Annotated in this window: 56 protein-coding genes (2 of these 56 only partly in view); 32 read left to right on the forward strand and 24 right to left on the reverse strand. The window is 59.6% G+C overall.

Features of this window, described 5'->3' with window-relative positions:
* A protein-coding gene (locus LC094_RS09095; protein ID WP_226552041.1) for a hypothetical protein crosses the window boundary here: on the reverse strand, positions 1–929 show its 5' portion. It extends 622 nt beyond the left edge of the window; only the first 929 of its 1,551 coding nucleotides appear in the window; it begins with the start codon at positions 927–929; the stop codon falls past the left edge of the window.
* 116 nt (positions 930–1,045) lie between these two features.
* Between LC094_RS09095 and LC094_RS09100 the strand changes: the two genes are divergently transcribed.
* From LC094_RS09100 to LC094_RS09110, 3 genes are read left to right on the forward strand one after another with little or no spacing between them, the layout of a single operon-like run.
* Positions 1,046–1,801 (forward strand): SDR family oxidoreductase, encoded by a 756-nt coding sequence (locus LC094_RS09100; protein ID WP_226552042.1) that lies wholly within the window; start codon positions 1,046–1,048, stop codon positions 1,799–1,801.
* Entirely contained in the window at positions 1,798–2,412 is a 615-nt protein-coding gene (locus LC094_RS09105; RefSeq protein WP_226552044.1) for an enoyl-CoA hydratase/isomerase family protein, read from the forward strand. The genes LC094_RS09100 and LC094_RS09105 overlap by 4 nt, the downstream gene beginning before the upstream one ends.
* Positions 2,409–3,587 (forward strand): TIGR03862 family flavoprotein, encoded by a 1,179-nt coding sequence (locus tag LC094_RS09110; protein ID WP_226552046.1) that lies wholly within the window; start codon positions 2,409–2,411, stop codon positions 3,585–3,587. The genes LC094_RS09105 and LC094_RS09110 overlap by 4 nt, the downstream gene beginning before the upstream one ends.
* Here LC094_RS09110 and LC094_RS09115 read toward each other — a convergent pair.
* The 6 genes from LC094_RS09115 to LC094_RS09140 all read right to left on the reverse strand — a co-directional run bounded on the left by LC094_RS09115 (position 3,571) and on the right by LC094_RS09140 (position 10,820).
* On the reverse strand, positions 3,571–4,569 hold the full coding sequence (locus LC094_RS09115) for an LLM class flavin-dependent oxidoreductase (RefSeq protein ID WP_226552048.1): 999 nt from the start codon (positions 4,567–4,569) through the stop codon (positions 3,571–3,573). The genes LC094_RS09110 and LC094_RS09115 overlap by 17 nt on opposite strands.
* A gap of 60 nt (positions 4,570–4,629) precedes the next feature.
* A complete protein-coding gene (gene holA, locus LC094_RS09120) occupies positions 4,630–5,655 on the reverse strand; it encodes a DNA polymerase III subunit delta (protein WP_226552050.1) in 1,026 nt (341 codons plus the stop codon).
* Positions 5,652–6,149 carry an LPS assembly lipoprotein LptE gene (gene lptE, locus LC094_RS09125; protein WP_226552052.1) on the reverse strand — a complete coding sequence of 166 codons (498 nt, stop codon included), beginning with the start codon at positions 6,147–6,149 and terminating at the stop codon, positions 5,652–5,654. The genes holA and lptE overlap by 4 nt, the downstream gene beginning before the upstream one ends.
* Positions 6,136–8,700 carry a leucine--tRNA ligase gene (gene leuS, locus LC094_RS09130; RefSeq protein ID WP_226552053.1) on the reverse strand — a complete coding sequence of 855 codons (2,565 nt, stop codon included), beginning with the start codon at positions 8,698–8,700 and terminating at the stop codon, positions 6,136–6,138. Before leuS ends, lptE begins: the two co-directional genes overlap by 14 nt.
* Positions 8,701–8,798: 98 nt before the next feature.
* Entirely contained in the window at positions 8,799–9,362 is a 564-nt protein-coding gene (locus LC094_RS09135) for a DUF3576 domain-containing protein (RefSeq protein ID WP_226552055.1), read from the reverse strand.
* A gap of 147 nt (positions 9,363–9,509) precedes the next feature.
* Positions 9,510–10,820: a porin gene (locus LC094_RS09140; RefSeq protein WP_226552057.1), complete on the reverse strand. Its 1,311-nt coding sequence runs from the start codon at positions 10,818–10,820 to the stop codon at positions 9,510–9,512.
* A gap of 184 nt (positions 10,821–11,004) precedes the next feature.
* Between LC094_RS09140 and LC094_RS09145 the strand changes: the two genes are divergently transcribed.
* The 3 genes from LC094_RS09145 (at position 11,005) to LC094_RS09155 (ending at position 14,310) form a co-directional block, all read left to right on the forward strand.
* The gene (locus LC094_RS09145; RefSeq protein ID WP_226552066.1) at positions 11,005–11,658 is read left to right on the forward strand and encodes a YggS family pyridoxal phosphate-dependent enzyme; all 654 of its coding nucleotides are present in this window, start codon (positions 11,005–11,007) and stop codon (positions 11,656–11,658) included.
* A 130-nt stretch (positions 11,659–11,788) separates the two neighbouring features.
* Entirely contained in the window at positions 11,789–12,532 is a 744-nt protein-coding gene (locus LC094_RS09150; RefSeq protein WP_226552068.1) for an OB-fold-containig protein, read from the forward strand.
* Between the two features lie 41 nt (positions 12,533–12,573).
* Complete coding sequence (locus LC094_RS09155) at positions 12,574–14,310, forward strand: flotillin family protein (protein ID WP_226552070.1); 1,737 nt, start codon at positions 12,574–12,576, stop codon at positions 14,308–14,310.
* 88 nt (positions 14,311–14,398) lie between these two features.
* On the opposite strand, the gene LC094_RS09160 is transcribed toward LC094_RS09155, so the two are convergent.
* Positions 14,399–14,902: a L,D-transpeptidase family protein gene (locus LC094_RS09160; protein ID WP_226552076.1), complete on the reverse strand. Its 504-nt coding sequence runs from the start codon at positions 14,900–14,902 to the stop codon at positions 14,399–14,401.
* Complete coding sequence (gene ribA, locus LC094_RS09165) at positions 14,899–15,987, reverse strand: GTP cyclohydrolase II (RefSeq protein WP_226552078.1); 1,089 nt, start codon at positions 15,985–15,987, stop codon at positions 14,899–14,901. The genes LC094_RS09160 and ribA overlap by 4 nt, the downstream gene beginning before the upstream one ends.
* 168 nt (positions 15,988–16,155) lie before the next feature.
* On the opposite strand from ribA, the gene LC094_RS09170 reads away from it, so the two are divergent.
* The 5 genes from LC094_RS09170 (at position 16,156) to LC094_RS09190 (ending at position 19,746) form a co-directional block, all read left to right on the forward strand.
* Entirely contained in the window at positions 16,156–16,842 is a 687-nt protein-coding gene (locus LC094_RS09170; RefSeq protein WP_219783216.1) for a response regulator transcription factor, read from the forward strand.
* A 266-nt stretch (positions 16,843–17,108) separates the two neighbouring features.
* Positions 17,109–17,897, forward strand: a complete 789-nt coding sequence (locus LC094_RS09175) for an exodeoxyribonuclease III (RefSeq protein ID WP_226552079.1) — start codon at positions 17,109–17,111, stop codon at positions 17,895–17,897.
* Positions 17,898–17,966: 69 nt separating this feature from the next.
* The gene (locus LC094_RS09180; RefSeq protein WP_226552081.1) at positions 17,967–18,869 is read left to right on the forward strand and encodes a thioredoxin family protein; all 903 of its coding nucleotides are present in this window, start codon (positions 17,967–17,969) and stop codon (positions 18,867–18,869) included.
* Between the two features lie 26 nt (positions 18,870–18,895).
* Positions 18,896–19,543 carry an LON peptidase substrate-binding domain-containing protein gene (locus tag LC094_RS09185; protein ID WP_226552083.1) on the forward strand — a complete coding sequence of 216 codons (648 nt, stop codon included), beginning with the start codon at positions 18,896–18,898 and terminating at the stop codon, positions 19,541–19,543.
* Positions 19,543–19,746: a Trm112 family protein gene (locus LC094_RS09190; RefSeq protein WP_226552089.1), complete on the forward strand. Its 204-nt coding sequence runs from the start codon at positions 19,543–19,545 to the stop codon at positions 19,744–19,746. Before LC094_RS09185 ends, LC094_RS09190 begins: the two co-directional genes overlap by 1 nt.
* A gap of 65 nt (positions 19,747–19,811) precedes the next feature.
* Here the strand turns inward: LC094_RS09190 and LC094_RS09195 are convergent, their stop codons facing one another.
* Positions 19,812–21,047, reverse strand: coding sequence for an FAD-dependent monooxygenase (locus LC094_RS09195; RefSeq protein WP_226552091.1), 1,236 nt, complete (start codon positions 21,045–21,047; stop codon positions 19,812–19,814).
* Between the two features lie 94 nt (positions 21,048–21,141).
* Between LC094_RS09195 and LC094_RS09200 the strand changes: the two genes are divergently transcribed.
* The 4 genes from LC094_RS09200 (at position 21,142) to LC094_RS09215 (ending at position 27,536) form a co-directional block, all read left to right on the forward strand.
* Positions 21,142–22,470 (forward strand): amidase, encoded by a 1,329-nt coding sequence (locus tag LC094_RS09200; RefSeq protein ID WP_226552093.1) that lies wholly within the window; start codon positions 21,142–21,144, stop codon positions 22,468–22,470.
* A 129-nt stretch (positions 22,471–22,599) separates the two neighbouring features.
* Positions 22,600–23,781 (forward strand): aminotransferase class I/II-fold pyridoxal phosphate-dependent enzyme, encoded by a 1,182-nt coding sequence (locus LC094_RS09205; protein WP_226552095.1) that lies wholly within the window; start codon positions 22,600–22,602, stop codon positions 23,779–23,781.
* A 14-nt stretch (positions 23,782–23,795) separates the two neighbouring features.
* A complete protein-coding gene (locus tag LC094_RS09210; protein ID WP_226552097.1) occupies positions 23,796–26,828 on the forward strand; it encodes a DNA translocase FtsK in 3,033 nt (1,010 codons plus the stop codon).
* Between the two features lie 93 nt (positions 26,829–26,921).
* Complete coding sequence (locus tag LC094_RS09215; RefSeq protein WP_226552099.1) at positions 26,922–27,536, forward strand: LolA family protein; 615 nt, start codon at positions 26,922–26,924, stop codon at positions 27,534–27,536.
* 8 nt (positions 27,537–27,544) lie between these two features.
* Here LC094_RS09215 and LC094_RS09220 read toward each other — a convergent pair whose 3' ends face one another.
* A complete protein-coding gene (locus tag LC094_RS09220) occupies positions 27,545–28,126 on the reverse strand; it encodes a transglycosylase SLT domain-containing protein (protein WP_226552101.1) in 582 nt (193 codons plus the stop codon).
* A gap of 84 nt (positions 28,127–28,210) precedes the next feature.
* On the reverse strand, positions 28,211–29,092 hold the full coding sequence (locus LC094_RS09225; protein ID WP_226552103.1) for an AEC family transporter: 882 nt from the start codon (positions 29,090–29,092) through the stop codon (positions 28,211–28,213).
* Between the two features lie 85 nt (positions 29,093–29,177).
* Between LC094_RS09225 and hspQ the strand changes: the two genes are divergently transcribed.
* Positions 29,178–29,504, forward strand: a complete 327-nt coding sequence (gene hspQ, locus LC094_RS09230; RefSeq protein WP_226552105.1) for a heat shock protein HspQ — start codon at positions 29,178–29,180, stop codon at positions 29,502–29,504.
* Between the two features lie 92 nt (positions 29,505–29,596).
* Here hspQ and LC094_RS09235 read toward each other — a convergent pair whose 3' ends face one another.
* On the reverse strand, positions 29,597–30,019 hold the full coding sequence (locus LC094_RS09235; RefSeq protein WP_226552107.1) for an ATP-binding protein: 423 nt from the start codon (positions 30,017–30,019) through the stop codon (positions 29,597–29,599).
* Between the two features lie 58 nt (positions 30,020–30,077).
* Positions 30,078–30,422 carry an STAS domain-containing protein gene (locus LC094_RS09240; RefSeq protein WP_167601331.1) on the reverse strand — a complete coding sequence of 115 codons (345 nt, stop codon included), beginning with the start codon at positions 30,420–30,422 and terminating at the stop codon, positions 30,078–30,080.
* A 143-nt stretch (positions 30,423–30,565) separates the two neighbouring features.
* Here LC094_RS09240 and LC094_RS09245 point away from each other — a divergent pair, with 143 nt between their 5' ends.
* The 4 genes from LC094_RS09245 (at position 30,566) to LC094_RS09260 (ending at position 33,414) form a co-directional block, all read left to right on the forward strand.
* Positions 30,566–31,027: a GAF domain-containing protein gene (locus LC094_RS09245; RefSeq protein WP_264186416.1), complete on the forward strand. Its 462-nt coding sequence runs from the start codon at positions 30,566–30,568 to the stop codon at positions 31,025–31,027.
* Between the two features lie 12 nt (positions 31,028–31,039).
* Positions 31,040–31,687, forward strand: coding sequence for an RluA family pseudouridine synthase (locus tag LC094_RS09250; RefSeq protein ID WP_226552109.1), 648 nt, complete (start codon positions 31,040–31,042; stop codon positions 31,685–31,687).
* A gap of 103 nt (positions 31,688–31,790) precedes the next feature.
* Positions 31,791–32,438, forward strand: coding sequence for a peroxiredoxin (locus tag LC094_RS09255; RefSeq protein ID WP_226552110.1), 648 nt, complete (start codon positions 31,791–31,793; stop codon positions 32,436–32,438).
* Positions 32,439–32,520: 82 nt separating this feature from the next.
* Complete coding sequence (locus tag LC094_RS09260) at positions 32,521–33,414, forward strand: glycosyltransferase family 92 protein (protein ID WP_226552112.1); 894 nt, start codon at positions 32,521–32,523, stop codon at positions 33,412–33,414.
* Between the two features lie 9 nt (positions 33,415–33,423).
* Here the strand turns inward: LC094_RS09260 and LC094_RS09265 are convergent, their stop codons facing one another.
* From LC094_RS09265 to putP, 3 genes are all read right to left on the reverse strand, one after another.
* The gene (locus LC094_RS09265; RefSeq protein ID WP_226552114.1) at positions 33,424–34,341 is read right to left on the reverse strand and encodes a glycosyl transferase; all 918 of its coding nucleotides are present in this window, start codon (positions 34,339–34,341) and stop codon (positions 33,424–33,426) included.
* A gap of 251 nt (positions 34,342–34,592) precedes the next feature.
* Complete coding sequence (pnp, locus tag LC094_RS09270) at positions 34,593–36,725, reverse strand: polyribonucleotide nucleotidyltransferase (RefSeq protein ID WP_226552116.1); 2,133 nt, start codon at positions 36,723–36,725, stop codon at positions 34,593–34,595.
* Positions 36,726–36,965: 240 nt separating this feature from the next.
* On the reverse strand, positions 36,966–38,441 hold the full coding sequence (gene putP, locus LC094_RS09275; RefSeq protein WP_226552118.1) for a sodium/proline symporter PutP: 1,476 nt from the start codon (positions 38,439–38,441) through the stop codon (positions 36,966–36,968).
* Between the two features lie 276 nt (positions 38,442–38,717).
* Between putP and LC094_RS09280 the strand changes: the two genes are divergently transcribed.
* Positions 38,718–39,485, forward strand: coding sequence for an SGNH/GDSL hydrolase family protein (locus LC094_RS09280; RefSeq protein ID WP_226552120.1), 768 nt, complete (start codon positions 38,718–38,720; stop codon positions 39,483–39,485).
* On the opposite strand, the gene LC094_RS09285 is transcribed toward LC094_RS09280, so the two are convergent.
* Entirely contained in the window at positions 39,476–39,856 is a 381-nt protein-coding gene (locus LC094_RS09285; RefSeq protein WP_226552128.1) for a hypothetical protein, read from the reverse strand. The two genes, LC094_RS09280 and LC094_RS09285, sit on opposite strands and share 10 nt — an antisense overlap.
* A 204-nt stretch (positions 39,857–40,060) precedes the next feature.
* Between LC094_RS09285 and LC094_RS09290 the strand changes: the two genes are divergently transcribed.
* Positions 40,061–40,789 carry a Crp/Fnr family transcriptional regulator gene (locus LC094_RS09290; RefSeq protein WP_226552130.1) on the forward strand — a complete coding sequence of 243 codons (729 nt, stop codon included), beginning with the start codon at positions 40,061–40,063 and terminating at the stop codon, positions 40,787–40,789.
* Between the two features lie 103 nt (positions 40,790–40,892).
* Here LC094_RS09290 and rpsO read toward each other — a convergent pair whose 3' ends face one another.
* Both rpsO and LC094_RS09300 read right to left on the reverse strand, forming a co-directional pair.
* Entirely contained in the window at positions 40,893–41,162 is a 270-nt protein-coding gene (gene rpsO / locus LC094_RS09295; RefSeq protein WP_167601341.1) for a 30S ribosomal protein S15, read from the reverse strand.
* Between the two features lie 152 nt (positions 41,163–41,314).
* Entirely contained in the window at positions 41,315–41,611 is a 297-nt protein-coding gene (locus tag LC094_RS09300) for a DUF5665 domain-containing protein (protein ID WP_226552132.1), read from the reverse strand.
* Between the two features lie 172 nt (positions 41,612–41,783).
* On the opposite strand from LC094_RS09300, the gene LC094_RS09305 reads away from it, so the two are divergent.
* Positions 41,784–43,220 carry a calcium-binding protein gene (locus tag LC094_RS09305; protein WP_226552134.1) on the forward strand — a complete coding sequence of 479 codons (1,437 nt, stop codon included), beginning with the start codon at positions 41,784–41,786 and terminating at the stop codon, positions 43,218–43,220.
* A 15-nt stretch (positions 43,221–43,235) separates the two neighbouring features.
* Here LC094_RS09305 and LC094_RS09310 read toward each other — a convergent pair whose 3' ends face one another.
* From LC094_RS09310 to rbfA, 3 genes are read right to left on the reverse strand one after another with little or no spacing between them, the layout of a single operon-like run.
* On the reverse strand, positions 43,236–43,742 hold the full coding sequence (locus tag LC094_RS09310; protein ID WP_226552136.1) for a DUF1643 domain-containing protein: 507 nt from the start codon (positions 43,740–43,742) through the stop codon (positions 43,236–43,238).
* 39 nt (positions 43,743–43,781) lie between these two features.
* Positions 43,782–44,690 carry a tRNA pseudouridine(55) synthase TruB gene (gene truB, locus LC094_RS09315; protein WP_226552137.1) on the reverse strand — a complete coding sequence of 303 codons (909 nt, stop codon included), beginning with the start codon at positions 44,688–44,690 and terminating at the stop codon, positions 43,782–43,784.
* The gene (rbfA, locus tag LC094_RS09320) at positions 44,690–45,112 is read right to left on the reverse strand and encodes a 30S ribosome-binding factor RbfA (RefSeq protein ID WP_167601346.1); all 423 of its coding nucleotides are present in this window, start codon (positions 45,110–45,112) and stop codon (positions 44,690–44,692) included. The genes truB and rbfA overlap by 1 nt, the downstream gene beginning before the upstream one ends.
* A gap of 102 nt (positions 45,113–45,214) precedes the next feature.
* On the opposite strand from rbfA, the gene dapB reads away from it, so the two are divergent.
* Positions 45,215–46,024: a 4-hydroxy-tetrahydrodipicolinate reductase gene (gene dapB, locus LC094_RS09325; RefSeq protein WP_226552143.1), complete on the forward strand. Its 810-nt coding sequence runs from the start codon at positions 45,215–45,217 to the stop codon at positions 46,022–46,024.
* 57 nt (positions 46,025–46,081) lie between these two features.
* On the opposite strand, the gene LC094_RS09330 is transcribed toward dapB, so the two are convergent.
* Positions 46,082–46,279, reverse strand: coding sequence for a DUF1674 domain-containing protein (locus tag LC094_RS09330; RefSeq protein WP_226552146.1), 198 nt, complete (start codon positions 46,277–46,279; stop codon positions 46,082–46,084).
* A gap of 59 nt (positions 46,280–46,338) precedes the next feature.
* On the opposite strand from LC094_RS09330, the gene LC094_RS09335 reads away from it, so the two are divergent.
* From LC094_RS09335 to mutL, 8 genes are all read left to right on the forward strand, one after another.
* Positions 46,339–47,619: an RsmB/NOP family class I SAM-dependent RNA methyltransferase gene (locus tag LC094_RS09335; RefSeq protein WP_226552148.1), complete on the forward strand. Its 1,281-nt coding sequence runs from the start codon at positions 46,339–46,341 to the stop codon at positions 47,617–47,619.
* Positions 47,620–47,754: 135 nt separating this feature from the next.
* Positions 47,755–49,458, forward strand: a complete 1,704-nt coding sequence (locus LC094_RS09340; RefSeq protein ID WP_226552156.1) for a heparinase II/III family protein — start codon at positions 47,755–47,757, stop codon at positions 49,456–49,458.
* 24 nt (positions 49,459–49,482) lie between these two features.
* On the forward strand, positions 49,483–51,072 hold the full coding sequence (gene purH, locus LC094_RS09345) for a bifunctional phosphoribosylaminoimidazolecarboxamide formyltransferase/IMP cyclohydrolase (RefSeq protein WP_226552158.1): 1,590 nt from the start codon (positions 49,483–49,485) through the stop codon (positions 51,070–51,072).
* A 9-nt stretch (positions 51,073–51,081) separates the two neighbouring features.
* Entirely contained in the window at positions 51,082–51,555 is a 474-nt protein-coding gene (gene lspA / locus LC094_RS09350) for a signal peptidase II (protein ID WP_226552160.1), read from the forward strand.
* Between the two features lie 57 nt (positions 51,556–51,612).
* Positions 51,613–52,077: a DUF3035 domain-containing protein gene (locus LC094_RS09355; protein WP_226552162.1), complete on the forward strand. Its 465-nt coding sequence runs from the start codon at positions 51,613–51,615 to the stop codon at positions 52,075–52,077.
* 100 nt (positions 52,078–52,177) lie between these two features.
* Positions 52,178–53,521: a M16 family metallopeptidase gene (locus tag LC094_RS09360; RefSeq protein WP_226552164.1), complete on the forward strand. Its 1,344-nt coding sequence runs from the start codon at positions 52,178–52,180 to the stop codon at positions 53,519–53,521.
* Entirely contained in the window at positions 53,518–54,825 is a 1,308-nt protein-coding gene (locus tag LC094_RS09365; RefSeq protein ID WP_226552166.1) for a M16 family metallopeptidase, read from the forward strand. Before LC094_RS09360 ends, LC094_RS09365 begins: the two co-directional genes overlap by 4 nt.
* Positions 54,826–54,895: 70 nt before the next feature.
* On the forward strand, positions 54,896–55,988 hold the 5' portion of the coding sequence (gene mutL, locus LC094_RS09370) for a DNA mismatch repair endonuclease MutL (RefSeq protein WP_226552168.1). It continues 797 nt past the right edge of the window; the window shows 1,093 of its 1,890 coding nt (coding positions 1–1,093); its start codon is at positions 54,896–54,898; the stop codon falls past the right edge of the window.

Below are 55,988 nucleotides of genomic sequence, written 5' to 3' on the forward strand. Positions count from 1 at the left end.
GCGCCAGCGGCGATGACATTGAGATCCTCAACCGTGGCGTCATAGCCAATCGCGCCGTCTTGGAGCGTCATGTCCAGCGTCGAGCCGCCTGTTGCGGCGTCGATTTTCATTCCGCCACCCGGCGCGTCGCTCTCGATCACGATGGAAGAGGTGCTGCCCGCCATGGCCATGGTGATGTCCATTGCGCTCTCGCCGAAAATGCTCTGCATGAAATCGGCATGCTCACCTTCGGGCAGTGAGAAGGACCCCGTGATGGTCATGTCATTTGCGGCAAAGCCCATATCGACCTTATCGCCGGTCTCCGTGTCCATCGGGTCGAAATCATAGGTCAGCGCGCTTGCGGTGATGTCCATATCAGAGGTCAAACCGCCATCGCGTTGCGCCAGCGTGTAGGTGCCGCCGATGCCGATGATTTTTGCCGTCAGGCCCGGTTGAATCATCTGATCATCCATCAGAACCGGCTCGTTGGTCATTTCGATGGCGCTGTTTTCAAACGTGAACAACAGGTCCTCGGGAGATCCCGAAATGATGGACACACCGTCGATCTTCATGGTCGAGCGGGTTTCCATTGTGTCGTCGGTCATCGTGCCATCGAGATCGGGGCCCATTGGCGTGACCGAGATCGAGTTCAGAGGTTCAACAAACCACATGCCGACGGTGCCGCCACTTTGCTCTTGAAAGCGAATCTCCGGGGCCGTGGTGGTGGTGGTGACAGTGATCTCCCCCAAATCCATTTCGACACCATAGACCATGTTGCGCACGACCAATGTGTCGCCTTCGCGTGTCACCTCGGCGGTCGACTCCATACCCATTTGGGCCATTTGACCACGATAAGCCTCCCAGGCCTCCTCCGGCGTGATATCGGCAAGCGCCGGGGTGCCCATCAGGCAGACGGCGGTGAGCGCCGTGGTCGTAAACAGGGAACGCATGAAAATCTCCTTTAACATTCGCGCGTACAGTTTCGTGCTTTGCGCGGAGGGTCAAGACTGGAACCCCGGACTTGCAGACCTTATGGTCGCGGGAGAATTATGAGAGAGGCCACACTATGTCAGACGTCACTGGAAAAACCGTTGTCATCACCGGGGCGAGCCGTGGCATCGGCGAGGCTGCGGCCCGTCTTTTTGCCGCATCCGGCGCGAAGGTCGCGCTTTTGGCGCGCAGTGAGGAAGCCATCACCAAGATCGCTGAGGAGATCGGTGCGCACGCCTTGGCCGTCCCCTGCGATATCTCAAGCTATACGGCGATTGATGCCGCGATGAGTGCGGTTGAAAACCAACTTGGCCCCATCGACATCCTGATCAACAACGCCGGTGTGATCGATCCGATTGGCGATCTCAAAACCTGTGATCCTGAGGCTTGGGGTCGTCTGATCGACATCAACGTCAAAGGCGTCTTCTACGCCATGCGACGTGTTGTGCCGGAGATGGTGGCCCGTGGTTCTGGCACGGTTTTGACCATTTCCTCGGGCGCCGCGCATAGTCCGGTCGAGGGCTGGAGCGCCTATTGCAGTTCCAAAGCCGGGGCCGCGATGTTGACCTCCATGCTCGATCTCGAAGAACGTGCCAATGGCATCCGCGCCATGGGTCTTTCACCGGGGACGGTTGCGACCCAAATGCAGCGTGACATCAAAGCCTCCGGCATCAATGCGGTGAGCCAGCTCGACTGGTCCGATCATATCCCGCCCGAATGGCCCGCGCGGGCTTTGCTCTGGATGTGTGGCGCCGAGGCGGACGTGCATTTGGGCGAAGAACTGTCCCTGCGGGACGAAGGTCTGCGTCGCACAATCGGGGTGATCGCATGATCGAACTGGCGCGGGACGGCGATCTTTGGAATGTGACCCTAAACCGGCCCGAGAAGGCCAATTCCCTTACCTCCGAGATGCTGTCGCGGCTCATTGACATTGTGGATGAAGCGTCAGGGACTTCTAAGGTTTTCGTCCTGACAGGCGCGGGCAAGGTGTTCTCCGCAGGCGCCGATCTCGATGAAGCGCGCGCAGGCCTTGCAACCTCGCCTTTGTGGGAGGAGCTGTCGGGAAAGATCGCGGCTTTGCCCTGCCTGACCATTGCGGCGCTGAATGGTACTCTGGCGGGCGGTGCCTTTGGCATGGCTTTGGCTTGTGACATCCGCCTGTCCGATCCGTCTGCGAAATTCTTTTACCCGGTGATGAAATTGGGTTTTCTGCCGCAGCCCTCCGATCCGCTGCGACTTTCGACCCTAATCGGGCCTACGAGGGCTAAAATGATCCTTATGGCGGGACAGAAAATCACTGCTGACGAGGCACTGTCTTGGGGGCTGGTGGAGCGCTTGGTTCCTGCCGCGGATCAGAAAGAGGCTGTCGCAGAGCTGGCTCAGGCAGCACTTGAGGCCGTGCCCGCGCATATCGCCGGGATCAAGGCCCTGATCCAGTCGTGAGTGGGACTTCTCTTCAGGTTGATGTGCTGGTCGTGGGCGCTGGTCCCGCCGGTCTCATGGCGGCGGATGTGGTGTCCAAAGCGGGCCGCAGCGTTCTGATCGCCGAGGCCAAACCCTCGCCCGCGCGCAAATTCCTCATGGCCGGAAAATCGGGTCTAAACCTGACGAAGAACGAACCTTTGGATGCATTTTTACAGGCCTACGCACCGTTACATCTGACCCTCCACGCGGCCCTGAAGGACTTCGGCCCACAAGAGGCCATCGCTTGGGCGGAAGCCCTGGGGCAAGAGATGTTCACGGGTTCCACGGGCCGGGTGTTTCCCAGGGTGATGAAGGCGTCGCCTTTGCTCCGGGCATGGCTTGCGCGGCTGGAGGAACAAGGCTGTGACCTTCGTCGAAATTGGCGCATGGAGGCCCTCGGCGACACGGTGCGTTTTTCGACGCCAGAGGGGTCGCGCGAGGTTTCGGCCAAACGTGTGATCTTGGCACTCGGTGGGGCAAGTTGGGCCAGATTAGGGTCGAATGGCGCTTGGGTCGAGACCGTTTCGCCCTCTGTCGAGCTTGCTCCGTTTGCGCCGTCAAATGTCGGTCTTCTGGTCGACTGGAGCTCTCACATGACCCGCCATTTCGGGCATCCCGTCAAAGGCGTGACCCTGCGCGCCGGGGCGTATGAGAGCCGCGGCGAATTTGTCATCTCCGCGACCGGCCTTGAGGGCGGCGGGATTTATAGCGTCACGCGCGGGCTGCGGAAGGGCGCGCCTTTGATGCTCGATCTCTTGCCGGACTGGTCAGAAGACAGGCTCAAACAGACCCTAATCCAGCGGAAATCGAAGGAAACTCTGACGAAATTTCTCAAACGCGCTTTACGCCTCACGCCGGAGAAGGTGGCTCTGGTCATGGAGGTTGCAGGGCCGAAGCCCGATGATCTCCTCACCGCGCTCAAGGCTCTTGAAATCAAAGGTCTCAAATTTCGTCCGATGGATGAGGCAATTTCCACCGCAGGCGGTGTGACCTTCGAGAGCCTCACCGATCATCTGGAAGCCATCGCGAAACCCGGTCTGTTTTTTGCTGGTGAGATGCTTGATTGGGACGCGCCGACAGGCGGCTATTTGTTGACCGCCTGTCTCGCCACCGGACGTCTGGCCGGGCTTGGCGCGCTCAGATCTCTTTCATAACCTCTGCGGCGATCTCGAAAGAGCGCAGCCGTTTTTGATGATCGTGGATATTCGCCGCAAAGATGATTTCGTCCGGCTGATAGCGGTCGATCAGGGCCGTGATCTTGTCCTTTACCATCGGTTTCGTCCCGGTTGCTGAGACCGCGAAAATCGCGTCGAGCGAGGGGATGAACTGACGCGGCACGACCGTGGAAATATCCTCGACAGGATAGGGCAATTTGCCGGGGCGCCCCATGCGCAAATTGGCGAAAGTCTGCATCATAGACGAGCGCAGATAGACGGCTTCTTCGGCGCTTTCGGCGGCAAAGACATTGGTGGCGAGCATGAAATAGGGCTTGTCGAGATAGTCAGAAGGTTGGAACAGATCGCGGTAAATCTTCACCGCCTGATCCAGCGCGGCAGGTGCGAAATGCGAGGCGAAGGCATAGGGCAGGCCCAATATGGCCGCCAGTTCCGCGCCATAGGTCGAAGAGCCGAGCATCCACACAGGCACATGGGTGCCCGTGCCGGGAAAGGCGCGCACGGCGGCATCCTCAGGCATGTCACCGAGATAGGCCATGACCTCCTGCACATCCTGCGGGAAGGTTTCGCCATTGGCGTGGCCCGGCGTCAGATTGCGCCTGAGCGCCCGCGCCGTCGGCATATCCGTCCCCGGCGCACGACCAAGGCCAAGATCGATACGGTCGCCATAGAGTTCACGCAGGGTGCCGAACGCCTCCGCCACCTGCAAAGGGGCGTGGTTCGGCAACATAATCCCGCCTGCGCCGATGCGGATCGTCGAGGTATGCGCCCCGATATGTCCGATCACCACGGCGGTCGCGGCGGAGGCAATCCCCGGCATGTTGTGATGTTCGGCCAGCCAGAACCGATTGTAGCCCCAGCCCTCGGCATGCTGGGCCAGATCGACGGAGTTCTTTAGCGCGTCAGCGGTGGAGGTGCCTTCGGGCACGGGAGAGAGATCGAGAAGGGAATAGGGGGTCATGTGCGGCTCCTTTCCCCTAAATCTGGGGCGTTTCGGAGCGCGAACAATAGTGTTTTCCGCTCAGCGGCGTTGCGCGAGCATGGCAAGCCGGATGAGCGCGCGTTCCATGACGGCCATGGTCGGCGCCTTGGACGAGGAGCGCAGCGTCAGATCGGTGTCGGTCAGGATGGAAAGCGCGGTTTCCAGTTTGTACATGCCCCAGCCGGAGGCCTGTTTCGTCATCCGGTCCCGGCGCGGGCCAAAGATCGGCGGACGCGCGGCGGCAATGCCTGCGCCCGCGCCATTCGGATGCGAGGCGGCGGCGTGCAGGCTTCGGAAATGCCGCATGGCAAAGATCGAGAGCGCGACCGGATCGCTGCCTTGGCCCGCGAGTTTGATCATCAGGGGGCCAAGTTCATTGGCGCGCCCTTCGGCCACGGCGTTCAAGACATCGTCCACCTCGGCTTCCGTGGTGGCGGGGGCGCAATTTTGCACGTCTTCGCTGGAGACGGGCGTGGTGTCGCCCAGTTTGTAGAGCGCGAGCTTTTCGAGCGTCTGGCGGAAATCGCCGGGATCAATGGTGCGGGCCAGCGCCTCGATGTCGGTCATGGCGTCGCGGGAAATATCGGTGATGCCCGCTTTCGACAAAGTGGCCTCGATCTCCGCGCGCGACGGCGGATCGGCGTAGATGGCGATGGCGTAGGCGCTCGGGTGACCTTCGAACAGCTTGCGCAGTTTCGAGGTGGCTTTGAGCTGACCGGCGGTGACGACGATCTGCGCATCTCCGTCACGCCAGTCGAACAGCGCATCCTTGGCGAGATCGGCGATCTGGTCGGTGGCGTCCTCGACAAAGGCAACGCGGGGCCCTGGGAAAAAGCCTTGGGATTTCAGCGCGTCCATCAGGAGCGTTTTGTCCTTGCGCAGCTCGGCCCCCGACATGCGGGTGAGGCGCATTTCCTCTTCGCCTTCTTTGCCGATCAGGCCCTCGATCACCTCTTGGCGGCGCAGCGCGATGCGCATGGCATCGGGACCATAGAGCAGCACGCCCGCCTTCCCGGGGTCGGGCTTGGCGAAGTAAGAGATCGCATCCCGTGCGGAAAGCTTCATGCCGGCAGCTCGGCAGGGAGATCAACGGTGGTGATGATCTGGCTCACCATCTGGTCGGCGAGAATGACCATCAGGCGGTCGTAGGCATCGCGCGAGGCAGTGAGCGTGTCGACCGACGAGCCTGTGGCAGAATAGGCGGTAAAGCTCGAGGCCTTGCGTTTCGCCAACAGACGCCCGGTCGTGATGTCGGTGAGGGTGTATTCAACCTCACCCGCCACATGATAGCGCAGGATTTCCTGATCGCGGGTGATGCCGATCTGATTGCGACTGGTCGTAATCCTATAGGCGAGGCGATAGAGCGGCGTTTGGGTCGGGCCGAATTGATCGGTGAGCCGATTGACCAGAGTGTAGCTCTCGCGATCATCGGGCGCGAGGATATCGACCTTGCCGCGCAGGGCGCCGCCACTGCTTCCCGGCCCGTAAGCAGGCGTGAACCCGCAGCCAGCGAGGGCTGCGAGCGAGATTAGGAGAGTTCTGCGATCAAACGACGACATTGACGATGCGGCCCGGGACAACGATGAGTTTCTTCGGCGACCCGCCATCGAGCGCCTTTTTCACAGCATCGTTTTCCAGCACCAGCTTTTCAACCTCTTCCTTCGGCATATCCTTGGGAACAGAGATTTCGTCGCGGCGTTTGCCGTTGATCTGGATCGGAAGCGTCACCGTGTCCTCGACCAGCATCGCCTCATCGGGCGTGGGCCAGGCGGCTTTTGCGATGAGGCCTTCACCGCCCAGCATGGACCACATATCTTCCGCGAGGTGCGGGGTCATGGGGGACATCAGCTGCGCCAGCGTTTTGAGGGCAAAGCGTTTCGCCTCGCGCCCCGCTTTGGATTTCGCGATGGTGTTGGTGAAGCCGTAGAGCTTCGCAATCGAGGCGTTGAAGCCAAAGCTCTCGATGCCTTGGGTCACTTCGAACATCGCCTTATGCGCGGCGCGCATCAGCTCGTCATCACCTTGGCCCTGCTCCGGCGTGGCGTCGAGGTCCGCGGCCAGACGCCAGACACGACCGAGGTGTTTGTGCGAGGCTTCGGCGCCCGAGGCGGTCCATTCCACGTCACGTTCCGGCGGAGAGTCAGACAGCACGAACCAACGCGCAGTATCGGCGCCGAATTGTTTGATGATCTCGACGGGGTCCACCACGTTGTTTTTGGACTTGGACATCTTGGCGGAGGGCACGATTTCGACCTCGGTGCCATCTTTCAGGAAACCCTTGCCGTCGCGCAGCTCGACCTCTTCCGGGTAGTGATACTTCGGACGACCGTCCGCACCCACGGTTTTGTAGATCGCGTGCGTCACCATGCCCTGCGTGAACAGCGCATCGAACGGTTCGCGCGCGCTGTCTGGCAGGTGGCCGGTCTCGTTCATCGCACGGGCGAAGAAGCGGGAATAGAGAAGGTGCAGAATCGCATGTTCGATGCCGCCGATATATTGATCGACGTTCATCCAATACTCGGCGTCTTCCTTGACGGTCGGCGTCGTGGCATGGGGCGCGGTGAAGCGCGCGTAGTACCAAGAGCTGTCGACAAACGTGTCCATCGTGTCGGTCTCGCGCAGGGCCGCGCCGCCGCAGTTCGGACAGGTCGTGTTGCGCCAGGACGGGTGACGGTCGAGCGGGTTGCCGGGGATGGAGAAATCAATCGCTTTGCCGTCTTCATCAAAGGGCAGCTCGATCGGCAGGTTCTCTTTCTTTTCCGGCACCACGCCGCAAGCCTCGCAATGCACGACCGGGATCGGACAGCCCCAATAGCGCTGACGGGACAGCCCCCAATCGCGCAGGCGGAATTTGGTCACGCCATGGCCGACACCGTTCGCTTCGCAGAAATCGACGGCACTGTTGACGCCGTCGTCGCCGGTCTGAACCTCTTCGCCCGCGAAACCACGGATGTATTTCACGGTTTCGGATTTCGTCGGAACAAAGGCTTCGGCTTCGTTCAACTCACCCTCAACCGGTGCAAAGACATAGTTGATCGGAAGGCCATATTTCGTCGCAAAATCATAGTCGCGCTGGTCATGCGCCGGGCAGCCGAAAATCGCGCCGGTGCCGTAATCCATCAGGATGAAGTTGGCGATATAGACCGGCAGTTCCCACGCGGTGTCGAAGGGATGGCGCACGGTCAGGCCGGTGTTGAGGCCCAGTTTTTCGGCCTTCTCGATGGCTTCCTCTGTGGTCCCGCCTTTGCGGCACTCCTCACAGAAGGCGGCAATCTCCGGGTTCTCGGCGGCCAGTTCTTTGGCCAGCGGGTGATCTGCGGAGATGCCCACGAAAGACGCGCCCATCAGAGTGTCGGGACGCGTGGTGTAGACTTCGATCCGGTCGTGATGCGCGGGCGCATCCACAATAGAAAACGCAAACTGAAGACCGCGCGACTTGCCGATCCAGTTTTTCTGCATCGTTTTGACCTTGTCCGGCCAATTGTCGAGGTGGTCGATGGCCTCCAACAGGTCTTCGGAATAGTCGGAGATCTTAAAGAACCATTGCGTGAGTTCCTTGCGCTCCACCGGAGCACCCGAGCGCCAGCCGCAGCCGTCGATCACCTGTTCGTTGGCCAGAACCGTCATATCGACCGGGTCCCAGTTCACGGTCGCGTTCTTGCGATAGACCAGACCCTTTTCCAGCATATCGAGGAACATCGCCTGTTGCTGGCCGTAATACTCGGTGTCGCAGGTCGCGAACATGCGGGTCCAGTCAATCGAAAGCCCCAGCGGCTTCATCTGATCGACCATCGTGTCGATGTTGTTGTAGGTCCAGGTCTTCGGATGCCCGCCAGAGGCCATCGCGGCGTTCTCCGCCGGCATGCCAAAGGCGTCAAAACCCATCGGGTGCAACACGTTGAACCCGGTCGAGGATTTGTAGCGCGCCACCACGTCACCCATGGTGTAGTTGCGCACGTGACCGATGTGGATGCGGCCCGACGGATAGGGGAACATCTCAAGCACGTAGTACTTCGGCTTGCTCTCGTCGCGCTTGGCGAGGAATACATCCGCCTCATTCCAGGCAGACTGCCATTTCGGTTCGATCTCGCTGGGCGCGTAGCGGCTCATGTTCACATCCTCAATCTCAGACAAACGCCGGGCAGATAGGCCCGGCGTGGTCATAAATCCTTGGCTCTCCGGGGTCCAGAGGCCTTGTGTTGCTCGCCTCAGTTTCCTGAACGAAGCTGGCGGGCGCGGGTCAGAATGGCGTCTTCCACGGCCTGAACCGTCGCTTGGCTCACCGCACCGCCACGGGTGTAGAGCGAGACGTTCAGCGTGCGCGCATCCAACGCCGGATCGGTCACGTTGATCACCGCGCGATAGGCGTTGCCGCCGCCCGGCGGGGTGCCGTAGCCGGTGATGATCACGCCGGTGAAGGGATCGGCCTCTTGCACGGGCAGGAAGGACAACACGTCAAGTGCTGCGTTCCAGATGTATTTGTTGACTTGCACAGAGTCGGAGACAGAACCGCGACCGCCACCAAAGATGGTCCGGCGTTTCGGCTGTTCGATCACGATGGTTTCGCCGTTGGGAATCTCCACCACTTGCCCGGTGGACCGTGTGTCCACTGTTGTGGTGCCTTCGGTCGTGACAACGGTCTCTTTCTTGCCGCCAGAGAAGGGCAGGGAGCCCATGCTGTCACCAAGAGAACCGACACTGTCAAACGCGCCACAGCCCGCAAGCGAAAGGGTCGCGATCAGGGCGGTGGTCAGAAAGGATGGGCGAAACATCTACGGCTCCCTTACAAGATATCGCGGCAACCGTATCGTTCAGGCGTGAAAGGGACAAGGCCCGAAAACGCCTAAGACAAAGAGACAAGGCAAAAGGAAAGGGCCGCTCCGAAGAGCGGCCCTCAAGAATTTCAATTCCGTCAGGAATTAGAATTCGAAGGACAGAGCCAGCGTCGCGCCGGAGTTCAGCTCGTAGCCGCCGATGCCGGTGTCGATGTCGTCGGTGGATTCGGCTGCATCGGAGTTCGCATCAGCGTAGGATGCGAGGAAGGATGCGCCGCCGCCGAGGTCGTATTCAGCAACGATGTAGGAAGCGAAGTCGTTGTCGTCTTCGTCGTCACCGTCGATGTAACCAGCGGTCACAACAAGACCCATACCGAAGTCGTAAGCGCCTTCAACAGCGTATTCTTCTTCGCCGAGCACTTCTTCGTAGTAAGCAGAAACGGTGATCGGGCCGTCGGAGTAGTCCACGGACACACCGTATGCGTCATCTTCCGGAGCGCTGCCGTCGAAGTCATAGGATGCGTAGTAAGCGCCGAGGACGACCGGACCGATCGGGTAGGATACGTCGAGGCCAACACCAGTCACGTCAGCATCGTAATCCATGTAGGACAGGTTGAAGTCAGCGCCGCCGAAGGATGCGCCGAGGTTCAGTACGATCATGTCAGCTTCACCAACGCGGTCTACGGCGGGAACGAGAGCATCGTCAGCAGCTTCTTCGAAGGCGGTAACGCCGTCGATATCAAACATCACGTCTTCTGCGTAGAGCAGGCCAGCGTTGAACATGCCGAAGTCGTAAGCCAGAGCAACTTGGGAGTATTTGAACTCGCCGTTGGTTTTGTCGCCAGCACCGGTGGTGCCGCCCACGGTGGTGCCGTCAATCAGCCAGAAATCTTCGTCAACGAGGATCGTGGACGCAGCGATGGAAAGACCCATGTACTCAGCAGTCAGCAGGATGCCAGCGGAGGCGTCGTTGTCTTCTTCGGGATCGAAGGCGAAGTTGTCTTCGAGGTAGCCGTCGAGGTACTCTTCGTAGTCAGAAGCCTCATCTGCCGGAGCGAAAAGGTCGTTGTCGTAGAGAGCGCCAACGCCGGTGAAGGAGGCGTATGCGGTGTCAACGTCGCCGAAGGACAGGGAGAACATGTCGTTGGAGATGGACACAACCCAATCAGAGGAGTCAACGGAACCCATGGAGAAGGTGTCGTCGTCGCCGTTTTCCAGGTCGATGTCGAGTTGAGCGGACGCGGTCCAGCCGTTGTTCAGCTCTTGGGACAGGTTCACGTAGAGGCCGGCGTCGTAGTAGAAGCCGCCTTCGAAGTCGTCGTTGTAGCCGATTTCTGCGTCACCGGACCAGGTCACTTCAGCGGAAGCGGCGCCAGCAAGCAGGGCGATCGCTGCGGAAGAAAGAAGGATGTTTTTCATTTTTTTCCCTCGTGGAATTTTATGAATATCAGGCATGCCGGCTTACCCGACACATGGCGAGAGAAATGCGCTTAAGTGGGCTTTGGGTCAAGCAAAGGCGCTTTTCTGAACAAAGCTCTCTGAAAAATGATGCAATGAGGTCACACACCTGTTGCAGCGCAGCGCGACAACATTCTAAGAAAACAAAGGAATGTAGGCCTGTAGGGCATAGGAGGCAGATATGGGGTTGGCGGAGATCAAAGCGCGGGTTGCAAGCGAGGCGGAGCGTGTCGGGCGGGCGCCGGAGAGCGTGACATTGATTGCTGTTTCCAAGGTTCAGCCCAATGAGCGAGTCGCTTCTGTCCTTGAAGGAGGCCACCGGGTGTTCGGCGAAAACAAGGTGCAGGAGGCGGCTGGCAAGTGGCCTGCGTTCAAGGAACAGTATGACGGTGTGGAGCTGCATCTCATCGGTCCGCTTCAGACCAACAAGGCGCGTCAGGCGATGGAATTGTTCGATGTGATTCACACGGTGGATCGTCCGAAGCTTGCCAATACCATCGCGCGGCTGCGTGAAGAGATGGGTCATTGCCCGCGCCTGTTCATTCAGGTGAACACCGGCGAGGAACCTCAAAAAGCCGGTATTTTGCCCGCCGATGCGGATGGATTTATCAAAGAATGTCTCGATCTGGGCCTCGAGATCGAGGGGCTGATGTGCATTCCGCCCGCAGACGAAGAGCCGTCTCTGCACTTTGCGCTGTTGAAGAAGATCGCCCATCGGAATGGTCTTTCGGGGCTGTCGATGGGGATGTCCGGCGACTTTGAGACCGCGATTGCACAGGGCGCGACCCATGTCCGGGTCGGCTCCGCGATCTTTGGCGAGCGGGATTATTCCTGACGATTATGCGTCTTGGTGACGTGCCGGAAAGACGTCTGGCACGTTTTATCTGTGGTGCGGCACGCAACTGTTTGATAGGTGTGTTTCGCGCAAGCGGCCTATCGATAGAGGCGGCGCGAATTTGATGTGAGTGTTGATTTTGCTTGATCCGGGTCTTTTCCCTTTTTTGATCGCGACGGGCTTGGTTGTCCTTCTGCTTTGCATCGAAGTGCTCCTTTTGATGTTCGGGCTTTCGAGTGCTCTGCCCGAGGCGGATTTGGGGGATGTGCCCGATCTCGATCTTGACCTGCATGGAATGAGTGTGCCGGAGTTGGCGGCAGAGCTCGACGTGCCCTTCGATCTGGCGACGGAAATCGAGATTGGACTGGCGGAAGCTGATCTGCCGGCCGCATCCACCGATACCGCGGTGTCTTCGACCTCCAGCGGCTTTTTTGATTTTCTCGGACTGCGCAAACAACCCCTCATCATTTGGCTCGCGATCTTTCTTGCGCTCTTCGCGGCGGCGGGATTGGTCTTGCAGTCTGGCATGGCGGCGATCTTTGGGCAGATGCTGCCACGTGTTGTGGCCGTGCCTCTGGCGCTTATCCCATCGTTGGCGCTGACCCGGAAACTGTCCGCAGCTCTTGCGCGTTTGATCCCGCAGGATGAAACCTCTGCGATTTCGGAGCGCAGTCTTGGACGTAAACGCGGCGTGGTCACCGTGGGCATTTCCCGACGTGGCAGTCCGGCGCAGGTTCGGATCACGGACGGGTATGACAACACGCATTATGCGATGCTTGAGCCGCTGGCCGAAAAAGATGAAATTCCCGAAGGTACGGAGGTGCTCGTCCTTCGTCTGCGCAATGGCGATCTGCGCCTTGTGCCCCTCGGCTGACTTGTTTTTTGGAATTCCTATAACGGAGAGGATCCTTTCTCATGAATCTCATTCTAGGTGTTGCGACGCCGATCTTCGTGATCTTTGTCGCCTTTCTTGTCGTGGTTCTGGCTTTTGCGCGGATGTACAAGCGTTCGACGCGTGAAGTGAGCCTTGTCAAAACCGGGACGGGCGGGCGCAAGGTGATCATTGATGGCGGTACGCTTGTCATTCCTGTGCTGCATGAGGTGACGCGGATCAACATGCGCACCACCCGTCTCGAAGTGCGCCGCGATGGCAATTCAGCGCTGATCACCAAGGACCGGATGCGGGTCGATGTCGGTGTGGAGTTTTACGTGACCGTGCAAGCCTCCGAAGAAGGCATTGCACGCGCTGCGCAAACGCTGGGCGACCGGACCTTTGACGATGATGCGCTGCGCGAGATGGTGGAAGGTAAGCTTGTCGATGGTTTGCGCGCTGTGGCGGCAAAAATGGACCTCGATGACTTGCATGAGAATCGTGCCAATTTCGTTCAGCAAGTACAGCAGGCGGTGTCCGAGGATTTGCGCAAGAACGGTCTGGAACTTGAGTCCGTGTCTTTGACCGCGCTGGATCAGACGCCGCTCGACGGTCTGGATGAGAACAACGTGTTCAACGCAGAAGGTCTGAAACATCAGGCTGAGCGTATCGCCGATAGCCGCAAACAACGTGCGGCGATTGAAGCCGAAGCAGAGGTTGCGGTGGCGCGGTCGCGTCAGGAAGCCGAAGTGAAGCGCTATGAGGTCGAACGTGAGCAAGAAGAAGCCCGCGTGGCCCAGCGTGTGAAAATGGAAGAACTCTCCGCCCGTGAATCCGCAGAGAAGGCACGCCAGCACGAAGAGGCTTCGACCAAAGCGGAGCAGGCGCGGATTGCGCGCGAAAAGGCCATTGAGATTGCGGAGCAAGAGCGCCGGAAATCCATTGAGATTGCGGAACAGGAACGCCAGATCGCCGTGGCCGAGAAATCAGAGGCCGAAAGTCAGGCGCGAGCGCGTGCTGACCTTGCGAAAGCAGATGCGATTAAAGCGACTGAATCGATTGAAACCGAGCGCCGTGTGGCCGAAGGGGAGCGCCAAAAGCGCCTGACCATTTTGGCCGCCGAGGAAGAGGCCGAGCGAAACGCGACCTCGATCCGTGTGGCCGCAAAGGCGGAACGCGAAGCGGCGGACGACCGGGCGGCGGCGATGCGCGAGCTTGCGCAGGCGGAGGCCGACAAGGTGACGATCCGCGCAGAGGCGGAAAAGGCCGAACAGCTTGCAATGGCCGATGGTATGCGCGCCCAGAAGCTCGCCGAAGCCGAAGGGACGCGTGCCCTTGCCGAGGCGGAGAACGGTTTGTCCACCTCGATCATCGACTTCCGTCTGGCCAAGGCCCGTCTTGAGGCGATGCCGAAGATCGTCGCGGAAATGGTCAAACCCGCCGAGAAAATTGGCGGCATCACCATTCATAAAGTCGATGGGTTGACCGGTGGCGGAGCGTCCGGCGTCGAGGCCCCGAAATCCGGTGGTGACGGTTTGGTCAATCAGGCCTTTGATGAAATGCGCAAAATGGCATTCCAGCTTCCGGCGCTCGATGCGATTGGCAAACAGGTCGGTCTCAATATGGACAAAGGCATGAGCCAGATGGTGCAGGATGTTTTTGAGGTCGAAAAGACCGTGACGCCTGCGCTGACAGATGCGCCCGAACCGAAAGAGACGCCTGCGTCGAAAGAGGCTCCCGCGCCGAAAAAGCCGGTGATTTCCGATCAGGCGGACGCCTGATCTTCGACGGCTAAGGTCTTCGATTAAACATAGGAGTGGCTGCGAACGGATCGGATTTGTTCGCAGCCATTTTTATGTGTGCGCTCGTTTACCGAATGACCAATCGTGTCGCGGGCGTGATGCGTTCCGCGATCCAGCGCAGGTGATCGGCACGAAAGGCCACGCAGCCTTCGGTCGGATGCCGCGGCTTGCGCCAACGATGCACGAAAATGGCCGATCCTTTGCCGGGCGTGGCATCGGGCCAATTCCAATCGGTGATGATCACCAGATCGTATAGCCGGTCGGCGCGGCGCATGGTCTCATGGCTGGCTTCGAGTGGCGCGCGCACGAGGTGGTTGTAGGCGGGATGATCGCCCGCATCGCACCAGAGATCGCCCACACGGATTTTCTCCCCCGTGATCGCCGGAATGCGATCTGCCCTGTAATAGAGCGCGGGCATATGATGTGCGCCACGCGGACTGGCCCCATCGCCTTCGCGTTTGTCGTCACGGATGCCACCCTTGCCGATGGAACAGGGAAACCGCCGCCCCAAAAACCTCGCACCCCAGCGGTTCACAACGATGTCGGTGGCCTTGAACATGGGGGCGCTCATAGGAGATGCCCGGATTTGCGCGCCTTGGTGGCGAGGTAGGCCTCGTTGTAGCGGTTTTCGCCCACTTTGAGCGGCACGCGTTCGGTCACCTCGATGCCTTGATCTTTCATGCGGGCGATCTTGTTCGGGTTGTTGGTCAAAAGCCGCACGGCGCCGAACCCCATCTCTTTGAGAATCGCGGCGCCTATGCGGAAATCGCGTTCGTCATCCTCAAAGCCCAGACGGTGATTGGCCTCCACCGTATCAAATCCCTGATCCTGCAAGGAGTAGGCGCGCATCTTGTTGGCGTGGCCGATGCCGCGGCCCTCTTGGTTCAGATACAGCAGAATGCCCTCGCCCTCTTCGCCCATCTGCGTCAAAGCGGCATTCAACTGCGGCCCGCAGTCGCATTTCATGGATCCGAAAATATCGCCGGTGAAACAGGCGGAATGCAGGCGGGCTAGAACCGGTTTTGCGCGGTCCGGACGACCGACTTCGACGACGTAATGTTCTTCGCCGCCATCCTCGGGACGGAACACATGCACGCGGGATGTCTTGGCGGCCAGCAAAGGCACGCGGGCGTGGACCATATCGTGCAGCGGCGCGAGATCGGCCATCAGCGGCAGCGCGGTTTCGACCGACAAGACGGTCAGGCCATGGCTGGCCGCGATCTCAAAGGCGTTGTCGACATCCACCATCACGGCAGAGGGCAAAAGCCGCGCGGATTTCGCCAGAGCAATCGCGGCCTTGGCGCAAAGCGCATTGCCGCCGCGCAGGGATTGGAACGGGCCTTTCATCGGATGGGTCAGATCGTCCGCCGGATTGGCGACGGCTTCGATCCAATCGACATCGACGTCTTTCGGCAGGATCAGCCGGGCCAAGGTGCTGTCATAGGCTCGGGCCGACAGTGTTTCGGCGCGCCGGGCGGTGATCGTCAGATAAGCCTGCCCCAAAGCGCGCAGGTCATTCAAACGTGCGGAAGACAGGTCTTCGGCCGCAATCGCAAGCGCAGCGCCTGCCTCGGAGCGCAGCACAACCGGCACGCCCATACGCATGTCAGCGCGGGCGCGGGCGATGAGTTCTGAGAGGCTGGGCGCAAGGCTCATGGCGGTATCCGTCCTGTGATCAGGCCCACCATGTAGCGATTTTTGACATAAAGTGAAACATTTCCGCGCGATTTGACACGCTTGCGTGATGGCTTTGTTGCAAATCTTGTTTTGGCGCGCCGCTCACCGCAGATCACAATCAAAGCAAAGTTAAAGGAGGTCTCTGTGATGGCCACTCTCAAGAAAATTCTTCTCGTGGATGACGATGACGATCTGCGCGAGGCGCTGAGCGAGCAACTGGTGATGACCGAGGATTTCGATGTCTTCGAAGCCGACAGCGGCGCCACCGGGATGGAGAAGACCAAAGAGGGTCATTACGACCTGATCATGCTCGATGTGGGGCTGCCGGACACGGACGGGCGCGAGCTTTGCAAGCGGATGCGCAAATCCGGGGTGAAAGCGCCGATCCTGATGCTCACCGGCCATGACACCGACGCCGATACGATCCTTGGCCTCGACAGCGGCGCCAATGATTATGTGACCAAACCGTTCAAATTCCCGGTGCTTCTGGCCCGCATCCGCGCCCAGCTTCGTACGCATGAACAGTCCGAGGCCGCTGTGTTCCAGTTGGGGCCGTATACGTTCAAACCGGCGCAGAAGATGCTTGTCACCGAAGATGACAAGAAAATCCGCCTGACGGAAAAAGAGACCAACATTCTCAAATTCCTCTATCGCGCCACCGAAGGCGTCGTGCCGCGCGATGTCTTGCTGCATGAGGTCTGGGGCTACAACGCCGGTGTGACGACCCACACGCTTGAAACCCACATCTATCGCCTGCGTCAAAAGATCGAGCCCGATCCCTCGAACGCACGCCTTTTGGTGACGGAGGCCGGTGGCTACCGCCTCGCCTCCTGATTTGAGAAAAATGAATTTGCGCAGGAACCTTTTGGCGCCTGCGTGGGTTTCATACAGGAAGATCCCTCGCACATCGGGATAAGGATGTGCAGTCCCTCGTCCCCTCGACTTATGCCCGGCCTCAGCGCCGGGCATCTTTTTTTGGCCGGGCATTTTGGGGCTGGCATTTTTTGCGGTTTTGTCGGGAGCGCCTTGCACCGCTTTCGGGTGGCGTCATGAGCGGCGGGCGGGTAGGGTTCGGGGCAAATCTGATCCGAGGTCCTGATATGCCCTTTACCCTTGCCACCTGGAACATCAATTCCGTGCGCCTGCGCGAGCCGATCGTGCTCAAACTGCTCGAAGAGGAAGCGCCCGATGTGCTGTGCCTTCAGGAGTGCAAATCGCCGGTCGAGAAAATCCCGATGGAGGGCTTTCGCGCGCTGGGCTACACCCACATGGTCGCACGCGGGCAAAAAGGCTACAACGGGGTCGCGATCCTGTCGAAAATTCCGATGGTCGAGGCCGGGGCCGCAGATTACGCCTCTTTGGGTCACGCGCGTCATGTCGCGGGCAAGCTGGAAAACGGTGTGACGATCCACAATTTCTACGTTCCTGCGGGCGGCGATGTGCCGGATCGCGAGGTGAATGAGAAATTCGGCCAAAAGCTCGATTACCTGACCGAGATGCGCGATGCCTTCCATGTCGACGCGCCGGAGAAAGCCATTCTCGTGGGCGATCTCAATATCGCGCCGCGCGAAGATGATGTTTGGGATCACAAGAAACTCCTGAAGATCGTGTCGCACACGCCCATCGAGGTCGAACATCTCGCCCAGACCCAAGACGCCGGAAAGTGGGTCGACATCACCCGTCAGGATATTCCCGAGGGGCTGCTCTACAGCTGGTGGTCCTACCGCGCCAAGGATTGGGATGCCGCCGACAAGGGCCGTCGTCTCGATCACATTTGGGCCACGCCCGATATTTCCAATTCGGCTCACGGATCGCGCGTTCTGCGTGCTGCACGGGGTTGGGACAAGCCCTCCGATCACGCTCCGGTTTTTGCCAGTTTTGATCTCTAAAGCCGATCTTTAAAACCCATGCGACAAGGCGCATATATGCGCCAAGCAACCAGATAGAGGAGAACCGATATGGATCTCGGACAAGCCAACGGCGCCGCCCATGGCGCATATGTGAAAGACGTCACTGAAGCCGATTTCATGGCAGAGGTGATCGAAGCCTCGCAAGAAACCCCTGTGATCGTCGATTTCTGGGCGCCGTGGTGTGGCCCCTGCCGTCAGCTTGGCCCGGCTCTTGAGGCCGAGGTCGAGGCCGCCGGTGGCGCCGTCAAAATGGCGAAGGTCAATGTCGATGAAAACCAGATGATCGCGGGCCAGCTGCGTGTGCAGTCGATCCCGACCGTCTATGCCTTTTTCAAAGGCCAGCCGGTGGACGGCTTCCAAGGCGCGCTTCCGCCCTCGCAGATCAAGGAGTTCGTGGCCAAGGTCGCGGCGCTGAATGTGGACGAAAGCCTCGCCGATGCGGTGGCTGCCGCCGACGAAATGTTCGAAGCGGGCGAGATTGATGACGCGGCCCAGACCTATGCCGCAATCCTCGAAGAGGATGACAAACTCGCGGGCGCCTATGCCGGTCTCGCCAAATGCCACCTCGCCAAAGGCGATGTCGATCAGGCCGAGGCCGTGATCAACGGCGCGCCTGCCGAGATCGCGGCGGATGCGGCCATTGAGGGTGTCCATGCCCAGATCGCTCTGGCACGTGAGGCCGAAAACGCCGGTCCGGTGGGCGAATTGGCCGCCAAGGTCGAAGCCGACCCGACCGACATGCAAGCCCGTCTTGATCTCGCCGTGGCACAACACGCCGCCGGTCAGGTTGAGGAGGCCGTCGAGACCCTTCTGGCCGCCTTCAAACAGGACCGTGAGTGGAACGATGGCGCCATCAAAGAACAGCTGTTCAAAATCTTCGACAGCCTCAAGCCCAGCGATCCGATCGTTCTGAACGGGCGTCGCAAATTGTCGTCGATGCTATTTGCCTGATCGCCCGCGCGATCTAGCTATAGGGTATGTTGACCGCAGCAAGCCTTCCTGAGACGATCCCCGTCTTCCCGCTGCCCGGTGCGCTTTTGCTGCCCCGGGCGCGGTTGCCGCTGCATATTTTCGAGCCTCGCTATTTGCAGATGATCGAAGATTGCATGAAAACCTCCGCGCGTCTCATCGGCATGGTACAGCCGCGCAGTGGAGGCGTGAGCGGGGCAGGGGAGGGCAAGCTCAACCAGATCGGCTGTGCCGGGCGTCTGACCGCCTTTTCCGAAACCGAAGACGGGCGCTACATGATCACGCTTTCGGGCGTGTCGCGCTTTCGCCTGATCTCAGAGGTGAATGGCTTTTGCCCCTATCGCAAATTTTCGGTCAACTGGTCCGATTTTTCCCAGGACCTCGGCGCAGCGGAAGCCGATCCGCGCTTGGATCGCGCAGGCTTCATGGCGCTCCTCAAACGCTATTTCTGCGAGGAAGACCTGCAAACCGATTGGGACAGCCTCGGTCAGGCGGAGGACGAATTGCTGATCAACTCGCTCTCCATGCTCTGCCCCTTCGGTCCCGAAGACAAACAGGCCCTTTTGGAGGCGCCCTCTCTTTCCATTCGGCGTGAAACTCTGGTAACCCTCATGGAATTCGCCCTGCATGGCGGCTCTGATGAGGATATGATGTGATGAGCAGTGACACGACCCCGCAAGTGCAACAGGCCTTTGATCGCCGCATGTTGGAGGCGCTCGTCTGCCCGCAAACCCATGGCGTTCTGACCTTTGACGCCGAGGCGCAAGAGCTGATCTCGAAAACCGCCGGTCTCGCCTATCCGATCCGCAATGGCATTCCGATCATGCTGGTCTCAGAGGCGCGCAGCCTCGAAGATTAAGGCTTTTCCGGGGGCGGTGCGGTCTTCTTCATTGCGGCCAAAATACTCAAAGAGTATCTCAGCCCTCAAAGTGGCACGCCCCGCAGCAGCTTCGGCACATCACCGTTGACCCCCGCCGCCTCGCGGATTGCCGCGCGGCGCAGACCCGTCACGGAATTCACCACGCCCATCCCGATGTCACGCGCGATTCGCAGCAGCGGATTGTCGTTGGAAAACAGCTTGTTGAAGCTGTCGGTCATCAGCGCCATCGTGGCCACATCGAACCGCCGCCATTGCGCGTAACGCTCTAGAACATCTTCGCGCCCGATGTCTTCGCCGCGGCGATGTGCTTCGACCAACACTTCCGTCAGCGCGCCGACATCCTTGAGACCGGCATTCAGACCCTGACCCGAAATCGGGTGCATCCCATGGGCCGCATCGCCCACCAACGCAATGCGCGGTGCGGTGAAGCTGTTCGCCAGAGTGATGTTCAAAGGATAGGTAAAGCGTTTCCCGGCAAGAGAAATCTCGCCCAGAAAATCCCCGAACCGGGGCCGCAAAACCGCGAGGTAATCCTCATCGGACAGCGCCTGAATATCTGCCGCCATCTTGTCTTTTTCGGTCCAGACGATGGAGCTTTGATTGCCCGGCAGGGGCAGGATCGCCAGCGGCCCGGAGGGTAGGAAATATTGATGCGCGGCGCCGTTATGAGGCAGCTCATGCGAAATTGCGCAGACCAGCGCGGTCTGGCCATAGGCCCAGCCGGTGCGCTTGATCCCGGCGCGCTCCGCGGTGCCGGATTTGCGTCCGTCACAGCCGACGATCAGCTTGCCTTCGATCTCCGCACCACTGTCCAGCGTGACCTTCGCGCCATGCAGATCGACCTCTTGCGCCACCACAAGCCCCTCAACCTGCGTGATCCGGGGCTGCGCGTCGAGCGCGTCCAAAATGGCCTGCCGCAGGAACCGATCCTCGACCATATAGCCCATCGGGCTTTCGTCGATTTCCCCGTCGCGGAACTCGAGCATGAAGGGCGCGGGCCCTTCGCCGGGTTTGCCGTCGGTGACCTTCACGTCGAGAATGGGCTGCGCATGGGTGCTGACGCGATCCCAAAGACCAATGGCTTTCAACAGCTTATGCGAGCCAAGCGAGAGCGCATAGCCACGCCCGTCAAACACGTCGCTGGTGCGGGTGTCTTTCGGCAGGCTGTCGATCAAGGTCACGCTCAGCCCCGCATTGGCCGAGGCCAGCGCCAGCGCCGGACCGTTCAAACCGCCGCCGACAATGATGAGATCGCTTTTGGGGGTGATGTTTTGGGTCATGGCAGTCTCCTTGCCGCAAATATGACGCCTAAAGCGGGATTGTCCATGCGATGTTGCGCCGCTAGTTTGCATCGGCAACAAGAAAGGGCGCAAAATGGTCGAGTATACAAAGATGAGCATGAGCGATCTGGGGCGGGCCATCGGCTCCGGCGACATCGATCCGCGCGATTTGGCGGCGGCCTTTCTGGACATGGCGAAGGCGCATCCGTTCCGCGACCGCATCTATGCCCGCCTCATGGAGGATCGCGCCATGGCGGAGGCCGAAGCCGCCTATGCCCGTGCCCAAGACGGTGTGCGCCGCGGTCTCTTGGATGGCGTGCCTGTGTCGTGGAAAGACCTCTTTGACACGGCTGGCGTCGCCACCGAAGCGGGCACGGCTTTGCTCAAGGACCGCATCCCGACTCGCGATGCAGAAGTGCTGCGCCGCGCGTCCAATGCCGGTCTGGTGGCGCTGGGCAAGACGCATATGTCGGAGCTGGCGTTTTCGGGTCTGGGTCTCAATCCGGTGACGGCGACGACGCCCTGTGTGAACGATCATGAGGCGGTGTCCGGCGGATCGTCCTCGGGGGCGGCGGGCTCTGTCGCCTTCGGGCTTGCCCCCGGTGCGATCGGCTCGGATACGGGCGGATCTGTGCGCATTCCCTCGGCCTGGAACGATCTTGTGGGGCTGAAAACCACGGCGGGACGCATCCCTCTTGAGGGCGTGGTCCCGCTGGCCGCCGCTTTCGACACCGTCGGTCCTCTGGTCAAAACCGTTGAGGACGCGGCGGAGTGTTTCGCCGTTCTCGATGGTACGCCCGCGCCGGATCTCAAAGGTGCGACACTCAAGGGCAAGCGCCTGCTCATTCTCGACAATGTGGTTTTCGATGATATTCGTGATGCGCCTTTGGCCGCCTTCGAGGCGTCGGTCGAAAAACTGCGCGACGCGGGCGCCGAGATTACCCGCGCGCCGATTAAGGCCGTCACTGAGGCGATGGACCTCTCCGGTATCCTCTTCACCACAGAGGCCTATGCCGAATGGCGCGACTATATCGAGGCCAAACCGGAGCTGATGTATCCGCGCATTCTCGACCGTTTCCGGGCGGGTGGCGCCTTTAATGGGGCGGATTTCGTGGCGGGTTGGAAAAAGCTCGCCCATCTGCGCGGGGACTATCTGCGCGAGACGGCGGGCTATGATGCGGTGATCCTGCCGACTGCGCCGATCCTGCCGCCCAATGCGGAACGGTTGCTGAAGGACGCCGACTATTATGTGACGGAGAACCTTTTGGCGCTTCGCAACACCCGTGTGGGCAACCTCATGGGGTTGGCGGCTCTGACGCTTCCGACCGGGGTGCCGTCTTGTGGCCTGTTGATGCAAACGCCGCCGATGTCCGAGGCGGCTCTGTTGCGTCTTGGGGCGGCTGCGGAAAGGGCGCTGGCCTAAAAGTCACAACTTCTGCGAGCATGCCGCTGTCAAGGACGTCTTTCTCTGGACCAAATCAGTCGTGCCGGTTATCTTGACCTCAAACACCCGGGCAAAAAGATCCGGAAAAACAGAGGCAGTAGCAGTTTCATGACGTTCCCTGAGCGGTTTTCCAACCTGCCGGAATACGCGTTTCCGCGTTTGCGTACCCTTCTCGACGCCCATGCGCCGGGGGGTGAAGTCATGCATATGACCATTGGCGAGCCGCGTCATGCGATGCCGCCTTTCGTGGCCGAAGTTCTGGCCGAACATGTTGCGGACTTTGCGAAATATCCCAGTAATTATGGCACAGATGTGCTGTTGTCGGAAATCGCAGGCTGGCTCAAGCGGCGGTTCAATGTGATGGTCACGCCCGAAACCGACATCATGGCGGTGAACGGCACGCGCGAGGGCTTGATGAATGCCTGTCTTGCGCTCTGCCCCGAGACGAAGCGCGGCAAACAGCCGGTCGTTTTGACGCCCAACCCCTTCTATCAGGTCTATGCGGTCTCCGCCGTCACCATCGGTGCCGAGCCGGTGTTTGTGCCAGCCACGCGCGACAACGGTTTTTTGCCGGATTACAGCAGCCTGTCGCCGGAAATCCTCGAACGCACGGCCATCGCATATGTCTGCTCGCCCTCCAATCCGCAGGGCGCGATCGCGCCGCGCGCCTATTTGCGCGACTTGATTGCCTTGGCGGAAAAATACGATTTCAAAGTGTTCTCTGACGAATGCTATTCCGAGATTTACCGCGGTGAGCCGCCGGTCAGCGCACTTCAAGTGGCGCAAGAGATGGGGGCCGACCCGGAGCGTGTGGTGATTTTCCATTCGCTGTCGAAACGCTCGAATCTTCCGGGGTTGCGCTCCGGCTTTGTGGCCTCCGGGCCCAAAAGCATGGGCTATATCCGTCAGCTGCGTGCCTATGGTGGTGCGCCTCTGCCCGATCCGATCCAAGCGGTTTCGGCGCGGGTCTGGGCCGACGAGGACCACGTCATTGCCTCGCGCAAACTCTATGTCGAGAAATTCGAGATCGCCGATGAGGTGTTTTCCGGCATTCAAGGCGCTGAGGCCCCCGAAGCCGGGTTTTTCCTCTGGCTGCCGGTGAATGACAGCGAAGAGGCCGCGATGAAACTTTGGACAGAAACCGGTGTGCGGGTTCTGCCCGGAGCGTATTTGTCGCGGGACGTGAACGGGGACAACCCCGGCAAAAATTACATCCGGGTCGCACTCGTGGCCCCAAAAGAAGAGACACAGCGCGGGCTTATCCTGCTTCGCGACTGTTTGTACGGTTAAGGTAAGAGGCAGTCATGGCATCCTATCAGGCGCGCGGTCGCGACCCGCTTTTCGACAGAAACACCCAAGCACTTTTGGAGCGTCGGGGGCGAGAACTCATTGGTCTCGGGCTTTTGGCCGTTGGGTTCCTGATCGCGCTGATGCTGGGGTCTTATGTGCCTGAGGACCCGAGCTGGTTGTCCGCGACCGAAGCGCCCGTGCATAACATTCTTGGTCGGCTGGGCGCCTCCGTGGCCTCGCCCTTGATGATCATTGTGGGTGTGGCCTCTTGGGGCTTTGTTTTGGGATTTGCGGCTTGGGGCCTGCGTTTCGTTTTGCATCGCGGGGCCGAGCGCGCCCTGTCGCGCGCCGTGTTCGTGCCGATCGCCATTGCCGTGGCCGCGATCTATGCCTCTACTCATGCCTCCACCGCACCGCAAAGCTTTGGCGGTCTGTTCGGCGACACTGTGCTGGCCGCCTTGATCCAGATTTTGCCCTTCGGCGCCGCCTTTAGCCTCAAGGTTCTGGCGCTTCTGTCCTTCTTCGGTGCGCTGGCCTTGGGCCTCTTCGCGCTTGGTGTGACCGTGGCTGAGCTGAAACTGGCTTGGCGTTTTCTGCTGGTCGGGTTGGTCTCGCTTTATGCGCTGGCGCTGCATCTTTTGGGCCGTGGCGCGCGCAGTTCCGTTGTCATGGGGCAACAGATGGCCCGCACGGCTGCGACCCGTCGCGAAGAACGCCGCGCCGAGCGTCAGATGCTGGCCGAACAACAGGCCGCGTTCGAAGCGCAGATGGCACAGGCCGAGCCGCGTGTCGGTGGTCGTGTGATCCGTGCAGAACAGCCGGTGATCGAGACCCCGCCGATGGAGGTTGACCAAAAACCGTCGCTTCTGTCCAAGATGCCGGGTCTTTTGAAACGTACTGCGCCCGAAGATCTGGAGCCCGAGTTGATCGAACCTGATCTGGCGCCCGATGTGGATTTGGGGCCGGGGCAGGATGATCGCATCCGCTCGAAAATTTCGTCTGCCATCAGTGCGCGTGCTCGTTCCGTGCCGCGTGGATCGATGACAGGCAACAGCCGTGTCGAGCCGCCTTTGACCGCGGTGCAAAAGGCCGCGCAAAAATATCGCAAAGGCCCGACGCCGATCATTTTCGATCAGAACGTGGTGTCACCCCCGGTTGCCGCGCCCGCCGCACAGGAGGCCGCCGCGCAGGAAGCCTATGCCGAGCCCTATGGCTATGAAGAGGTCCCTGAGGTTGCCTATCACGCCGAGTATGACGCCGAATATGACGCGGGATATGCCGATGCGGGCTATGCGGATGAAGGGTATTCTGACGCGGACTATGCCGCATCCTATGAGGACGAGGCCTTCGTCGAGGATGCCTTGGAAACGCCGGAGTATGTTGATCCGCAGCCCGCGCGGTATGAACCTGCCGCGCCTTCCGTGCCGGACCCAAAACGTGTGGTGCAGCACCCGGTGCGCAAACCGGTCGCACCCTCGAAACAGGCACAGGCAGAGGCGCAGCCCTCGTTGAAATTCGACCCCAGAGAGGCCGAATACGAAACCCCGCCGCTGTCTCTTTTGGAAAACCCGACCAACATCGTGCGTCACACTTTGTCCGATGAGGCCTTGGAAGAAAACGCGCGGATGCTGGAAAGCGTGCTGGATGACTATGGCGTCAAGGGCGAGATCGTTTCCGTCCGTCCGGGCCCTGTCGTGACCATGTACGAGTTGGAACCCGCGCCGGGTCTCAAGGCCTCGCGGGTGATCGGTCTCGCCGATGACATCGCGCGGTCGATGTCGGCTCTGTCCGCGCGTGTCTCGACCGTGCCGGGACGCTCTGTGATCGGGATCGAATTGCCGAATGACCACCGCGAAATGGTGTCCTTCCGCGAGATTCTCTCGACCCGTGATTATGGTGACGGCAAGCTGTCGCTGCCGCTTGCCTTGGGTAAGGACATCGGTGGCGATCCGGTCGTCACCAACCTTGCGAAGATGCCGCACCTGTTGATTGCGGGGACCACCGGTTCCGGTAAATCCGTGGCGATCAACACGATGATTCTGTCGCTTCTCTACCGTCTGACGCCGGAAGATTGCCGCCTGATCATGATCGACCCAAAGATGCTGGAGCTCTCCGTTTATGACGGCATCCCGCACCTGTTGAGCCCGGTTGTGACCGACCCGAAAAAGGCCGTCGTGGCGCTGAAATGGGTCGTGGCCGAGATGGAAGATCGGTATCGCAAAATGTCCAAAATGGGCGTGCGGAACATCGACGGCTACAACGGTCGCGTCAAAGAGGCGCTGTCCAAGGGGGAGATGTTCTCCCGCACCGTGCAAACCGGCTTTGACGACGAGACCGGCGATCCGATTTTCGAGACCGAGGAATTCCAGCCCGAAAAACTGCCCTTCATCGTGGTGATCGTCGACGAGATGGCCGACCTGATGATGGTGGCCGGCAAGGAGATCGAGGCCTGTATCCAGCGTCTGGCACAGATGGCGCGGGCCTCGGGCATCCACCTGATCATGGCGACCCAGCGGCCCTCCGTGGACGTCATCACCGGCACGATCAAGGCCAACTTCCCGACCCGGATTTCCTTCCAGGTGACCTCGAAAATCGACAGCCGCACCATTCTGGGTGAACAAGGCGCGGAACAGCTTTTGGGCATGGGCGACATGCTTTACATGGCGGGCGGCGGGAAAATCCAACGCTGCCACGCGCCGTTTGTGTCCGATGAAGAGGTCGAGAAAATCGTGTCTTACCTCAAGGCCTACGGTCCGCCCGATTATGTCGGCGGCGTGGTCGAGGGGCCCGAATCCGACAAGGAAGCGGATATCGACGCGGTTCTGGGCCTGTCGACCGGTGGCAACACCAATGGCGAAGATGCGCTCTACGATCAGGCTGTGGCCATCGTGATCAAGGATCGCAAATGTTCGACCTCCTACATCCAGCGCAAACTGGCGATCGGCTATAACAAAGCCGCGCGTCTGGTGGAGCAGATGGAGGACGAGGGTGTCGTCTCCGCCGCGAACCACGTTGGCAAACGCGAAATTCTGGTGCCGGAACAGTAAGTTCGGCACCTGCGATGGGCGTTCACACGCCTGTCGCTCTCTTGTGAGCAGAAGACATGTGGCAGCCCGCGAAATCTGGCATATATCTACGCCATGAAACGATTTCTCACCGCGCTTGCGCCCGCCGCCCTGATTGCTTTGTCGACCGTCGCTCCTGCGGCGGCTGAAAAGCTGTCCCTCTCCACACTCTCCAATTATCTGAACAGCCTCGGCACGGTTCAGGCGGATTTTGTCCAGACCAATGACGATGGATCACGTTCCAATGGTCAGGTGACGATCAAACGTCCCGGCCGGATGCGTCTCGACTACGGGTCCGGCAATGATGCGCTTGTGCTGGTGTCAGGCGGGCAGGTCGGGGTGTTCGATCCGGGCTCGAATGAACCGCCGCAGCGGTTCCCGCTGTCGCAGACCCCGCTGTCGGTGATTCTCAAGCGCAATGTCGATTTGAATGCTGCCAAAATGGTGGTGTCGCACCGCGAGGAAAACGGTGACACGATCGTGCGGGCGCAGGACCCGGATCATCCCGATTACGGCTATATCGACCTGATTTTTAGCGCCACGCCTGTGCTCAAGGCCTGGGTCATTCACGATGAGGCCGGTGGGTCGACCACGGTTCAACTGACCAAGATGTCGCTGGGGGGCTCGGTGTCGGACCGTGAATTCAACATCCGTTCGGAAGCCGACCGGCGCGGGACGCCGCTCGACTAAAGCGTTTTTCAGAGTTTGCCGCAGGCCAGGAGTTGGCTCCGATAGGTGTCAGAGCGTGCGGCAACCTGAGAGGAGACGCGCAACAGCCACGGTTTGGCATTATAGGAGCCGCGTGCATAGCCCGTGCGGCCCTCGTGATAGGCGAGGTATTGCGCGCGGGCGTCGGCTTTGGAAATGCCCAAAGATTCGGTGGTTTTATCCATATACCAGCCCATGAAATCGGTCGCGTCCTCGATCCGGTCGCGCTTCGCGCCACGCCGTCCTTCTTCGTCGAGGTATTCGTCCCATGTGGCGTCGAGCGCCTGGGCGTAGCCGTAAGCCGAGCTTTGGCGGCCCATCGGGATCACATCCAAAACAAAGCGGTAAGGCGTGCGCGCGTCACCGATGAATTTGCTTTCCTGATAGAATGTCGCCATCTGAACATAGACCGGCACGCCCCATTTGCGTTCGGTTTGCTTCATGGCCCGATGATATCTCGGGCGCTCGGATACGATTGCGCATGCATTGTCGAGGTCGCGTGGCGCGGAATAATTTCCGCCACAGGCCGCGACCAAAAGACAAAACCCCAATGCGCGAAGACTTTTGCTCATACCTGCCTCTCGCTCTTTACTTTTGCGAGATCATAACGAATTTCACCGGGCTGTGAAATGGCATTCCTGTGAACAGCTTGCGGCTCAGATCACCATGGCCAAGAGCAGCGGCAGATAGAGGACGGACAAAAGCGTCGAGGAGACCACAAGGGCGGCGACGGAGTCGGAATCCGCGCCGTATTTTTCCGCCAGCATGTAGGAGGTGACGGCCACAGGTGTGGCGATTTGCACCACGAGCACGGCGAAGGGCACAGGGTCGAGGTTGAAATACATCCCGGCCAGCGCGGCGATGCCTGCGCAGAGCACGACTTTTCCCAGTGAAATCAACGTTGCGCGACCGAGGCCACGCGGATGCAGGCGCGCCACCGCGACGCCCAAGGTGATGAGCATGAGCGGGATGGCGATCTGGCCCAACATCTCAAGCGTGTACATCGCCACGCGGGGCAGGGTCCAGCCCTGCCACAGGAACAGGGCGCCGAGAGCCGTGGCCCAGACCAGAGGTTCCTTGAAGGCCTTGCCAAGCGAGCCGCGCCCGGCCGTGACATAGATGCCGAAGGTGAAGGACCAAAGCGCCATGGCGGCAAAGACCACGACAGCATAGCTCAACCCCGCTTCGCCAAAGGCAAAGAGCGCAAGCGGCAGGCCGAGGTTGCCGGTGTTGCCGAAAATCAGTGGCGCCAGATAGGTGCGGGTGTCGAGTTTCAAGGCTTTGACGGTGATCCACGCCGCGATGGTGACGCCGCCATAGGCCGCGACGGAGGCCAGCGAAAGGGCGGTCAGGGCGGCGGGATCGATGTCGGCCTTGATCAGGGCCGTGAAGATCAGCGCGGGCACGGACAGCGTCATGGTCAGCTTGGTGACGAACTCCAAGCGGTACTCGTGGCCGGTCTTGACCCAGGTGAATCCGATGAGCGCCAAAAGGAAAACCGGGGTGACGATTTCCAAGACTGTTAAAATGAGGTTCACAGACTGTTTCCCATTTCTTTGGCCGTCCCCCGTGGACAGGCGCCGTTTTTAGGGTCTACTAACCAAGTATAGGGGTTGCAATGTTATGATGAAATCACGGGCGAAATATCATCTGGGGCAAGTCGTGCGCCACAGAAAGCACAGCTTTCGCGGTGTTGTCTTCGATGTGGATGCGATTTTTTCCAACACAGACGAATGGTACGCCGCCATTCCCGAGGATGTGCGCCCCGACAAGGATCAGCCGTTTTATCATCTGCTCGCGGAAAATGACCAAAGCTACTACGTGGCGTATGTGTCAGAGCAAAATCTCGTCGCAGATTACTCCGGCGTGCCGGTGGATCATCCCGATCTATCGGATTTGTTCGGCCCGTTTTGCGATGGATCTTACCCTCTGCACTTTCAGCTCAACTGAGCCGTTTACCCAGAGTTTGCCCCGCATTGGCAGAGGGGCCTTCATGCTTCGCGGGGCCTTCTAACTCCAAGTGACACCGTGGCGTCAGGCCCCTATCGTTTCTGGCCGATGGCCATCCGAAAGCTCAGTTTGTTTTCCCCGTCGATATGAGCGTATTGCAACTCATGCGCCAATTCACGGATTAGGAACCAGCCAAATCCCCCCTCTGGCAGATCGGCGATGTCGCAATTCAAGTTGGCCTGCAACCCAAGCGGGGGCTCGCCGCCGGGCATCATATTGCCTTTGTCCGAGATCAGACAATGCAACCCATCGTCGGCTTGCGAGAGACGAATGTCGATCAGACCCTCGGGATCGTCGGCATAGGCATGTTCGACAATGTTGTTGAGGATTTCGGCCAAGACGATTTCAAGGCTCGCAACCTCGTCGGCGGCCAGACCGTTCGGTTCCAGCCCGTGCTTGATGGTTTGAAGTCCGCGTCGGACCGCGGCATCCGTCGCTGGCAGGATGAGTCTCAATTCATGCTCTTTCGGTTGGGGACAAACCTCCCAGAAATTCTGGTAGGCGAGATTTCCCTCAGGACGCATTCGCAATCCCCTCGACAGCTGTTGCCACGCTTGTGTGGATGGTGAACACGGTATCCATGCGGGTCAGATGAAAGACTCGTTGCACCGTCGGATGCAGTGCCGCGAGTTCCAGACGCTGACCATGACGCACGGCCTTCAAGGCGGCGACCACAGCGCCAAGCCCGGAGCTGTCGAGAAATTCCACATTTTGCAGATCGAGAAGAATACGCGCAGGGCCGCTGTCGCTCAGCGCGCGCATTTCGTCTTTGAACTGGATGGCACAGGCGGCGTCAATTCGGTTTTCACCGACGCAAACCACGCGCACGTCATCAAAGTCCTGATGTGTCAGTTTCATATGCCGTACCTTTTTCCTGCGAAGCGCCTGCATCCGAACCCTCGACGGATTCCCCGGAAAGCGGAAAAGACGCTGTATTGGGCTTGATCCTAGGGCTGAAATCTTACCAATGGGTTTGCGCCAACAGGAAAATGGAGAAAATTATGACCGACTATGCGGGTTTGTCTGCGCGCCTCGAGGCGCTTTGTGCGGGAGAAACCGATGAGGTGGCGCTGATGGCGACCGTCGCTTGCGAGGTGCACCAGTCGGATGATCGGTTCCATTGGACGGGTTTTTATCGTGTTGTCGAAGAAAACCTCTTGAAAATAGGGCCTTACCAAGGTGGCCATGGCTGTCTTGTGATCCCGTTCTCACGCGGTGTTTGTGGCGCCTGTGCGCGGACGCGTGCGGTGCAACTGGTGCCCGATGTCGAGGCCTTTGAGGGCCATATCGCCTGTGCCTCCTCGACGCGGTCGGAATTGGTCCTGCCTGTGCAAAATGCGAATGGTGAGCTGTTGGGGGTCTTCGATCTCGACAGCGATCTTCCGGCGGCCTTCACCGAGGAAGATGCGGAGCAACTGACCCTTATTCTCAATCGGGTTTTTGCCAAGGTGAGCCGGGCATGATAGGCGCCTCTTATGAGTGACGATTACAATCCCCCGCAAGACCCTCTGGATGTGCTCCATATGGATCATGAAATCCTTGTGGTGAACAAACCCTCGGGGCTTTTGTCCGTGCCGGGCAAGGGCGAGCATCTGGCCGATTGCCTGATGTCGCGGATTCAGACGGCCTTCCCGGAGGCTTTGCTGATCCACAGGCTGGATCGGGATACCTCTGGCGTGATGGTCTTTGCCCTGACGCCTCATGCGCAGCGCCACATCGGGCTTCAGTTCGAAAAACGGCAGACCAAGAAAACCTATGTCGCCTGGGTTCATGGGCATATCGCGGAAAAGACCGGCATGGTGGACCTGCCGCTGATCGTCGATTGGCCGAACCGTCCGAAACAGATGGTCTGTCACGAGACTGGTAAACCCGCCGTCACCGATTGGCGGGTGGTGCGCTATCAGGACAATCAAACGCGGGTGCGGTTGATGCCAAAGACAGGCCGTTCGCATCAGCTGCGCGTGCATATGCTGGCGCTTGGGCATCCGATCATGGGCGATCCGTTTTATGCGACGGGCGAGGCGCGGGACGCTCCGCGCTTGATGTTGCACGCAGAACAGCTACGGTTCCGTCACCCGGATGGCGGCGCGGGGCTGTCTTTCACGGCGAAATGTCCGTTTTGACTAATCCCGAGTAAATGTGTCGCGGTTTCCATATCCGGGGTGGAAATTACAAATTTAGAACGTATCTGATTTTGTAAACCACGCACCTATAGAGGAGATGACCATGGGTCTTCGTATCAACGACATCGTTCCGAACTTTACCGCCATGACCGATCAGGGCGAGATCACCTTCCACGACTGGATTGGCGACAGCTGGGCGATCCTGTTCTCCCACCCGAAAGATTTCACGCCGGTCTGCACCACCGAATTCGGTGCCGTGGCGCAGCTTGCCGAGGAATGGGAAAAGCGCGGCACGAAAGTGATCGGCGTCTCTGTGGATGGCGTCGAAGAGCACAAGAGCTGGAAAGGCGATATCGAGAGCTTTGCCGGCACCTCTGCGGGTTTCCCGATCATTGCCGATACGGATCTCGCAGTGTCCAAAGCCTTTGACATGCTGCCGTCAGAGGCCTACCTGCCCGATGGTCGCACGCCCGCTCACACCGCGACGGTGCGGTCGGTGTTCATCATTTCCCCGGACAAAAAACTGCAACTCACGATGACCTACCCGATGTCCGTGGGCCGTAACTTTGCCGAGGTGCTGCGCGCCCTTGATGGTCTGCAAAAAACCTATGGTGTGCCTCTCGCGACGCCTGCGAACTGGACCGTTGGCCAGGATGTAATCGCTGCTCTGTCTTTGACGGATGAACAGGCCGCCGAGAAATTCGGTGGTGTGGACATCAAGCTGCCGTACCTGCGTTTCGTGAAAGCTTAAACCTTTCGGTCAAAAGCCGTTAAAATCGCCCCTGTTCGCCTGTGCCGATCTTTCCTATGGTACGCGTGAACAGGGGTTTTTTATGTTTTCAGCACTGCGCCGCACCAAATCTATCTCTCGTATTGCGCTTGATCCGCCAAAGGCTTTGCCCGACCGCGAAGGCCTCGCGATTGTCCTGATCGTGCGCGATGAAGAGGCCCATATCGGCGAATGGGCACGGTTTCACCACAAGGCGGGCGTGCGCCATTTCTACGTTTACGACAACGGGTCGGTGGATGGCACGCTGGTGCAGATCGTGGCCGCTGTCGGCGTCCAGAATGTGACCGTTATCCCCTGGTCCCAAAAGCTGCGCGACGGGACTTCGGGTGCAGAGATTCACAATCAAGTGCTGGCCTACGCCCATGCTGTGGCGAATTTCGGCGATCAGGTCCGCTGGATGGCCTTTATCGACGTTGATGAATTTCTGGTGCCGAAATCGGGCGAGACGCTGATGGACTGTCTGGCGCATCTGGACGGCGAAGTGAACATTTCACTGCCTTGGCATATGTTCGGACGCAACGGGTTCGAGGACGCGCCGGAGGGCGGCATCGTCGCCAATTACACGCGCCGCCACCCGGACCCGATGAGTCCTTTGAAGGGCATGTGCAATTTCAAGATGATCGTCGATCCGTGCCACGTCACCGCGATGAAAGTGCATTCCATCGAGACGGATGGGGCGACAGTGAGCGTGAATGACCGGGGCGAGAAAGCCTCTGCCCCGGATCGCAAAAAGCCGGGCTTCTATTCCGCCGATCACATCCAGCTCAATCACTATTACACCCGCTCGAATGCGGAGTTGATGGCCAAGATCACGCGCGGGTCCAACATGACCCAAGACGCAAACGACCACCTCCGCCGCGTGAGGCGCAAGGTCGATCAGATCGAGGCGGAAAGCGTCGAGGATCTGGCGGCGAAACGGTGGTTTGAGGGGGCCTGAGCGCCCCGCTCAGTGCCCGGTGGTCTGAACGTAATGCGTCGAGCGCGTGCCGATCGCGGCCCCCAGTTTTCCGGTATAGTTTCCAGCCCTTTTGGCCAGCCGTATAAACGATTTTTTGGGCGTAAATGGCAAAAGTATAGTGAGGAAGAGTATTTGTAGAGCTTTTCCGGGAAGTTTTAGAAAGATCTTGTACCGGCTGCTCGGCTTTTCATGAAGCCTGCGCTGGAAATTCGTATTGGCCTGGTCTCTGGTGCGACGGTATTGATAGATAAAGCTGAGACGCTGGGCGGGAACGGTTTCATAGGCAAAGGCATCCTTGACCCAACCGATGGCGAAGCCACGGTCTTTGACGTCTTGTTGGAAGCGCGTGTCCTCGCCACCTGAAAACCGCAGGCTCTCATCGAACCAAATGTTTTCATCGCGAAACAAACCTGTTTCTGCAATCCAGTTGTTCGTGGCGATGACCGCCCGGCCCGGGCTATTGAGCGTGGCGGTATCGGTCGTGCGTGTCTCGCGCTGCTCATAAGAGAAGCGCAGATTGTCATACATAAGTGATTGGAACGCTGTCAGATTTCCCTGACGGGGCGCAATGCGCAGAGGTGCCCCGAGCAACACCGCCTGGCTTTCGCGATACCCCGTGATGAGCGAGACAAGCCAATCCTGTGCGACGGTTTCATCGTCATCGACAAACACCAGAAGATCGTCGCCCCGTGCGATCGCCTCTTTTGCGGCGCGGTTGCGGCCAAAGGGGATGCCCGCCTCGGTTTCGAGGACATAGTCGAGCGGTGCGCCATTTGGCAGAACCGGCTGCGCGGCAATGAGGGGCTGGGTGTTTGGGTGCTCGTCGTTCTCCACGATCAAGCACCGGATATCGCAGTTTTCCGGCAGCTGCATCTGTCCCCAGGAGGCGATCAGCTCGGCGACCATTTTCGGTCGGCGGCGTGTCAGAGATGCGACGGTGAGGCGAAGATGTTGAGTTCGGCGATTGTGAGGCATCATTGTCTTCTAAAGCTTGGTCGGGTCTCAGACGCTCTAGCCTTTTTTTGGCCGGAGACAAAAGCGACCTCACGTCAACAGGGGCTCTTTCGGCGGGTTTCCCCCGTTTCCTTTGCTGCCACAAATACTCAAAAAGCCCCGCCAATGGCGGGGCTTCTCTATGTTTCGAAAAGAGGAGGCGATTACTCGGCCTCTTCCTCTTTCTTGACCTCTTCGCCGGTCTCCTGATCGACCATCTTCATGCCAAGGCGCACCTTGCCACGGTCGTCGAAGCCCAGAAGTTTCACGTAAACTTCCTGACCTTCTTTCAGAACATCCGACGGGTGGTTCAGGCGACGGTTCTCGATCTGAGACACGTGCACCAGACCGTCACGCTTGCCAAAGAAGTTCACGAAAGCGCCGAAATCGACGAGTTTCACGACCTTGCCTTTGTAGACCATGCCTTCTTCCGGCTCGGCCACGATGGAGTAGATCATGTCGTAGGCTTTCTGAATCGCTTCACCATTGGCGGAGGCGATTTTGATGATGCCTTCGTCGTTGATGTCGACTTTCGCGCCAGAGGTTTCGACGATCTCGCGGATCACTTTACCGCCGGAGCCGATCACTTCACGGATCTTGTCGGTCGGGATCTGCATGGTCTCGATGCGCGGAGCATGGGCGGAGAATTCGCCAGCACCCGAAAGCGCTTTGTTCATCTCGCCAAGGATGTGCATGCGGCCCTCTTTGGCCTGAGCCAGAGCTTGCTTCATGATCTCGGGCGTGATGCCAGCGACCTTGATGTCCATTTGCAGGGACGTGATGCCGTTCTCGGTGCCTGCGACTTTAAAGTCCATGTCGCCGAGGTGATCTTCGTCGCCCAGAATGTCGGTCAGGATCGCGAATTCGCCATCGTCTTCGAGCACGAGGCCCATGGCCACACCCGCGACAGCGGACTTGAGCGGCACACCAGCGTCCATCATCGACAGGGAGCCGCCACAGACGGAAGCCATCGAGGAGGAGCCGTTCGATTCGGTGATCTCGGAGACCACGCGGATCGTGTAGGGGAAGTCGGTGGCGGCGGGCAGAACGGCCTGAAGGGCGCGCCATGCCAGTTTGCCGTGACCGATTTCACGACGACCCGGGGAGCCGACACGACCGACTTCACCGACCGAATACGGCGGGAAGTTGTAGTGCAGCAGGAAGTTGGAGCGGAAGTTGCCATGCAGCGCGTCGATGATCTGCTCATCGTCGCCGGTGCCGAGCGTGGTCACGACGAGGCCCTGAGTTTCACCGCGGGTGAACAGAGCGGAGCCGTGAGTACGCGGCAGAAGACCGGTTTCGCAAACGATCGGACGCACCTGATCGAGGGCACGGCCATCGATGCGCTTGCCTTCTTTCACGACAGTCGAGCGCAGCACGTTGGATTCGAGTTTCTTGAGCGCGGAACCGAGGTTCTCGTCTTCAAGCTGCTCTTCGGTGAGACCGGCTTTGATCGCTTCTTTGGCGGCAGCAACGGCGGCCACGCGCTCTTGCTTGTCGAGGATCGAATAGGCCTCTTTCATGGAGGCTTCGCCAGCGGCTTTCACCACGTTGTAGAGCTCGGAATAATCCGGAGCGGCGAAGTCGAACGGCTCTTTCGCGGACTCTTCGGCCAGATCGATGATCAGGTCGATGACCGGCTGGATTTGCTCATGCGCAAAGGTCACAGCGCCGAGCATTTCGTCCTCGGACAGCTCGTAAGCCTCGGATTCCACCATCATAACGGCGTCTTTGGTGCCGGCGACAACGAGATCCAGACGCTGGTCCGGGTTGTTGCGCAGCTGGTCCATGTCGTCCACGGTCGGGTTCAGGATGTATTCGCCATCCTCGAAGCCCACGCGGGCGCCAGCGATCGGACCCATGAAGGGCGCGCCGGAAATGGTCAGGGCCGCAGAAGCCGCGATCATCGCGACGATGTCCGGGTCGTTGACCAGATCGTGCGACAGAACAGTACACATCACCAGAACTTCGTTTTTGAAGCCGGGGACGAAGAGCGGGCGGATCGGACGGTCGATCAGACGCGCGGTGAGCGTCTCTTTTTCCGTCGGACGGGCCTCGCGTTTGAAGAAGCCACCCGGAATTTTACCGGCGGCGTAGTATTTCTCTTGGTAGTGCACGGTCAGCGGAAAGAAATCCTGCCCCGGCTTTTGTTGCTTGGCGAAGGTGACGTTGGCCATCACGGAGGTTTCACCAAGGGTGGCGATGACGGTGCCATCGGCCTGACGGGCAACCTTGCCCGTTTCCAGCGTGAGGGTTTCTTCGCCCCACTGGATCGATTTTTTCACTTCGTTGAACATTCAGCGTATCCTGTTTGGGAGCCCTCGCGAGCCCTCTCGCGTCTCCCGTTTTGCGTGGCGGCCCCATTGCCGCCGACCCCATATCTTACTTTCACAACGCCGGGGTCTTTTGCGTTACGTCTCAGATGGGGCCCGCATACAGGAAAATGCGCTCTGCGCCAAGTCGCGAGTTTTGGGGAGGCGTAAATGAAACGGGCGACCCGAAGGCCGCCCGTATGGTGTGGTCTCGATGTGCCGGGGTCACTCCGCGGGCGTTTCGATCGCGCGGAATTCGCCTTTGTCTTTCGTCAGGAGGCTGATGACGACAATCGCGATGGCGGAGGCGACGAAACTGGGGATGATCTCGTAGAGGCCTTGCCCCATGAAGCTTTTGTTCAGCCCGGTGGAAATCCAAAGCGCCACGGTGCCAGCCCCCACAACGAGACCCGCCACGGCGCCTGCGCCGGTCATGCGTTTCCACGTCAGGGAAAAGATCATCAGCGGCCCAAAAGCGGCGCCGAACCCGGCCCAGGCGTTGGACACGAGGCCAAGCACGGAGCTGTCCTGATTGGAGGCGATGAGGATCGCGACGAGGCCGACGAGTGCCACGCTGATCCGGCCCACATTGACCAGTTCCTGATCCGAGGCTTCGCGACGGAAGAAGACTTTGTAGAAGTCTTCGGTCAGCGAGGACGATGACACCAGAAGCTGCGAAGACACGGTGGACATGATCGCGGCCAGAAGGGCGGCGAAGAGGAAGCCGGTGACCAGCGGGTGGAACAGCAATTCGGAGAGCACGATGAAGATCGTTTCCGGGTCTTCAAGCGTCAGACCATTGCGCTCCATATAGGTGCGACCGAAGACGCCGACGCCGATGGCGCCCACCAGCGAGATCGCCATCCAGAGCATCGCGATATTGCGGGCCACGGGCACTTCTTTGACGGAGCGCACGGCCATAAAGCGCACGATGATATGCGGCTGGCCGAAATAGCCCAGACCCCAGGCGACCGTAGACAGGAAGGTCAACAGCGTCAGCCCGTGGGTCATCGACAGGTAGTTCGGGTCCACCTCGGTCGCGAGACGTTCGGCGGCCTGTTCGACGCCATTGCCCTGACCTGTGGTGAGGATCACGATCGGCATGATGATCAAAGCGAACATCATGATACAGCCCTGCACGAAGTCGGTGAGCGACACGGCCAAAAAGCCGCCAAACACCGTGTAGACCAGAACCACACCCAGAGTGAGGATCACGCCGGTCATGTAGGCGCCATCAAAGGCCGAGGCGAAAAGCTTGCCGCCGCCGACGAGGCCCGAAGCGGTGTAGACCGCGAAGAAAAGCACGATGATCACCGCCGAAACGACACGCAGCGTGGTGGCGGCGGTCGGAAAGCGGTTCGAGAGGAATTCCGGGATGGTCAGACTGTTGTCATAGCGTTTGGTCTGTTCACGCAGGCGGGGCGCGACGACGATCCAGTTGATGAACGCCCCGACGAACAGGCCGATGCCGATCCAGGCCTCGATCAGGCCGGAGGCATAAAGCGCGCCGGGCAGGCCGAGCAAAAGCCAACCGCTCATGTCGGAGGCGCCGGCGGACAGGGCCGCGACAGCCGGATGCAGGTTGCGCCCGCCGAGGACATAGCCTTCGGCCGTATCTGTGGACTTGCGCCATGCGTAAAAGCCGATGGCGAGCATCAGCACGAAATAGAGGATCAGACTGATCCAAACTCCCAATTCCATAACTCTTCCCCTTGTTGGAATTCTCAGGGGAAACATGCAGATGTCTAATCTCGAAACAAGAAAAGACTAGCAATTCAATGAAATAAGGACGTTCGATCATTTTTTGGTAATTTTTATGCGTGATGATCGCAGACGAAGGAAGAACATTGGGACATTTGATCATGCCGCATTCGGTTGTGTTTTTGGTTTTCAACTTGCGGAGGCTTGTGGCAAAGTGCCGGGACGTCTGGGTGGGCCGACGAATCTTTGTGATGCCAAGGGCAGAGTGCGCCATTCATGTTCTATGACCGACTGAGACGTTCCCCGACCGTAAATCCGATCCTTGCCTTTATGGCATGCCTTGGTCTGTTGATCTCAGTGGGCCTGTCTGCTGATGCCGCTGGCAATGAGATCGCCGCCAGAGCCGCGCCGCAAAGCCAACCGGCGCCACTGCGCAACGCGCGGATTTTGGCGCTTGGGGATTCGATGATCGCCTGGCATTCCGTTTCGAAAAATTCCATTGCCGATGCGCTGGCCGAAAGCCTTGGCGAACCGGTCGAAAACCGCGCCATTGGTGGCGCGCGCGTCATCTATGGTCTGCCGGTCACCGGCGCGATGGGGATGAAAATCTCCAAACAATATCGCGGCGACGATGTGGATTGGGTGGTGATCAACGGTGGTGGCAACGATCTCTGGCTGGGCTGTGGCTGTGGCGCCTGTGATCGCAAGATGGCGCGGATGATTTCGCTGGGCGGCAAAACGGGGGAAATCCCCAAGCTGGTGCAAAGCATTCGCAAAACCGGCGCGCGGATTATCTATCTCGGCTATTTGCGCTCGCCGGGGGTCGATTCTGTGATCGATGCCTGTGGGGCGCTGGGGGACGAATTCGAAACCCGGTTGTCGCGCATGGCGGCGGAGATCGAGGGGGTGTATTTCCTCGATGTCTCGGATCTCGTGCCCTCTGGGGACCGGTCATTTCACGGGGTGGATATGATCCACCCCTCGCGCAAGGCCTCCCGGATCATCGGGCAAAAATTGGCGCATATCATTCAGGCTTACGACTGATCTTTCGGGATTTGGTTCAGAAACAGCTTGAGCGCGCCGATCTCTTGCGGCCAGCTCAGCGTTTCAAAGGGCGGTATGGCCTGTGCCGGGCTTGCGCCCCAGATCACGATGCGCGCCCCGCGTTGTTCGAGCCTGTGCCCCAGTGAACCCGCGTTGACCTCTGCGGCAGGCAGGGCGAGGAAGGCGGCGGTCACCTCGGCGAGCTTTGTGATTTCCTTGAGCGCCTCGCCGGGCGTTGTCGCCCAGATGATCAGGGCTTCAGGCATGATGCTCAACAGCGCCAGGCGCAAGCTTTCCCCCAGGTTCCATTCGTCACACAGGATCAAAAAAACCGCACTGGGCGGCGAGGGAGGGGCATTTTTGCCGAACATGTCAGAAAGGTCCGTATCAGGAAATTAAAGCGTTTCGACTTTAACTTGAGTTATCACATAAAGTCGCAACGCCCGCTCTGCTTCGACGTTGCACTGCGTGTCTGCTCAAACCCGAGAACAGCTTTAAGCAGACACGCTTTATTCCCCAGAATGAACCAAATGGCGTCTTCGCGAATTAAACTATGACATAGTGGAGTGCGAAGAATGACGACGAGTTGTAAAAATTGCCCGCTGCGCAAGAAGGAGTGCTTTATGCCGTTCTCGGCGCAGGAATTGTCCTTCATGGAAACGTTCAAAAGCGGTGAGTTGAGTGTCGATGCGAAAACGACGATTCAGATCGAAGGGGCAAAGACACCACATCTTTACACGGTCTTGAGCGGTATGGGGCTGCGTTACAAGACACTCGAAAACGGTCGTCGGCAGGTCATCAATTTCCTCATGCCCGGAGATTTCGTCGGTCTTCAGGCGGGCGTCATGGGCGAGGCCGGGCATTCGGTCGAGACCGCGACGCCGATGGTGCTCTGTACCTTTCAGCGTCAGGACCTGTGGCGTTTGTTCCAATCTCATCCGTCGCGGGCCTATGACCTTGTGTGGCTGGCGGCCTCTGAGGAGGCGTTTTTGGGGCAAAGCCTTGCCACCGTCGGCCAGCGCACCGGGGTCGAACGCGTGGCTTGGGCGCTGTTAAAACTCTATGAGCGTTTGGATCATCGCGGTTTGACGAAAGGCAACAGTGTCGCCTTGCCCTTTCGCCAACAAGACCTCGCGGATGCTCTGGGGCTGTCTCTGGTACATACCAACAAAACGCTGAGTCAACTGCGGTCGCGCAGGGTGGCGGATTGGTCCAACGGGGCGCTCACCATTCTCGATCGCGAGAAATTGCAAAACAGCGCCATGATGGATGTCGAAGGGATGGAACAGAGGCCGCTGATATGAGCGTGGTATAAAAAAAGACCCTCCGAAGAGGGCCTTTTCCTGTTCCGATCCGTTTCCCCGCCGCAACAGTCGCCGTGGCCGGGGCTTCGGAGGTACTTTCGTCTTAGCGACGGATACCGAGACGCTTGATCAGGTCGAGGTAACGGGCTTCGTCTTTACCTTTGAGGTAGTCGAGAAGCTTACGACGCTGAGCCACCATCATCAAAAGGCCACGGCGACCGTGGTTGTCTTTTTTGTGGGTTTTGAAGTGCTCGGTGAGCGTGGAAATGCGCGAGGTCAGAATTGCGACCTGAACTTCGGGGGAACCGGTGTCACCTTCTTTGGTGGCGAATTCCTTGATCAGGCGGCTTTTCTCTTCAGCAGTGATCGACATCGGGGTCTCCTTTCGAAAACAAAGGGTTATGGCACAAGCCGGGATGTCGTCCAGCAGGGCCCTTGGAGAAAATCCCGGAGTCTTTCATCCGAGAATGCGCGCGTTTAGCCGGATTCTCTGTGAAAAGAAAGCTTTTTCCTGTTTCGGCTTGCTTACTGCCCGGTCTCAACCCGCTGGCTTTCACTGAGAATTTCGCCAGCCAGTTGTTTCGCCCAGTCCCCGATGATCGGCACGACCTCCATCTGGTTGAGCATAAAGCCGACAATCGACACCACGATCGATGCGCCGACGACGGAGCCAAAGCCAAAGGCCAGCCCTCGGAGGAACTGAAACCACATCATGCGCAAATTGGAATTGTGAATGCGAATAAAACGGTGATTGTTCAGCCGCTCCAGCTCAACTCTCAGCTCTTTGATATCCTGAGATAAAATCTTTTTTTCGTCTGACATGTCCTGGCCTTTGTTGCGGTCGCTCTGCCTTGGTTTATCTGAAGTCTTTGCAAAATGAAAATTAACCTTTGATAACAGCTGTTTAGATTAACTTTTTTGTATATTTTTCTTTCATTTGCAAAGCAAAGGTCTATGCTTTGTGCGGGGTTTGTTCTGTGTAGGGTGTGAGCAAATGTTATGGGCTTTGGCTTTGCTGGGATTGGTTCCGGCTGCGTTCGCAATAACGTCTTTCGAAGACGAAGGCACGCAAGGAAGTGTCGAAGACGCTGACACGGGTGTGGATGAGACCGGCGCGGAAGACACGCCCTCCGGCGAAGGTGATCTTTTGGACTTCACCGACCCTCTGCCTGAGGGCGATCCTGTTGAGGACAATTCCGTCGATGACGATCCGACTGCCGAAGAGGATGCTGCCGCCACTGACGAAAGCGATGATGGTCTCGGTGACGATTATGCTGTGGCGCTGGGCTCTGGTGAGACGCTTTTTGCGGATTTCGTCGCCGAAGAAGATCATGTGACTCTGACGCTCGATGATGGCGACACAGGTGAGTTCGTCGTTGAGCCGCTGCTGGATGAGAATGGCGATGAGATCGGCACAAGCCTGTCCTACGTGACGGATGAGGATGAGACGATTCTGTCTTTCCTCGGCTACGATTCCTTGCCCGTTGGCGATATTTCCGTTGAAATCATCGACCCTGAAAGCGGCGAGACAACGCTCTACGCTCTGGATGAATTGGGGGATTTCGGCGCGATTGATCCGAATGACCCGGACATCCCGGATGAAGCGGGCCCTGACGGCAGCGCGGATGATGATGTGCTTGCGGTCAATGATCCGGACATTCCCGATGAGCCCGGTCCAGACGGCAACGCAGATGACACTGTGTTGAGTCCGGAAGAGGAGGACGTCGCGTCGACCGGTGCGCTGACCGGGGAGACGGTGGAATATACTCTCTCTGATGAGGGCGAGACCTTTATCCTGCCGGACGATCCGATGCAGGGCGGTACGGATGCGGCGCTCACGCTGGATGAAAACGGCCAGCCGACAATTGAGACCGAGGGCACGCTGAATATTGTCACAGGCGGTGCAGGTAATGATACGATTGCCGCGGGCGACGATGCTGCGATTGTCAATGCGGGCGCTGGCGATGACACGATATATGGCGGCGATGGTTCTGCGATCCTGTCGGGCGGCGCGGGCAATGACACGATCTATGCGGGCAATGACACCGGGTCATCCTACGTGCTGTCCGGCGATGAAGGTGCCGATACACTTTATGGCGGCGATGGGGATGACACGCTTCTGATGGATGCCGAAGACACGGCCACGGGCGGTGCGGGCGCGGATGAATTCTGGCTCTATTACGACGCCAACGCCGATGTCGGCCATGCGGAGATCACCGACTTTGCCGAGGGCGAGGACATGCTGCGCGTGACCCTCGATCCGAAAGACAGCTTTGATGGTACGCTTGATGTCGATGTGAGCCAAACCGCCGATGGTCTGTCCAGCCAGGTGATCGTCAACGGCGACATCGTGGCGGTGCTCTACGGCTCGCCGGATGTCACGCTGGCTGACATCGTGGTTGAGGTCAGCCCCACCGCACTCTCTGCCTGATTGCGGTCGGCTTGATCAGGTCCACAGCTCCGGCTGTTGGGTATAGGCAATGTAAAGCGGGTGCTTGGGATGCCCGGCCTTTGATAGGCCGAGGTGATACAAATCCCGCCCCGTGGCCCGCAAAAGCCGCTCGACCTCTGCGCCGCGATCCAGATGCGCGCCATGGGTGCCCCAGGCGCAGATGATCTGATCCGCCCATTGGGCCCAGTCGCGAATGGCTTGGTCGTTCTCCGGCCCGACCGGATCGCTGGCAGCCCGCATTTTCTTCGGGTCCGTGTCGCGCCAGGCGAAAATATTCGTCACGCAAAACGACCCGAACCCAAGTGCACGGGCGCGCCGCTCACAGCGTTCCACCGTGGGATCGTTCTGCACTTCGGTGGCGGTCGAGGGGTTCAGCATCACAAAGAACGCCTTGCGCCCGTCCGGGTCCCAAGTCCGCACCAAAGAATAACGGTAGCGTTCGCAATCCGAGTAGACTGCGGTGGAGGGCGCGTCGCCCTTGGTGTGGGTACGTGTGATCATACGGAGTGAATGGCCGCTCCGGGGAGACAAATCAAGCGATCAAAGATTGAACACCCGAGACGGATGCAATTCGCCGCCTTTATATTGGCCCACGGCCACAGGTTTGCCCTCGAAGGAGGCCCAAACCTCATCGCCATATTCCACGCCATCCGCCGGATAGACCATGCCCGGATTGCCGTTCCTGAGCCGCGTTGCGCCTTCGGGAGTGCAGACCACCTCATCGAGATCGGCCAGCCCCTCTTCGACAGGGCGCAGGAATTGGTCGATTTCTTCGCTCTTGGCGAATTCTTCGATCTTGGCCAGCGACACGCCCTCTTCGACATCCCACGGCCCGGACCATTCCCGGCGCAACCACTCAACATGGCCATAGCAGCCAAGCGCCGCGCCCAGATCGCGGGCAATCGACCGCACATAGCCACCCTTGCCGCAGACCATTTCCAAGACCGCGTGATCTTCGTCGACGCGCTCATGGAATTTCAACTCGTCCACATAAAGCGGGCGTGCGGCGATCTCGAAATCTTCGTCATCACGCGCCAATTTATAGGCGCGCTGCCCGTCGATTTTCACGGCGGAAAACTTCGGCGGCACCTGCATGATGTCGCCTTCGAACTGTGCCAGTGCGTCGAGGATTTGCGCATCCGTCGGGCGCGCATCACTCTCCGCAATCACCTCGCCCTCGGCATCGTCGGTGTTCGTTGCCTGCCCAAAACGCACAGAGAAGCGGTAGCATTTCAAAGCCTCGGTGATATAGGGCACGGTCTTCGTCGCCTCCCCCAAGGCCACCGCCAAAACACCCGTCGCGTCCGGGTCGAGCGTACCGGCATGCCCCGCCTTTTGCGCATCAAACGCCCAGCGCACTTTGTTGACAACAGAGGTCGAGGTCATGCCAGCGGGCTTGTCCACAACCAACCAGCCGTGAACTGCGCGCCCCTTCTTGCGTCGGGCCATTACTCTTCCTCGTCGCTGTCTGTGTCGTCTTTGTGCAGATCGCGTTGCACGCGCTCGTCGGCAAACATGCGTCGCGTCGCGTCCATCCGGTCAAAGGTATCATCCAGCGCAAATCGCATCTCGGGCGTGTGCTTGATGCCAAGCGCTTTGCCCATCTGGTGCCGAATCTCGCCCTTGTTGCGCCGCAGCGCCTCAAGCGCCTCTTCGGCATCCTTGCCGCCCAGCGGCAGGATGAACGCCGTCGCCACCCGCAAATCCGGGCTCACGCGCACCTCGCCCACCGTGATCGACATCGCGGTCAGGTCGGGGTCGTGAATTTCGCCACGGGTGAGAATCTCCGACAGACGACGCCGAATGGCCTCGCCGACGCGAAGGGTGCGATGGGACCCGCCGGGGCCGCTGGAATGAGATCGTTTTGCCATAAAGGCCAGATAAGCCCGAACCGCGCGCCATGCAAGCGGGCTTTGCCAAAACCGCTGCGACACGCTAAAGCTCGCGCGAGAAAATTTCAGGAGACGAAAACCATGAGCGAGCTTCCCGGCATTGTCATCACCGGCGCCTCTGGCCGGATGGGCCAGATGTTGATCAAAACCGTCGTGGCCTCCGACAAATGCAAACTTGTGGGCGCCGTCGAGCGCGCGGGCAGCGATTGGATTGGGCGGGATGTCGGCGAAGCCATGGGCGGCACGGCTCTGGGCATTACGGTCACGGATGACGCGCTTGAGGCCTTCTCCCATGCGCAAGCTGTGATCGATTTCACCGCTCCTGAGGCGACCGTCGCCTTCGCGGCGCTGGCGGCACAGGCCCGTTGTGTCCATGTCATCGGCACCACCGGCATGTGCCCCGAGGAGCTGAAAAAGATCGAAGCCGCCTCCCGCCACGCCACGATCATTCGCGCGGGCAATATGTCCCTTGGCGTCAACCTTTTGACCAAGCTCACAAAAATGGTCGCCGCCGCTTTGGATGCCGATTACGACATCGAAATCATTGAGGCGCATCACAATCGCAAGGTCGATGCACCCTCAGGAACTGCGCTCATGTTGGGCGAGGCGGCCGCCGAGGGCCGTGGTGTGAAACTCGATGAGGTCCGCGACTCGGGGCGTGATGGCATCACCGGCGCGCGCAACAAAGGTGATATCGGCTTTTCCGCCATCCGGGGCGGCGACATCATCGGCGAGCATGATGTGATGTTCGCGGGCGAAGGTGAGCGCATCATCCTGCGCCATGTCGCCTCTGATCGCTCACTTTTTGCCAAAGGCGCCGTGAAAGCCGCGCTTTGGGGGCAGGGGCAGAAACCGGGCGAATACGATATGCTCGATGTGCTCGGCCTCTAACTTTTTCTTGGCAAAAATACTCAAAACAAAACCCGCAGGCGACTGCGGGTTTTTCTTTTAGAAATCGATGGCGAGGCCTTTTTTCTCCCAATCGCCATAGCGCACGGGCTCGGGCCCATCGCGTCCGCCCAATTCTGTCGGCATGGCATTTACCGCCGCGTCACGGGCCTTGCGACGCTCTTCCGCCTCGGCCAGCGCGCGCTGGGCGGCGGGGGGGAGGTGCGACATATCGTGTTGTTCGGGTTGCTCACTCATGAGGAGCTCCTTTCGGATGATCTTGTCCGGCTTGCCCTTGTGATATACGGGGTTGGACCATGAAAACAAGATCAACAGATGTCGCCGGGCTTGCCGCCCGCCGGGCCGCTCTGGCCCTTTTGGATGCCGTGCTCGTCGAGAAGCGGCTCCTCTCCGAAGTGCTGTTGCAGCGCACCAAGGATCTCACGCCCGAAGATCGCGCCCGTGCGCAGCGTCTGGTGACCGAAGCGTTGCGGGTCACAGATCGCTGCGACCGGATGCTTGGGCCGCATCTCTCAAAACGCCCCGCGCCGCATGTGATGAACGCGCTGCGCCTTGGGGTGTTCGAGATTTGCGCGATGAATGAGGCGGCGCATGGCGTGGTGAACGCCTATGTGACGCTGATGCAGGAGCGCCCAAAATCCAGCCATTTCAAAGGGCTGGTCAACGCGGTGCTACGCAAGATCGATGCGGATAAGGCAAAATGGGACACTCTGCCTGCGCCGATGCTGCCGAAATGGCTGCGCAAACCTCTGGTGGCGGATTTCGGCAAGGCTGATGTCAGCGCCATGGAGGCGGTGCAGGCCAAGGGCGCGCCCCTCGATCTGACGGTGAAAAACGACGCCGAAGGCTGGGCCGAAAAGCTTGGCGGTGAGGTTCTTCCGACCGGCTCCGTGCGGTTGGATGGCTCTGTGCAGGTCACGAAACTCGATGGTTTCCAAGCGGGGGATTGGTGGGTGCAAGATGCGGCCGCCAGCTTGCCCGCCCGCATTCTGGCGCCGGAAAAAGGCGTCCGCGTGCTCGATATGTGCGCGGCTCCCGGCGGCAAAACGATGCAGCTCGCCGCGATGGGTGCCGAGGTCACTGCGCTTGATATTTCCGAATCGCGCATGGCGCGCGTTCAGGAAAACCTGTCCCGCTGCTCTCTCTCGGCGGAAATTTGCGTCGGCGATGCGCTGGAATATGAGGGCGGGCCGTTCGACGCGATCCTGCTCGATGCGCCCTGTACCGCTACGGGCACGATCCGGCGTCACCCGGACCTGCCGCATGTCAAAGACGGCTCGGATTTTCCGGGGCTTTTTGAGTTGCAGGAACATCTGATCGACCGGGCTTTGGGGATGCTCAAACCCGGCGGAAAACTGGTCTATTGCACCTGTTCTCTCTTGATCGACGAGGGCGAGGAGCAGGTGCGCGACGCCATGGCGCGGCACCCTGATCTGCGCATCGATTTGGAGGCGCTGAAAATCCCCGGAATTGAACCCGAGTGGATCGGTGAGGAAGGTCTGCGCACACGTCCCGACTATTGGGCGGAGCGCGGCGGGATGGATGGTTTCTTTATCACGGTCCTGCGACGGGGATAACGGATCGGCATTTCCCGATGACATCCGGGGGCGCGCCCGCTATCTTCGGCGCAATTGAGAATGACCCGGTTAACAGGGTGGGGCAGGCCCGAAATGTCGCAAAGCGAGGATTGGCGCGCGAAGAACGTCCGCCGCATGAACAAGTATCATGCGTGGGTTGCCGCGCGTGCGACGCCCGCTTTGGGATTCGTGTCTCAGCCTGAGCCCAAATCCATCGGGTCTTTCGCGCGGGGCCGCCAGTTGATCGGTGGCAATTTCCTGTTTGCGGGCTTTCTGGTCGAGGCACCGAATGCCTCGATCTGGGACATCGAAGCCCCCGCGTCGGGATTTGTCGAAGAAATTCATGGCTTTGCCTGGCTCGACGATTTGGCCGCCGTGGGCGATTACAACGCGCGCCACCGGGCGCAGGACTGGATCAAGGATTGGGTTGAACGGTTCGGCGGTGGCAAAGGTCCGGGCTGGACGCCGGATTTGACCGGGCGTCGGCTCATTCGCTGGATTCACCACGCGCTGTTTTTCCTCTCCGGGCAAGAGGCGGAGGTCTCGAATGCTTTCTACAAAACGCTCGGCCAGCAGACGATTTTCCTCTCGCGCCGTTGGCGCACGGCCAGTCCCGGTTTGCCCCGGTTCGAGGCACTGACGGGGCTCATTTACGCCGGTCTGTCTTTGGTCGGCATGGAAGAACATGTCGCCCCCGCCGTCAAAGCGCTGGCGGAGGAATGCGAGGCGGAGATTGACGCCGAGGGCGGTCTGCCGACACGCAACCCGGAAGAGTTGTTGGAGGTCTTCACGCTGTTGACCTGGGCCGCGGCGGCTCTGTCGGAAGCGGGAAAGATCGCCGAAGAATCGCATCTCGCCGCGATTGAACGGATCGCGCCGACGCTGCGCGCGCTGCGCCATTCCGATGGCGGGCTGGCGCGGTTTCATGGCGGCGGACGCGGCATCGAGGGGCGTCTCGATCATGCCTTGGCCAGTTCCGGCAACAAAGTGCCGCCGGGGCAGGGGCTTCACATGGGGTTCCTGCGGCTGGCGGCGGGGCGGACCTCGATCATCATTGACGCGGCCACCCCGCCGAAACTCGAAGCGTCTTTTAATGCCCATGCCTCGACCCTGGCGTTTGAGCTGACCTCCGGGCGCCGGCCTTTGATCGTGAATTGTGGGGCAGGCAGCAGTTTTGGCCCGGATTGGCGCCGTGCGGGTCGGGCCACGCCGTCGCATTCCACATTGGGGATCGAAGGGTTTTCGTCCTCGCGTCTGGGCGCGAAGCGGATGATCGGCGGGCATCTGCGCGAATTTCTGGCCGATATTCCGACCGAAGTGCGCCTTGAGCTGCGCACCAATGATGATGGCGGCGGTTTCGTTGCCGGGCACAATGGCTATGTCAGAACCCACGGCCTCACGCATATTCGCCAGATCGAGCTGTCGAAAGACGGGCGTGGCATTGCGGGCGAGGACACTTTGGCGACGATCACCGGCGAGGACGAACGGCAATTCGACCGGATGATGGACCGGCTCAAACTTCAAGGCATCCCGTTTCAGGTCCGGTTTCACCTTCATCCCGATGTGGATGCGGAACTGGATATGGGGGGGGCTGCTGTGTCCTTGGCGCTCAAATCCGGCGAGATTTGGGTGTTCCGTCATGACGGTCGCGCGAAATTGAGCCTTGAGAGGTCGGTTTATCTCGAAAAAAACCGATTAAAGCCGCGTGCGAGCAAACAAGTGGTTCTATCTGCGACGGCAATGGATTATGCGACCCGTGTCCGTTGGACATTGGCCAAGGCGCAGGAGACGCCGACAACGCTCCGCGATCTTGAGATGGACGACGAGACTCTGATCTGACCGCCACAAAGATGGACTGCCACCATGACCGACCTTTATCCCGTGAAGCGCGCGCTTCTTTCCGTATCCGACAAAACCGGCCTTGTTGATCTGGGCAAGGCGCTGGCTGCCAAGGGGGTTGAACTGCTCTCCACCGGCGGGTCGGCAAAGACGCTGCGTGACGCGGGGCTCGATGTCAAAGACGTCTCCGAGGTCACCGGTTTCCCGGAGATGATGGACGGCCGTGTGAAGACCCTGCACCCGCGTGTGCATGGCGGGCTTCTGGCGCTGCGCGACAATGCCGAGCATGTTTCTGCGATGGAGGAGCACGGCATTGGCGGGATCGATTTGCTGATCGTGAACCTCTACCCGTTCGAGGCCGCTTTGGCCCGTGGCGCGGAGTATGATGAGATGATCGAGAACATCGACATCGGTGGTCCGGCAATGATCCGTGCGGCGGCGAAGAACCACGGGTTCGTCACAACCGTGGTGGATGTCGAGGATTACGACGCGCTGATCGCAGAGCTTGACGCCAACGACGGCCAGACCTCCTATGCTTTCCGGCAGAAAATGGCCCAGATCGCCTATGCACGCACCGGCGCCTATGACGCTGCCGTGTCGAATTGGATGGCCTCTGCGATTGGCGAAGAGGCCCCGCGTCGTCGTGTGGTTGCCGGTCAGATCAAACAGACGCTGCGCTATGGCGAAAACCCGCACCAGTCGGCGGCCTTTTATGTCGATGGCTCGGAACGTCCGGGTGTCGCCACCGCCGTGCAGCATCAGGGCAAAGAGCTGTCCTACAACAACATCAACGACACCGATGCGGCGTTCGAACTGGTCGCCGAATTCGACCCGGCGGAGACGCCCGCTGTGGCGATCATCAAACACGCCAACCCCTGTGGTGTGGCCAAGGGTTCGACGCTTTTGGAAGCCTATAACAATGCTTTCGACTGTGACCGCACCTCTGCTTTCGGTGGCATTGTCGCGCTGAACCAGGTGCTCGATGCGGAAACCGCGAAAGCCATCGTTGAGATCTTTACCGAGGTCGTCATCGCCCCCGGTGCGACCGACGATGCGAAAGAGATTTTCGCTGCGAAAAAGAACCTGCGTCTGCTGACCACCGAAGGTCTGCCGAATGTCATGGAGAAGCCGAACACGATCCGTCAGGTCGCGGGCGGCTATCTGTTCCAGGATAAAGACGCCGGTTTCGTTGGTATGGACGACCTTAAAGTCGTGACCGAGAAAGCGCCGACGCCGGAGCAGATGAAAGACCTTTTGTTCGCATGGAAAGTCGCGAAACACGTCAAATCCAACGCCATCGTTTACGTCAAAGACCAAGCCACGGTTGGCGTGGGTGCGGGTCAGATGTCGCGTCTCGATTCCGCACTGATCGCCGCCAAAAAGGCCGAGCGTATGGCCGAAGCCATGGGCCTGCCGGAACCGCTGACCAAAGGGTCCGCTGTGGCCTCTGATGCGTTCTTCCCCTTTGCCGACGGTCTTCTCGAAGCTGCCGCTGCTGGCGCGTCTTGCGTGATCCAGCCGGGTGGTTCGATGCGTGACCAAGAGGTGATTGATGCCGCCAATGAGGCCGGTCTCGCCATGGTTCTCACCGGCATGCGCCACTTCCGTCACTAAGGACACATCATGCGGATCACGGCACTGACAGCGCTGATCACCTTTGTGATAGACCAGCTCTCGAAATGGGCCGTGGTCCAAGTCATGAATCTCAAAGAGGTGGGGCAGATCGACGTTCTGCCCCCCTATCTCGTGTTCCACATGGCGTGGAACCGGGGCGCCAATTTCGGGCTTTTGTCCGGGCATGGCGATCTGTTGCGCTGGGGCTGGGTGGTGCTGGCGGTGGTGATTTCGATCTGGGTTCTGCTCTGGGTCCGTCGCGAACAGTTTTCTGCGCTGGGCCAAATCAGTGCCGGGCTTTTGATCGGCGGCGCGCTGGGCAATGCCATCGACCGGATCGTCTACGGCGCTGTGGCGGATTTTCTCAACATGTCTTGTTGCGGCTTTTCCAACCCCTATTCCTTCAATGTCGCCGACATCACGATTTTCGCGGGCGCCTTTGGCCTGATCCTTTTCACGGGCGAGACAAAAAACCGGACGTGACCTTGGTGTCAGTCTGGTTTAAACAGGCTCAGACGCGATTTGCGGAGGAAGGTTTTTATGGTCTCGAATGTGTTCAAAACGGCTCTGTGCCTTGTGGCTTTGACCGCGCTTGTGGCCTGTGGTCAGAACAAGGAACGCGTTCCGAACCGGATCAAAACCGGGCCGGATGAGTTTTCGATCCTGCCCGCCAAGCCTCTGCAAGCCCCGGAAAGCTATAGCGCGCTGCCTGCTCCGACGCCGGGTGGGGCGAACCGTACCGATCCAACACCCAAGGTCGATGCGATCGTCGCATTGGGCGGACGTGTGCCGACGGGCGGTGTTGATGGCGGGATCGTGTCCTATGCCTCGCGCTATGGTGTCGATCCCGAAATTCGTGCGGAGCTTTATGAGGCCGACGAAGGTCGTCGCAAAGGTCGTGGCAGCTATGAACGCGCCTACAAACGTCTTGCCCTCGACCCCTATGCCGAATGGGAACGCCTGCGCGCCCTCGGCATTGATGTGCCGACTGCCCCCGAACAATAAGCGGATCGCGGCGCTTCACGTCCGCGTCAACCCGGTTGTGCTGGCTTCGGCTTTTGCGCACACTCGCGGCGTAATTGATCTGACGCACAAAGGTGCTTTCATGAAATATGGTTTGGCGGCCCTTGTGGCGTTCGCTTTCCCCGCAATCTCCCCGGCTTGTGCGGCTGAGGTGAGCCATTACACTCTGGACAATGGCATGGAGGTCGTCGTGTTGGAGGACCACCGCGCCCCCGTGGTGGCCCATACCGTGTGGTATAAAATCGGCGCCGCCGATGAGCCCGCGGGCAAAAGCGGCATCGCGCATTTCCTTGAGCATCTGATGTTCAAGGGCACGGACGATCTCTCCTCTGGCGAGCTGTCGGAAACCGTGACGCGCAATGGCGGATCGGACAATGCCTTCACCTCTTGGGATTATACCGCCTATTATCAAAGGATTGCGGCGGATCGCCTGCCTTTGATGATGGAGATGGAAGCGGATCGGATGCGCGATCTGCAAATGACCGAAGACGATGTGAAAACCGAACGTCAGGTCATTTTGGAAGAGCGCAACCAGCGGATCGACAACGATCCCGGCGCTCTGTTCCGCGAACAGACCCGCGCGGCACAATATCTCAACCACCCTTACGGCGTGCCGATCATTGGCTGGCGTCAGGAGATGGAACAGCTCTCGCGCGACGATGCGTTTAATTTCTACCACCGCTATTATGCGCCGAATAATGCCATTCTCGTGGTCGCTGGCGATGTCGATCCCGAAGAGGTTCTGGATCTCGCCAAGACCTATTATGGCCCCGTCGCGCCCTCGCCCGATCTCGCGCCCCGATTGCGTCCGCAGGAGCCGCCGCAACTGGCGGAGCGGCGCATGACCATGAGCGATCCGCGCGTGGCGCAGCCCTCGATCAGCCGCACCTATCTGGCCCCGGAACGCGATCCGGGCGATCAGGAAAAAGCGGCGGCGCTGCAAATTCTGGCCGAGCTTTTGGGCGGCAATTCCACGACCTCCTATCTGGCGCGCAACCTGACCTTTACCGATCCCAAGGCGATCTATGTCGGCGCCTATTACGACGGCACGTCGATTGATGACGCCACTTTCGGTCTGATCATGGTGCCAAGCCCGGAAGTGTCGATGGAAGACGCCGAAGCCGCGCTCGACGCGACGCTTGCGCAATTTCTGAAAGACGGCGTCGATCTTGCGGAATTCGAGCGGCTGCAAACCCAGCTGCGCGCCAGCCGGATTTATGCCGAGGACAATATCGAAGGCCTCGCCCGTCAATACGGTCAGGAATTGGCCGTTGGCCTGTCGCTCGACGACATCGAATCTTGGCCGGATATTTTACAAGCGGTGACGCCGGACGATGTCATGGCCGCCGCCAATGAGGTGTTCGACCGCCGCCACGCCGTCACCGGCTGGCTCATGCCCGCGACCACTGAAGGAGCCGAAGGATGAAACATTTTCTGAGTGCAATCATCGCGATGCTTTGGCTGAGCCTGCCCGCGCAGGCCGCCGTTGAGGTGCAGACCGTGGAAAGCCCTGGTGGCATCAACGCCTGGCTGGTCGAAGAGCATTCCATCCCCTTCACCGCGCTGGAGATTCGCTTTCGTGGTGGTACGGCGCTGGATCGTCCGGGCAAACGCGGCGAGACGAATCTGATGATGGCGACGCTCGAAGAGGGCGCGGGAGACTTGGATGCACAGGGCTTTGCCGAGGCGCGCGATGCGCTGGCCGCGAGTTTCAATTTCGATGCCTATATGGATTCGGTGACGATCTCGGCGCGCTTTCTGACCGAGAACCGCGACGAGGCCATGGCGCTGTTGCGCACTGCTTTGATGGAGCCGCGGTTTGATCAGGAGGCCGTCGACCGGGTGCGCGGTCAGGTCCAGTCCATCCTGCGCAGTTCAGAGACCGATCCGGGCGATATCGCCTCGAAAATGTTCTACAAACAGGCCTTTGGCGATCACCCCTATGGCAGTGACGACAATGGCACGGCTGAGAGTGTAGCCGGTCTGACCCGTGACGATATGTTCCTCGCGAAAGACCGCGTGATGACCCGTGATCGTCTCTATGTTGGCGCCGTGGGCGATATTTCTGCCGAAGAACTTGCGACGCTTTTGGACGATCTTTTGGGCGATTTGCCGGAGAGCGGGCCGGAGCTGCCGGAACGTGTCGAGCCGGCGCTGGCGGGGGGCGTCACAGTCGTGCCCTTTGACACGCCGCAATCTGTGGTGATGTTCGGGCAAAAGGGCATCACGCGCGACGATCCCGATTTCATCCCGGCTTACATGGCGAATGAGGTGCTGGGCGGTCATGGCGAATCGCGGCTCATGGATGAGGTGCGTGAAAAGCGTGGCCTGACCTATGGCATCGGCTCGTATCTCGTGCCGTTCGATCACTCCGAATTGGTCATGGGTCAGTTTTCGTCTGGCAACGCCGTGGTGGCCGAGGCGATTGATGTGGTGAAAGACGAATGGGCAAAATTTGCCGAGACGGGGTTGACCGCCGAAGAGTTGGAAATGGTGAAAACCTATCTCACCGGTGCCTATGCCTTGCGGTTTGACGGCAATGGCCCGATCGCGCGCATTCTCGTTGGCATGCAGATGGACGGGCTGTCGCCGGATTACATCACCACGCGCAATGAACAGATCGAAGCGGTGACGCTCGATGACATCAACGCGGTGATCCAGCGGCTTTATGACCCGGAAAGCCTGTCTTTTGTGGTGGTCGGTAGCCCCGAAGGTCTGGTGACGAACTGAGATCGCATCAGGAAAATCCGCCCGATTTCGCCATGGTCGAATCGGGCGGTGTCATGCTACGCCTAGTGGTATGAATTCTCCGACACGCAACATAAGCCAAGAGACCCCGCGCCCCGTCATTCGTCAGCTTGACGAGGGTGCGATCAACCGTATTGCGGCGGGTGAGGTGGTCGAACGGCCTGCCTCCGCCGTCAAAGAGCTTGCTGAAAATGCCATCGACGCCGGCGCGCGGCGGATCGAAGTGGACTATGCCGATGGCGGCAAGACGCTCATCCGTGTCACGGACGATGGCTGCGGGATGACGGCGGATGACCTGCCTCTCGCTCTGTCGCGGCATGCGACGTCGAAGATCGACGGCTCCGATTTGCTCGACATTCACACCTTTGGCTTTCGCGGCGAGGCGTTGCCTTCTCTGGGCGCGGTCGGTCGGTTGAAAATTACCTCGCGCGCCGAAGGGGCCGAGGGCGTGACGCTCTCCGTGTCCGGCGGCAAGATGGAGCCGGTGAAACCCGCTGCCCTCACCCGTGGCACGGTGGTCGAGTTGCGCGACCTGTTTTACGCCACGCCCGCGCGCCTCAAATTCCTGCGCACCGACCGGGCGGAGGCACAGGCGATTTCCGATGTGATCAAGCGTCTCGCCATGGCCGAACCCTATGTCGGCTTTATCCTGCGTGATGTCTCGGGCGGAGGCGAGGGGCGCGTGACCTTCCGCGCCGATCCGCAATCCGGCGATATGTTCGACGCGCTGCATGGGCGGCTCGCCACGGTGTTGGGCAAGGACTTTGCCGAGAATGCGCTGGCGATTGACGCGGAACGCGAGGGGCTGACGCTCACCGGCTACGCCGCGCTTCCGACCTATTCGCGTGGCTCTTCCGTGGCGCAGTATCTTTTTGTGAATGGCCGTCCGGTGCGGGACAAATTGCTCGTCGGTGCGCTGCGCGGGGCCTATTACGACCTCTTGTCGCGAGATCGGCATCCGGCGGCCTGCCTGTTCATCGACTGCGATCCGCATTTGGTCGACGTCAACGTGCACCCGGCGAAATCCGAGGTGCGCTTCCGGGAGCCGGGCATTCCGCGTGGGCTGATCGTTTCCGCGCTGCGCCATGCTTTGGCCGAATCTGGGCACCGGGCGTCGACCACGGTTGCCAATGCGACGCTTGGCG

This window comes from Celeribacter naphthalenivorans (assembly GCF_020524585.1).
GTDB lineage: Bacteria > Pseudomonadota > Alphaproteobacteria > Rhodobacterales > Rhodobacteraceae > Celeribacter > Celeribacter naphthalenivorans.

Excerpts from the sequence above, each read along its gene's own strand:
- LC094_RS09170 (WP_219783216.1), top strand. The coding sequence starts at position 16,156 with ATGGCCACTCTCAAGAAAATTCTTCTCGTGGATGACGATGACGATCTG.
- LC094_RS09220 (WP_226552101.1), bottom strand. The coding sequence starts at position 28,126 with ATGAGCAAAAGTCTTCGCGCATTGGGGTTTTGTCTTTTGGTCGCGGCC.
- LC094_RS09135 (WP_226552055.1), bottom strand. The coding sequence starts at position 9,362 with ATGTTTCGCCCATCCTTTCTGACCACCGCCCTGATCGCGACCCTTTCG.
- LC094_RS09210 (WP_226552097.1), top strand. The coding sequence starts at position 23,796 with ATGGCATCCTATCAGGCGCGCGGTCGCGACCCGCTTTTCGACAGAAAC.
- LC094_RS09300 (WP_226552132.1), bottom strand. The coding sequence starts at position 41,611 with ATGTCAGACGAAAAAAAGATTTTATCTCAGGATATCAAAGAGCTGAGA.
- LC094_RS09265 (WP_226552114.1), bottom strand. The coding sequence starts at position 34,341 with ATGGTCGCCGAGCTGATCGCCTCCTGGGGACAGATGCAGCTGCCGGAA.
- LC094_RS09190 (WP_226552089.1), top strand. The coding sequence starts at position 19,543 with ATGAGCAGTGACACGACCCCGCAAGTGCAACAGGCCTTTGATCGCCGC.
- holA (WP_226552050.1), bottom strand. The coding sequence starts at position 5,655 with ATGAAGCTTTCCGCACGGGATGCGATCTCTTACTTCGCCAAGCCCGAC.
- LC094_RS09245 (WP_264186416.1), top strand. The coding sequence starts at position 30,566 with ATGACCGACTATGCGGGTTTGTCTGCGCGCCTCGAGGCGCTTTGTGCG.
- putP (WP_226552118.1), bottom strand. The coding sequence starts at position 38,441 with ATGGAATTGGGAGTTTGGATCAGTCTGATCCTCTATTTCGTGCTGATG.
- LC094_RS09240 (WP_167601331.1), bottom strand. The coding sequence starts at position 30,422 with ATGAAACTGACACATCAGGACTTTGATGACGTGCGCGTGGTTTGCGTC.
- LC094_RS09175 (WP_226552079.1), top strand. The coding sequence starts at position 17,109 with ATGCCCTTTACCCTTGCCACCTGGAACATCAATTCCGTGCGCCTGCGC.
- LC094_RS09355 (WP_226552162.1), top strand. The coding sequence starts at position 51,613 with ATGGTCTCGAATGTGTTCAAAACGGCTCTGTGCCTTGTGGCTTTGACC.
- LC094_RS09145 (WP_226552066.1), top strand. The coding sequence starts at position 11,005 with ATGGGGTTGGCGGAGATCAAAGCGCGGGTTGCAAGCGAGGCGGAGCGT.
- LC094_RS09305 (WP_226552134.1), top strand. The coding sequence starts at position 41,784 with ATGTTATGGGCTTTGGCTTTGCTGGGATTGGTTCCGGCTGCGTTCGCA.
- LC094_RS09185 (WP_226552083.1), top strand. The coding sequence starts at position 18,896 with ATGTTGACCGCAGCAAGCCTTCCTGAGACGATCCCCGTCTTCCCGCTG.
- LC094_RS09115 (WP_226552048.1), bottom strand. The coding sequence starts at position 4,569 with ATGACCCCCTATTCCCTTCTCGATCTCTCTCCCGTGCCCGAAGGCACC.
- rbfA (WP_167601346.1), bottom strand. The coding sequence starts at position 45,112 with ATGGCAAAACGATCTCATTCCAGCGGCCCCGGCGGGTCCCATCGCACC.
- LC094_RS09285 (WP_226552128.1), bottom strand. The coding sequence starts at position 39,856 with ATGTTCGGCAAAAATGCCCCTCCCTCGCCGCCCAGTGCGGTTTTTTTG.
- ribA (WP_226552078.1), bottom strand. The coding sequence starts at position 15,987 with ATGAGCCTTGCGCCCAGCCTCTCAGAACTCATCGCCCGCGCCCGCGCT.
- LC094_RS09200 (WP_226552093.1), top strand. The coding sequence starts at position 21,142 with ATGGTCGAGTATACAAAGATGAGCATGAGCGATCTGGGGCGGGCCATC.
- truB (WP_226552137.1), bottom strand. The coding sequence starts at position 44,690 with ATGGCCCGACGCAAGAAGGGGCGCGCAGTTCACGGCTGGTTGGTTGTG.
- LC094_RS09195 (WP_226552091.1), bottom strand. The coding sequence starts at position 21,047 with ATGACCCAAAACATCACCCCCAAAAGCGATCTCATCATTGTCGGCGGC.
- LC094_RS09105 (WP_226552044.1), top strand. The coding sequence starts at position 1,798 with ATGATCGAACTGGCGCGGGACGGCGATCTTTGGAATGTGACCCTAAAC.
- LC094_RS09330 (WP_226552146.1), bottom strand. The coding sequence starts at position 46,279 with ATGAGTGAGCAACCCGAACAACACGATATGTCGCACCTCCCCCCCGCC.
- LC094_RS09365 (WP_226552166.1), top strand. The coding sequence starts at position 53,518 with ATGAAACATTTTCTGAGTGCAATCATCGCGATGCTTTGGCTGAGCCTG.
- LC094_RS09205 (WP_226552095.1), top strand. The coding sequence starts at position 22,600 with ATGACGTTCCCTGAGCGGTTTTCCAACCTGCCGGAATACGCGTTTCCG.
- LC094_RS09100 (WP_226552042.1), top strand. The coding sequence starts at position 1,046 with ATGTCAGACGTCACTGGAAAAACCGTTGTCATCACCGGGGCGAGCCGT.
- LC094_RS09180 (WP_226552081.1), top strand. The coding sequence starts at position 17,967 with ATGGATCTCGGACAAGCCAACGGCGCCGCCCATGGCGCATATGTGAAA.
- purH (WP_226552158.1), top strand. The coding sequence starts at position 49,483 with ATGACCGACCTTTATCCCGTGAAGCGCGCGCTTCTTTCCGTATCCGAC.
- LC094_RS09360 (WP_226552164.1), top strand. The coding sequence starts at position 52,178 with ATGAAATATGGTTTGGCGGCCCTTGTGGCGTTCGCTTTCCCCGCAATC.
- LC094_RS09155 (WP_226552070.1), top strand. The coding sequence starts at position 12,574 with ATGAATCTCATTCTAGGTGTTGCGACGCCGATCTTCGTGATCTTTGTC.
- LC094_RS09250 (WP_226552109.1), top strand. The coding sequence starts at position 31,040 with ATGAGTGACGATTACAATCCCCCGCAAGACCCTCTGGATGTGCTCCAT.
- LC094_RS09255 (WP_226552110.1), top strand. The coding sequence starts at position 31,791 with ATGGGTCTTCGTATCAACGACATCGTTCCGAACTTTACCGCCATGACC.
- LC094_RS09160 (WP_226552076.1), bottom strand. The coding sequence starts at position 14,902 with ATGAGCGCCCCCATGTTCAAGGCCACCGACATCGTTGTGAACCGCTGG.
- dapB (WP_226552143.1), top strand. The coding sequence starts at position 45,215 with ATGAGCGAGCTTCCCGGCATTGTCATCACCGGCGCCTCTGGCCGGATG.
- rpsO (WP_167601341.1), bottom strand. The coding sequence starts at position 41,162 with ATGTCGATCACTGCTGAAGAGAAAAGCCGCCTGATCAAGGAATTCGCC.
- LC094_RS09140 (WP_226552057.1), bottom strand. The coding sequence starts at position 10,820 with ATGCCTGATATTCATAAAATTCCACGAGGGAAAAAAATGAAAAACATC.
- LC094_RS09215 (WP_226552099.1), top strand. The coding sequence starts at position 26,922 with ATGAAACGATTTCTCACCGCGCTTGCGCCCGCCGCCCTGATTGCTTTG.
- LC094_RS09340 (WP_226552156.1), top strand. The coding sequence starts at position 47,755 with ATGAACAAGTATCATGCGTGGGTTGCCGCGCGTGCGACGCCCGCTTTG.
- LC094_RS09335 (WP_226552148.1), top strand. The coding sequence starts at position 46,339 with ATGAAAACAAGATCAACAGATGTCGCCGGGCTTGCCGCCCGCCGGGCC.
- pnp (WP_226552116.1), bottom strand. The coding sequence starts at position 36,725 with ATGTTCAACGAAGTGAAAAAATCGATCCAGTGGGGCGAAGAAACCCTC.
- leuS (WP_226552053.1), bottom strand. The coding sequence starts at position 8,700 with ATGAGCCGCTACGCGCCCAGCGAGATCGAACCGAAATGGCAGTCTGCC.
- lptE (WP_226552052.1), bottom strand. The coding sequence starts at position 6,149 with ATGTCGTCGTTTGATCGCAGAACTCTCCTAATCTCGCTCGCAGCCCTC.
- LC094_RS09290 (WP_226552130.1), top strand. The coding sequence starts at position 40,061 with ATGACGACGAGTTGTAAAAATTGCCCGCTGCGCAAGAAGGAGTGCTTT.
- LC094_RS09280 (WP_226552120.1), top strand. The coding sequence starts at position 38,718 with ATGTTCTATGACCGACTGAGACGTTCCCCGACCGTAAATCCGATCCTT.
- LC094_RS09260 (WP_226552112.1), top strand. The coding sequence starts at position 32,521 with ATGTTTTCAGCACTGCGCCGCACCAAATCTATCTCTCGTATTGCGCTT.
- LC094_RS09310 (WP_226552136.1), bottom strand. The coding sequence starts at position 43,742 with ATGATCACACGTACCCACACCAAGGGCGACGCGCCCTCCACCGCAGTC.
- lspA (WP_226552160.1), top strand. The coding sequence starts at position 51,082 with ATGCGGATCACGGCACTGACAGCGCTGATCACCTTTGTGATAGACCAG.
- hspQ (WP_226552105.1), top strand. The coding sequence starts at position 29,178 with ATGATGAAATCACGGGCGAAATATCATCTGGGGCAAGTCGTGCGCCAC.